Source organism: Pseudomonas sp. S2_B10, from assembly GCF_054668425.1.
The window spans coordinates 4,510,062-4,564,973 of the sequence record NZ_CP162768.1 but is presented as its reverse complement, the minus strand read 5'-3'; the positions used below and the strand labels follow the sequence as shown (position 1 = coordinate 4,564,973).

The 54,912-nt window shown below is 59.7% G+C and carries 57 protein-coding genes (2 of these 57 running past the window's edge); 26 read left to right on the top strand and 31 right to left on the bottom strand.

The annotated features are described in order from the left end of the window. Positions 1-375 carry the 5' portion of a CvfB family protein gene (locus AB4O45_RS20410; protein ID WP_016771157.1) on the bottom strand. It extends 462 nt beyond the left edge of the window, so 375 of the gene's 837 nt are visible here — the first part of the coding sequence; the start codon lies at positions 373-375; its stop codon lies beyond the left edge, outside the window. A gap of 339 nt (positions 376-714) precedes the next feature. Between AB4O45_RS20410 and AB4O45_RS20405 the strand changes: the two genes are divergently transcribed. The 3 genes from AB4O45_RS20405 to AB4O45_RS20395 all read left to right on the top strand — a co-directional run bounded on the left by AB4O45_RS20405 (position 715) and on the right by AB4O45_RS20395 (position 2,770). Then, positions 715-903, top strand: a complete 189-nt coding sequence (locus tag AB4O45_RS20405) for a hypothetical protein (RefSeq protein WP_016985943.1) — start codon at positions 715-717, stop codon at positions 901-903. A gap of 203 nt (positions 904-1,106) precedes the next feature. Then, positions 1,107-1,823 (top strand): TorF family putative porin, encoded by a 717-nt coding sequence (locus AB4O45_RS20400; protein ID WP_056783664.1) that lies wholly within the window; start codon positions 1,107-1,109, stop codon positions 1,821-1,823. 77 nt (positions 1,824-1,900) lie between these two features. After that, positions 1,901-2,770: a DUF6279 family lipoprotein gene (locus AB4O45_RS20395; RefSeq protein WP_460160473.1), complete on the top strand. Its 870-nt coding sequence runs from the start codon at positions 1,901-1,903 to the stop codon at positions 2,768-2,770. 120 nt (positions 2,771-2,890) lie between these two features. Here the strand turns inward: AB4O45_RS20395 and AB4O45_RS20390 are convergent, their stop codons facing one another. Then, positions 2,891-3,283 (bottom strand): transcriptional regulator, encoded by a 393-nt coding sequence (locus AB4O45_RS20390; RefSeq protein WP_095180673.1) that lies wholly within the window; start codon positions 3,281-3,283, stop codon positions 2,891-2,893. A 174-nt stretch (positions 3,284-3,457) separates the two neighbouring features. Between AB4O45_RS20390 and AB4O45_RS20385 the strand changes: the two genes are divergently transcribed. From AB4O45_RS20385 to AB4O45_RS20375, 3 genes are all read left to right on the top strand, one after another. Next, a complete protein-coding gene (locus tag AB4O45_RS20385; protein WP_460160472.1) occupies positions 3,458-4,201 on the top strand; it encodes a DUF899 domain-containing protein in 744 nt (247 codons plus the stop codon). A gap of 256 nt (positions 4,202-4,457) precedes the next feature. Then, on the top strand, positions 4,458-4,631 hold the full coding sequence (locus AB4O45_RS20380) for a YhfG family protein (RefSeq protein WP_110645024.1): 174 nt from the start codon (positions 4,458-4,460) through the stop codon (positions 4,629-4,631). A gap of 103 nt (positions 4,632-4,734) precedes the next feature. Continuing rightward, entirely contained in the window at positions 4,735-5,010 is a 276-nt protein-coding gene (locus AB4O45_RS20375; protein WP_041478956.1) for a hypothetical protein, read from the top strand. Between the two features lie 51 nt (positions 5,011-5,061). Here the strand turns inward: AB4O45_RS20375 and AB4O45_RS20370 are convergent, their stop codons facing one another. Then, positions 5,062-6,402, bottom strand: coding sequence for a DEAD/DEAH box helicase (locus AB4O45_RS20370; RefSeq protein ID WP_024012040.1), 1,341 nt, complete (start codon positions 6,400-6,402; stop codon positions 5,062-5,064). Positions 6,403-6,593: 191 nt separating this feature from the next. Here AB4O45_RS20370 and AB4O45_RS20365 point away from each other — a divergent pair, with 191 nt between their 5' ends. Continuing rightward, a complete protein-coding gene (locus AB4O45_RS20365) occupies positions 6,594-7,892 on the top strand; it encodes a mechanosensitive ion channel family protein (RefSeq protein WP_460160471.1) in 1,299 nt (432 codons plus the stop codon). Between the two features lie 106 nt (positions 7,893-7,998). On the opposite strand, the gene AB4O45_RS20360 is transcribed toward AB4O45_RS20365, so the two are convergent. The 3 genes from AB4O45_RS20360 to AB4O45_RS20350 form a co-directional block, all read right to left on the bottom strand. Then, the gene (locus AB4O45_RS20360) at positions 7,999-8,865 is read right to left on the bottom strand and encodes a carboxylate/amino acid/amine transporter (protein ID WP_460094056.1); all 867 of its coding nucleotides are present in this window, start codon (positions 8,863-8,865) and stop codon (positions 7,999-8,001) included. 713 nt (positions 8,866-9,578) lie between these two features. Next, on the bottom strand, positions 9,579-10,178 hold the full coding sequence (locus AB4O45_RS20355) for an FMN-dependent NADH-azoreductase (RefSeq protein WP_041478822.1): 600 nt from the start codon (positions 10,176-10,178) through the stop codon (positions 9,579-9,581). 231 nt (positions 10,179-10,409) lie between these two features. Then, positions 10,410-10,724, bottom strand: a complete 315-nt coding sequence (locus AB4O45_RS20350) for a hypothetical protein (RefSeq protein WP_016771198.1) — start codon at positions 10,722-10,724, stop codon at positions 10,410-10,412. 49 nt (positions 10,725-10,773) lie between these two features. On the opposite strand from AB4O45_RS20350, the gene AB4O45_RS20345 reads away from it, so the two are divergent. The 4 genes from AB4O45_RS20345 (at position 10,774) to AB4O45_RS20330 (ending at position 15,003) form a co-directional block, all read left to right on the top strand. Next, on the top strand, positions 10,774-11,697 hold the full coding sequence (locus AB4O45_RS20345) for a LysR family transcriptional regulator (RefSeq protein ID WP_016771199.1): 924 nt from the start codon (positions 10,774-10,776) through the stop codon (positions 11,695-11,697). Positions 11,698-11,711: 14 nt separating this feature from the next. After that, positions 11,712-12,515, top strand: coding sequence for an alpha/beta fold hydrolase (locus AB4O45_RS20340; RefSeq protein ID WP_252885531.1), 804 nt, complete (start codon positions 11,712-11,714; stop codon positions 12,513-12,515). 3 nt (positions 12,516-12,518) lie between these two features. Then, complete coding sequence (locus AB4O45_RS20335) at positions 12,519-13,082, top strand: peptidylprolyl isomerase (protein WP_123442891.1); 564 nt, start codon at positions 12,519-12,521, stop codon at positions 13,080-13,082. A gap of 88 nt (positions 13,083-13,170) precedes the next feature. After that, on the top strand, positions 13,171-15,003 hold the full coding sequence (locus AB4O45_RS20330; RefSeq protein WP_323621858.1) for an ABC transporter ATP-binding protein: 1,833 nt from the start codon (positions 13,171-13,173) through the stop codon (positions 15,001-15,003). 117 nt (positions 15,004-15,120) lie between these two features. Here AB4O45_RS20330 and AB4O45_RS20325 read toward each other — a convergent pair whose 3' ends face one another. Further along, positions 15,121-16,245, bottom strand: coding sequence for a GNAT family N-acetyltransferase (locus AB4O45_RS20325; RefSeq protein ID WP_460160470.1), 1,125 nt, complete (start codon positions 16,243-16,245; stop codon positions 15,121-15,123). A gap of 280 nt (positions 16,246-16,525) precedes the next feature. Here AB4O45_RS20325 and AB4O45_RS20320 point away from each other — a divergent pair, with 280 nt between their 5' ends. After that, positions 16,526-17,848 carry a putative porin gene (locus tag AB4O45_RS20320; RefSeq protein ID WP_041478827.1) on the top strand — a complete coding sequence of 441 codons (1,323 nt, stop codon included), beginning with the start codon at positions 16,526-16,528 and terminating at the stop codon, positions 17,846-17,848. Positions 17,849-18,112: 264 nt separating this feature from the next. Here the strand turns inward: AB4O45_RS20320 and AB4O45_RS20315 are convergent, their stop codons facing one another. From AB4O45_RS20315 to aceK, 5 genes are all read right to left on the bottom strand, one after another. Continuing rightward, positions 18,113-18,352, bottom strand: coding sequence for an anti-sigma factor family protein (locus AB4O45_RS20315; RefSeq protein ID WP_056783624.1), 240 nt, complete (start codon positions 18,350-18,352; stop codon positions 18,113-18,115). Continuing rightward, the gene (locus tag AB4O45_RS20310) at positions 18,346-18,957 is read right to left on the bottom strand and encodes an RNA polymerase sigma factor (protein WP_125925316.1); all 612 of its coding nucleotides are present in this window, start codon (positions 18,955-18,957) and stop codon (positions 18,346-18,348) included. Before AB4O45_RS20310 ends, AB4O45_RS20315 begins: the two co-directional genes overlap by 7 nt. A gap of 135 nt (positions 18,958-19,092) precedes the next feature. After that, complete coding sequence (locus tag AB4O45_RS20305) at positions 19,093-20,214, bottom strand: beta-ketoacyl-ACP synthase III (protein WP_016771207.1); 1,122 nt, start codon at positions 20,212-20,214, stop codon at positions 19,093-19,095. 399 nt (positions 20,215-20,613) lie between these two features. Then, positions 20,614-24,525: an ATP-dependent RNA helicase HrpA gene (hrpA, locus tag AB4O45_RS20300; protein WP_460160469.1), complete on the bottom strand. Its 3,912-nt coding sequence runs from the start codon at positions 24,523-24,525 to the stop codon at positions 20,614-20,616. Positions 24,526-24,800: 275 nt separating this feature from the next. Then, positions 24,801-26,522, bottom strand: a complete 1,722-nt coding sequence (gene aceK / locus AB4O45_RS20295; RefSeq protein ID WP_252868968.1) for a bifunctional isocitrate dehydrogenase kinase/phosphatase — start codon at positions 26,520-26,522, stop codon at positions 24,801-24,803. A 214-nt stretch (positions 26,523-26,736) separates the two neighbouring features. Here aceK and AB4O45_RS20290 point away from each other — a divergent pair, with 214 nt between their 5' ends. Then, positions 26,737-27,645: a DMT family transporter gene (locus AB4O45_RS20290; RefSeq protein WP_056783615.1), complete on the top strand. Its 909-nt coding sequence runs from the start codon at positions 26,737-26,739 to the stop codon at positions 27,643-27,645. 113 nt (positions 27,646-27,758) lie between these two features. On the opposite strand, the gene AB4O45_RS20285 is transcribed toward AB4O45_RS20290, so the two are convergent. Continuing rightward, complete coding sequence (locus tag AB4O45_RS20285) at positions 27,759-28,622, bottom strand: DMT family transporter (protein ID WP_252879607.1); 864 nt, start codon at positions 28,620-28,622, stop codon at positions 27,759-27,761. 446 nt (positions 28,623-29,068) lie between these two features. On the opposite strand from AB4O45_RS20285, the gene AB4O45_RS20280 reads away from it, so the two are divergent. Beyond that, on the top strand, positions 29,069-29,605 hold the full coding sequence (locus AB4O45_RS20280; RefSeq protein ID WP_056783608.1) for a hypothetical protein: 537 nt from the start codon (positions 29,069-29,071) through the stop codon (positions 29,603-29,605). A gap of 43 nt (positions 29,606-29,648) precedes the next feature. Beyond that, entirely contained in the window at positions 29,649-29,825 is a 177-nt protein-coding gene (locus AB4O45_RS20275; protein WP_191622380.1) for a hypothetical protein, read from the top strand. Positions 29,826-29,871: 46 nt separating this feature from the next. Here the strand turns inward: AB4O45_RS20275 and AB4O45_RS20270 are convergent, their stop codons facing one another. Continuing rightward, a complete protein-coding gene (locus AB4O45_RS20270) occupies positions 29,872-30,810 on the bottom strand; it encodes an aspartyl/asparaginyl beta-hydroxylase domain-containing protein (RefSeq protein ID WP_041478836.1) in 939 nt (312 codons plus the stop codon). Between the two features lie 184 nt (positions 30,811-30,994). Continuing rightward, a complete protein-coding gene (gene cysK, locus AB4O45_RS20265; RefSeq protein WP_460160468.1) occupies positions 30,995-31,969 on the bottom strand; it encodes a cysteine synthase A in 975 nt (324 codons plus the stop codon). A 141-nt stretch (positions 31,970-32,110) separates the two neighbouring features. Between cysK and AB4O45_RS20260 the strand changes: the two genes are divergently transcribed. Then, positions 32,111-33,187, top strand: a complete 1,077-nt coding sequence (locus tag AB4O45_RS20260) for a DUF748 domain-containing protein (protein WP_056783605.1) — start codon at positions 32,111-32,113, stop codon at positions 33,185-33,187. Here the strand turns inward: AB4O45_RS20260 and AB4O45_RS20255 are convergent. Together AB4O45_RS20255 and AB4O45_RS20250 are read right to left on the bottom strand one after the other, a co-directional pair. Further along, positions 33,184-33,681, bottom strand: coding sequence for a helix-turn-helix domain-containing protein (locus AB4O45_RS20255; protein WP_305382409.1), 498 nt, complete (start codon positions 33,679-33,681; stop codon positions 33,184-33,186). The two genes, AB4O45_RS20260 and AB4O45_RS20255, sit on opposite strands and share 4 nt — an antisense overlap. Next, positions 33,669-33,899, bottom strand: a complete 231-nt coding sequence (locus tag AB4O45_RS20250; protein WP_460160467.1) for a DUF4160 domain-containing protein — start codon at positions 33,897-33,899, stop codon at positions 33,669-33,671. Before AB4O45_RS20250 ends, AB4O45_RS20255 begins: the two co-directional genes overlap by 13 nt. A 198-nt stretch (positions 33,900-34,097) precedes the next feature. On the opposite strand from AB4O45_RS20250, the gene AB4O45_RS20245 reads away from it, so the two are divergent. Both AB4O45_RS20245 and AB4O45_RS20240 read left to right on the top strand, forming a co-directional pair. Next, positions 34,098-34,943, top strand: a complete 846-nt coding sequence (locus tag AB4O45_RS20245; RefSeq protein WP_007911294.1) for an AAA family ATPase — start codon at positions 34,098-34,100, stop codon at positions 34,941-34,943. Between the two features lie 12 nt (positions 34,944-34,955). Further along, positions 34,956-36,134: a vWA domain-containing protein gene (locus AB4O45_RS20240; RefSeq protein WP_460160466.1), complete on the top strand. Its 1,179-nt coding sequence runs from the start codon at positions 34,956-34,958 to the stop codon at positions 36,132-36,134. Between the two features lie 43 nt (positions 36,135-36,177). Here the strand turns inward: AB4O45_RS20240 and AB4O45_RS20235 are convergent, their stop codons facing one another. From AB4O45_RS20235 to AB4O45_RS20215, 5 genes are all read right to left on the bottom strand, one after another. Further along, on the bottom strand, positions 36,178-36,708 hold the full coding sequence (locus AB4O45_RS20235) for a hypothetical protein (protein WP_305382406.1): 531 nt from the start codon (positions 36,706-36,708) through the stop codon (positions 36,178-36,180). Between the two features lie 118 nt (positions 36,709-36,826). Beyond that, on the bottom strand, positions 36,827-37,744 hold the full coding sequence (locus AB4O45_RS20230) for a 5-oxoprolinase subunit C family protein (protein WP_305382405.1): 918 nt from the start codon (positions 37,742-37,744) through the stop codon (positions 36,827-36,829). Then, the gene (gene pxpB, locus AB4O45_RS20225; protein WP_460160465.1) at positions 37,741-38,445 is read right to left on the bottom strand and encodes a 5-oxoprolinase subunit PxpB; all 705 of its coding nucleotides are present in this window, start codon (positions 38,443-38,445) and stop codon (positions 37,741-37,743) included. Before pxpB ends, AB4O45_RS20230 begins: the two co-directional genes overlap by 4 nt. Then, positions 38,442-39,194, bottom strand: coding sequence for a 5-oxoprolinase subunit PxpA (locus AB4O45_RS20220; protein WP_460160464.1), 753 nt, complete (start codon positions 39,192-39,194; stop codon positions 38,442-38,444). The genes pxpB and AB4O45_RS20220 overlap by 4 nt, the downstream gene beginning before the upstream one ends. A 62-nt stretch (positions 39,195-39,256) precedes the next feature. Beyond that, the gene (locus tag AB4O45_RS20215) at positions 39,257-40,543 is read right to left on the bottom strand and encodes an MFS transporter (protein ID WP_016771221.1); all 1,287 of its coding nucleotides are present in this window, start codon (positions 40,541-40,543) and stop codon (positions 39,257-39,259) included. A 159-nt stretch (positions 40,544-40,702) separates the two neighbouring features. Here AB4O45_RS20215 and AB4O45_RS20210 point away from each other — a divergent pair, with 159 nt between their 5' ends. Continuing rightward, positions 40,703-41,617: a LysR family transcriptional regulator gene (locus AB4O45_RS20210; RefSeq protein ID WP_423520464.1), complete on the top strand. Its 915-nt coding sequence runs from the start codon at positions 40,703-40,705 to the stop codon at positions 41,615-41,617. Positions 41,618-41,919: 302 nt separating this feature from the next. Here AB4O45_RS20210 and AB4O45_RS20205 read toward each other — a convergent pair whose 3' ends face one another. From AB4O45_RS20205 to AB4O45_RS20195, 3 genes are read right to left on the bottom strand one after another with little or no spacing between them, the layout of a single operon-like run. Further along, positions 41,920-42,462: a DUF2937 family protein gene (locus AB4O45_RS20205; RefSeq protein WP_016771223.1), complete on the bottom strand. Its 543-nt coding sequence runs from the start codon at positions 42,460-42,462 to the stop codon at positions 41,920-41,922. Between the two features lie 12 nt (positions 42,463-42,474). Continuing rightward, positions 42,475-43,251, bottom strand: coding sequence for a class II glutamine amidotransferase (locus AB4O45_RS20200; protein WP_252887460.1), 777 nt, complete (start codon positions 43,249-43,251; stop codon positions 42,475-42,477). Positions 43,252-43,266: 15 nt separating this feature from the next. Beyond that, complete coding sequence (locus AB4O45_RS20195; RefSeq protein ID WP_041478845.1) at positions 43,267-43,764, bottom strand: hypothetical protein; 498 nt, start codon at positions 43,762-43,764, stop codon at positions 43,267-43,269. Between the two features lie 236 nt (positions 43,765-44,000). Between AB4O45_RS20195 and AB4O45_RS20190 the strand changes: the two genes are divergently transcribed. Both AB4O45_RS20190 and AB4O45_RS20185 read left to right on the top strand, forming a co-directional pair. Then, positions 44,001-46,055, top strand: coding sequence for a S9 family peptidase (locus tag AB4O45_RS20190; protein ID WP_252887459.1), 2,055 nt, complete (start codon positions 44,001-44,003; stop codon positions 46,053-46,055). A gap of 235 nt (positions 46,056-46,290) precedes the next feature. Continuing rightward, on the top strand, positions 46,291-46,764 hold the full coding sequence (locus AB4O45_RS20185; RefSeq protein ID WP_016771227.1) for a cyclic nucleotide-binding domain-containing protein: 474 nt from the start codon (positions 46,291-46,293) through the stop codon (positions 46,762-46,764). Here AB4O45_RS20185 and AB4O45_RS20180 read toward each other — a convergent pair. Continuing rightward, positions 46,761-47,045 (bottom strand): hypothetical protein, encoded by a 285-nt coding sequence (locus AB4O45_RS20180; RefSeq protein ID WP_016771228.1) that lies wholly within the window; start codon positions 47,043-47,045, stop codon positions 46,761-46,763. The two genes, AB4O45_RS20185 and AB4O45_RS20180, sit on opposite strands and share 4 nt — an antisense overlap. Before the next feature lie 80 nt (positions 47,046-47,125). Between AB4O45_RS20180 and AB4O45_RS20175 the strand changes: the two genes are divergently transcribed. The 4 genes from AB4O45_RS20175 to AB4O45_RS20160 all read left to right on the top strand — a co-directional run bounded on the left by AB4O45_RS20175 (position 47,126) and on the right by AB4O45_RS20160 (position 49,344). Next, on the top strand, positions 47,126-47,812 hold the full coding sequence (locus AB4O45_RS20175) for a spermidine synthase (protein ID WP_056783581.1): 687 nt from the start codon (positions 47,126-47,128) through the stop codon (positions 47,810-47,812). Positions 47,813-47,861: 49 nt separating this feature from the next. Then, on the top strand, positions 47,862-48,287 hold the full coding sequence (locus AB4O45_RS20170) for a YajD family HNH nuclease (protein ID WP_460060184.1): 426 nt from the start codon (positions 47,862-47,864) through the stop codon (positions 48,285-48,287). A 127-nt stretch (positions 48,288-48,414) separates the two neighbouring features. Continuing rightward, positions 48,415-48,885, top strand: a complete 471-nt coding sequence (locus AB4O45_RS20165) for an RNA methyltransferase (protein WP_007911337.1) — start codon at positions 48,415-48,417, stop codon at positions 48,883-48,885. 81 nt (positions 48,886-48,966) lie between these two features. Continuing rightward, positions 48,967-49,344 (top strand): YgaP family membrane protein, encoded by a 378-nt coding sequence (locus AB4O45_RS20160; RefSeq protein WP_110645006.1) that lies wholly within the window; start codon positions 48,967-48,969, stop codon positions 49,342-49,344. Positions 49,345-49,465: 121 nt separating this feature from the next. Here AB4O45_RS20160 and AB4O45_RS20155 read toward each other — a convergent pair whose 3' ends face one another. The 5 genes from AB4O45_RS20155 to AB4O45_RS20135 all read right to left on the bottom strand — a co-directional run bounded on the left by AB4O45_RS20155 (position 49,466) and on the right by AB4O45_RS20135 (position 54,444). Beyond that, positions 49,466-49,915, bottom strand: a complete 450-nt coding sequence (locus AB4O45_RS20155; protein WP_016771232.1) for a YcgN family cysteine cluster protein — start codon at positions 49,913-49,915, stop codon at positions 49,466-49,468. Positions 49,916-50,169: 254 nt separating this feature from the next. After that, positions 50,170-51,102, bottom strand: a complete 933-nt coding sequence (locus AB4O45_RS20150; RefSeq protein WP_041478849.1) for a D-2-hydroxyacid dehydrogenase — start codon at positions 51,100-51,102, stop codon at positions 50,170-50,172. 105 nt (positions 51,103-51,207) lie between these two features. Beyond that, a complete protein-coding gene (locus AB4O45_RS20145) occupies positions 51,208-51,501 on the bottom strand; it encodes a YcgL domain-containing protein (protein ID WP_041478850.1) in 294 nt (97 codons plus the stop codon). Further along, a complete protein-coding gene (rnd, locus tag AB4O45_RS20140) occupies positions 51,498-52,631 on the bottom strand; it encodes a ribonuclease D (RefSeq protein ID WP_056783576.1) in 1,134 nt (377 codons plus the stop codon). The genes AB4O45_RS20145 and rnd overlap by 4 nt, the downstream gene beginning before the upstream one ends. A gap of 163 nt (positions 52,632-52,794) precedes the next feature. Further along, positions 52,795-54,444, bottom strand: a complete 1,650-nt coding sequence (locus AB4O45_RS20135; protein WP_460160463.1) for a phosphoethanolamine transferase — start codon at positions 54,442-54,444, stop codon at positions 52,795-52,797. Between the two features lie 403 nt (positions 54,445-54,847). Between AB4O45_RS20135 and AB4O45_RS20130 the strand changes: the two genes are divergently transcribed. Next, positions 54,848-54,912, top strand: the start of a protein-coding gene (locus tag AB4O45_RS20130) for a cyanate transporter (RefSeq protein WP_460160462.1). It continues 1,108 nt past the right edge of the window; the window shows 65 of its 1,173 coding nt (coding positions 1-65); it begins with the start codon at positions 54,848-54,850; the stop codon falls past the right edge of the window.

The window sequence follows — 54,912 nt, the reverse complement described above, 5'->3', positions numbered from 1 at the left end:
CGTGTGTTTGTCGAGGTAGACGTGCACCACGCAGTATTCGCCAGCGGTCATCTGGCGCTTTTCTTCCGAGTACGGCAGCAACAGATCTTTCGGCAAGCCCCAGTCGAGGAACACGCCGATGCTGTTGACTTCAACCACTTTCAGGCTGGCAAACTCGCCGACCTGAACTTTGGGTTTTTCCGTGGTGGCGAGAAGTTTGTCTTCGCTGTCCAGATAAATGAATACGTTGAGCCAGTCTTCATCTTCGCTGGGAATATCTTTGGGGATATAACGGTTGGGCAAAAGAATTTCGCCATCGGCACCGCCGTCCAGATATAAACCGAAGTTAGTGTGTTTAACCACTTGCAAACTGTTGTAACGCCCGACTAAAGCCATTTCCGAAACCCTCAATACGTGGGCGGCATTCTACCCGTTTTTGCCGCAGACGTCGGGCGACAGATCCTCGCAGCGGAAAATCTGCGTCAACCTGTTGATTTTGCTTGATCACTGCCCGGTGAGGTGCCGCTCGTCAGTCCGGCCGGGCGGCTTGCGGCTGTGCGCAATCGCCTCACACTCGCGCGATGTTCTTATTTAAAACAGGGAGTTAGCGAAACATTAATAGTGTCGAACCGGCAATAATGCAGCGCTGCGGTTGGTTATTCCGGGGGATATTTACCAAGCTATTGTCAAGTTATTCCTGTACGATGCCTGGCCGAGTTACTTTTCTAAAGGTTAATGGCCGCCATGCGTGTAAAAGCATCCACCAGCAAAGCAAAGCCAGCTCCAGCCGTTGAAACCAGCGAATCGATCAACGATCAGATCGCAGCATTCCTCAAGTCCGGCGGCGAGATCCAGCAAATTGCCAAAGGCGTCAGTGGCCAGACATTCGGCCCGTCCAAGCAGATCAGCCTGGGCAAGAAGTAACACCGGTTTTACCCCGTCCAGAGGCGCTTTGAGCTTCGAAGCGCCTGGACTGGCACCGCGCAACATCCCTTCGCTTTAAACAAAAATCCCCGAAAATCGACGAACGGCCATCAATGCCGGGCATTCGCCGGTATCCTTGCACGCGTCTAGATCAAGCGTTTCAGCAGGCCATCGCCCTGCGCTCGCGGTTCATGGAGTGACGCATGCGCCCATTTTCCTGTTTATTGTTCGTCAGCCTGCTGTCAGGCGCGACCGCGCACGCGCAGGTTTTTCAGGGCGAACTGGGCGACTTCGATCTCAAGCTCGGCACCACGCCCAGCCGCAGCATGGCCCAGGGACTGGTCAAGCCGGCGGCGGTCGGCTCGTTTCACGGCGGCCTCGACCTGAGCCACGACAGCGGCGTGTATTTCGGCCAGTACGCGCCGAGCATGGGCATCAGCCCCGGCAAGAACCTCGAGATCGATTCCTACGTCGGCTTCAAGCAACCTTTCGATCAGGTGCTCGGCTACGAAGTCGGGATGATCCATTACAGCTACCCCCGCGTGGACACCCTCGACAGCCAGGAGCTGTTTGGTGGCCTGACTCTGCTCGGCAGTCGCTTCGGCATTGCCCTGAGCAACGACCCGGATAAACAGAACAACACCTTGTTTGCCGACCTCACTGGCAATCAGCCGTTCGGCATCGGCGTGAGCATGAAATACACCACGCACCAATTGAACACACCGGTGGCGGTGGACGGCGGTTACATCAGCAGTTTCACCGATTGGTCGGTGAAGCTGTCGCGACCATTCATGGGTGTCGATCTCGATCTGATCTACAGCAATTCCAGCCTCAGCGGCAGCGATTGCTCGGCCTATTCCGGGCACAACAGCGAGTGCGACGGCCTCGTCACCCTCAAGGCTGTACGCACGTTCTATTGATCGGCTGAACTGCCGCGCGCATCCTGCATCACATAAGAATCAGATTTCCGACGCCAGGCTTTCGCAAGGATTTGCCCATGTCTCGCTGGTTCAAACAGATTGCCGCCCTGCTCATCTTCACCCTCGCCCTCGGCGCTTGCAGCCGCGTGGGCCTTGCCTACCGCAACCTCGACGTGATTATTCCATGGTCGCTGAGTGACTACGTGGACATGAACGGCGAGCAGAAAGACTGGTTCAACGAACGGCTCAAGGAACATCTGAGCTGGCACTGCACCACGCAGTTACCCGGTTACCTCGACTGGCTGGACCGTTTGCAGGCCATGGTCGAGAGCAATCAGGTCAGCGACGCCGCGCTACAGGAGCGCACCGCCGAAGCCAAGCAGGCCATTGCCGAAACCGCCCGGGAAATCACCCCTTCGGCCATCGAGCTGCTGCAAGGCCTGGACGATAAACAGGTCGCAGAAATGAACGACGCGTTTGCCAAGGATTTGCGCAAACGTCAGCAGGAATACGTGAAACCGCCGTTGGCCCAACAGATCAAGGAACGCGGCGAGCGCATGGAAAAACGCCTGAACGACTGGCTGGGTCCGCTCAGCGACACACAGAAACAACGCGTCGCGGCCTGGACCAACGCCTTGGGCGACCAGAACACTCAATGGATCGCCAACCGCGCGCACTGGCAGCAACAGTTCAGTGCCGCCGTTGCGCAACGCCAAAGCCCGGAATTCCCACAACGCATCGAGACACTTCTGGTCAACCGCGAGCGGTTGTGGACAGCGGACTACCGCGAGGCCTACGCCAACACTGAAGCCCAGGCACGCTCGCTGTTTGTCGATCTGATGGCGCAGAGCACGCCGCAACAGCGTGAGCGGTTGTTGAAGAAAATCGAGGGCGTGCGCAAGGACTTCAATGACCTGAAATGCCTGAAGGCCGCGCAGAAACCTTGAGATTACTGGAATCCAATGTGGGAGCGAGCCTGCTCGCGAAAGCGGTGTATCAGACAGTTCAATGTCACTGACAAACCGTATTCGCGAGCAGGCTCGCTCCCACAGGGGGATTTCGCTGGCTCAGGCGATTTGAGCCTTTGAAGCGACTTCATCAAATGTCACCTCATCCAGCGCATCCTCCTGCTCATCCAGCACCTGACGCGGGTGGTCGTTGCCGGGGATGCTGCTGTCGATCAGGCTCAGCAGGCTGGAACCGCGCTGCGTCAGAATGAAATTGTTGCCGGTACTGCCTTCATGATCCGGACGCGGCTCGATATAACCACGGTCAAGCAGCAGACTTTCATACTCACAGGCCAGCGTTTTCAAATGGTCGAGATTCTCGATCGGCTCGCCGGCGCTGGCTTTCTCGGCCGCGTAGGCTTCGGCATAAGCGCGGGGAGCGAAGCTCTGTCCAGCGCTGTTCTGCACTTCATGCAGCAAACGTTCAATCAAATCCCAGTTATAAGTTGTCATCCTGGTTCAACCTCCGGTGCGGGTGATTTGTGCCGCTTTCAAAGGTTGTGACCCAAGCGCTGCGCAGCCGTTCAGCCGCATATCTTCGCGGCGACCGACCGGCGGTCTGTCGATTCTCTCGCTGGTTAAACGACTAGTCTGAAACAGCCGGTTCAACCCGCAGGAGACATGGTCATGAACGTTGCAAACCATCCGGTGGTATCACGCGAAGAATGGCTCGCTGCCCGCCAGCAGCATCTGGCCCACGAAAAAGCCTTCACCCGGGAACGCGATCGCCTCAGCGCCGAGCGCCGCGCCCTGCCGTGGGTAAAAGTCGACAAGGACTATCACTTCCAAGGTCCGAACGGCGAACTGAAGCTCAACGATTTGTTTGGCAACAACAGCCAGTTGATCATCTACCACTTCATGTTTGCTGAAGGCTGGGAAGAAGGCTGCCAGGGCTGCTCGTTCCTCAGTGACCACATTGACGGCGCCAACCAGCACCTGGCCCACCACGACGTCGCAGTTGTCGCCGTTTCCCACGCGCCGTTCAACGAGTTTCAGGCGTTCAAACAACGCATGGGCTGGAAATTCGACTGGGTCTCGTCAGAAGGTTGCGATTTCAATTACGACTTCGGCGTCTGCGCCCGGGCTGAAGACGTCGCCGAGGGCAAGGCTACCTACAATTACGAAAAAACCGACAGCGCCGAGGAAGAAATGCCGGGGCTGAGCGTGTTTTATCGCAATGACGAAGGCGAGATTTTTCACACCTATTCAACGTACGCACGCGGTCTGGACATGCTGGTCGGCGCTTACCACTACCTTGATCTGACGCCCAAGGGCAGGAATGAAGACGAGATCATGGAATGGGTGCGACATCATGATCGGTATGACGGTGTGCCGAAGTCGGGTTGCTGTCATGGTGAGCAGCGATCTTGAGTTCACTGTGGAGAAAACACACGAGGACCTGTGGGAGCGAGCCTGCTCGCGAAAAACGATTACACGACAAGGCGGTGCTAACGTGTCGCCTGTTTCGCGAGCAGGCTCGCTCCCAAGGAGAACAATGTCTGGTTGGGAATTTGGCACGCACGTCGAAATGTTGTTCAACGCTGTATCGTTTGTGCCGTATTAAGCCGACAGGGCTCTGCGGATGTGCGTCCGCTATAATACGAGGTTCTGACATGGACAGGCGCCAATGCAAAAGCTCAGTTTAGAAACCAAAAAAATCTGGTTTGCCAAGCATCGCAAAGCCAACTTCGCAGCGAGTTTGCGTCTTGAAGGTTTCGTTCCGTCTGCTTGTGAAGGCGAGATCAAGCTGCCGACGCGAGAGGCCGCGTTGAAAGCTATCTTGCAATTAGCTGAAACGTAGCTGTGGACTTTGATCCGCATTCCTCCTGCGAAGCTTACTGAACTTTTGCCACGCTTCAGCCCTCAACCGGTTAACCCGCCTTAACCGGAACTGAGGCCTGCCCATGAAAATCCTGATCAAGCTCTCCCTCGCCGCCACTCTCGCCTGCGCCCTGCCCGTCTGGGCTTGCACGCCGGAAGAGGCGACGATCAAACGCGAACAACTGGCCAAGGAAGTCTCAAAGCTCACCGAGCAGAATCCGGAAAAAGCCAAGGAGATTAACGCCGAGTTGCAGAAAATGGATCTGGGCACGGCCAGCGCCGATCTGCCGGACAAGTGCCAGTTGATCGATCAGCGTTTGAAGGAACTGGGATCGGCGGAGAAAAAAGCCGACAGTTGAGGACGAAAAAAAACCGGACATTGTCCGGTTTTTTTATGCGCGTTCTAAAGCTTACTCGGCCGCAGGTTCTGCTGGCTTGCGACGCTTGAGCGGGGCCATGCCGTCGCTGCTCACCAGAGAATCCGGCTTTGGACGGTTGACGCTCTTGCGCTTGGTCGGCGTCTTGGCGGCGGTTTTCTTCTTGTCGCCCTTGGCGTCGGTCTTTTTCTTCTTCACGCCGACGGCTTTGCCCGAGGCCTTGACCTTTTTCGGTCCGCCGTAGGTGCCTTTGACTTCCTTGATGGTGCGGCGCTCGAAGCTTTGCTTCAGGTAGCGCTCGATGCTCGACATCAGGTTCCAGTCGCCGTGGCAGATCAGCGAGATCGCCAGGCCATCGTTGCCGGCGCGGCCGGTACGACCGATGCGGTGCACGTACTCGTCGCCGCTGCGTGGCATGTCGAAGTTGATCACCAGATCCAGACCGTCGACGTCCAGACCACGGGCCGCAACGTCAGTCGCGACGAGGATCTTTACGCCGCCCTGTTTCAGTCGATCGATCGCCAGTTTGCGATCCTTCTGGTCTTTCTCGCCGTGCAGCACGAACGCCTTGTATTCCTGGGCCACGAGGCGGCCGTAGATGCGGTCGGCCATGGCGCGAGTGTTGGTGAAGACGATGGCCTTCTGGTAGGTCTCGTTGGCCAACAGCCAGTTCACAATCTGCTCTTTGTGCTGATTGTGGTCGGCGGTGATGATTTGCTGACGAGTCGTCGAGTTGAGCTGGCTGACCGCATTGAGCTGCAGGTGCTCAGGGTTGTTCAGGACCTTGGCGATCATTTCGCGCAGGCCGGAACCGCCGGTGGTGGCGGAGAACAGCATGGTCTGCTGACGGTTCGGGCACTCATCGACCAGACGCTGCACGTCTTCGGCGAAACCCATGTCGAGCATGCGGTCGGCTTCGTCGAGGACCAGCACTTCAACTTCTTTCAGGTCGAGGTTGCCGGCATTGAGTTGCTCGATCATCCGCCCCGGGGTGCCGATGAGGATGTCCGGCACTTTGCGCAGCATGGCGGCCTGCACCTTGAAGTCTTCGCCGCCAGTGATCAGGCCGGACTTGATGAAGGTGAACTGCGAGAAGCGTTCGACTTCCTTCAAAGTCTGCTGGGCCAGCTCACGGGTTGGCAGCAGGATCAGCGTCTTGATGCTGACGCGGATCTTCGCCGGGCCGATCAGGCGATTGAGGATCGGCAGGACGAAAGCGGCGGTTTTGCCGCTGCCGGTTTGCGCCGTCACCCGCAGATCACGCCCCTGGAGCGCCAGCGGGATGGCCGCGGCTTGCACTGGCGTTGGCTCGACAAATTTCAGCTCGGCCACGGCTTTGAGCAGGCGTTCGTGCAGGGCGAATTGGGAAAACACGGGTGCTACCTCGAAGATATGCAAAAAAACAGCTGCATAGGTTACCGGTTTCGAGCGCTCAGGCCGAGTTTCTTTGTGCAAACGCCGACAATCAGTGGTTTTTTTGTTGCCCGATTTGTCACTCGCTGCAATACACAGCGTCTTAAATGCTCTAATCGGCCCTCGCGTCTTACAGAAGAAACGTTTCGCTCATGGATATCAAACAGCTCTGGTTCAAAGCCCAAGGCCTCTGGGGCACGCTCGAAGAGCACCCACTTCTGCAATCGGGACTGGCGCTGCTGGTGCTGCTGGTCATCGCGCTGGTGCTCGGGCGAGTGGCGCGTTACCTGATCCTGCACGCCAGCCGCATGCTCGGCCGCCAACCGGCGTTGCACTGGATCAACGACTTTCGCCACAACAAGGTGTTTCAACGGCTGGCGCAGATGACGCCGTCGCTGGTGATCCAGTTCGGCCTGCACCTGGTGCCGGAGCTGAGCAAAACCGCGATGAATTTCCTCGGCAACGTCGCGCTGGCCTTCACCATTCTGTTCCTGCTGCTGGCGGTCAGCGCCCTGCTCAACGCCCTGCTCGACATCTACGCGCGCACCGAGCATGCGCGTACACGTTCGATCAAAGGCTACGTGCAACTGGCGAAAATGGTTTTGTACGTGTTCGGCGCGATCATCATCGTCGCCACCCTGATCGACCGCTCGCCGCTGTTGCTATTGTCCGGTCTGGGTGCGATGTCGGCAGTGATTCTGTTGGTCTACAAGGACACCCTGCTGTCGTTCGTCGCCAGCGTGCAGCTGACCAGCAACGACATGCTGCGCGTCGGTGACTGGATCGAGATGCCGCAAGTCGGCGCCGATGGCGACGTGGTCGACATCACGTTGCACACGGTCAAGGTACAGAACTTCGACAAGACGATCGTCTCGATCCCAACCTGGCGCCTGATGTCCGAGTCATTCAAGAACTGGCGCGGCATGCAGCAGTCCGGCGGTCGGCGGATCAAACGCAGCCTGTTCATTGATGCCAGCGGCGTGCGCTTCATTCGCGACGACGAGGAAGAAAAGCTTTCGCAGGTGCACCTGCTGACCGACTACATGGGCCGCAAGAAAGCCGAGCTCAAGGCCTGGAATGAGGCCCAGGGCAATGTCGCGGCGATGTCGGCCAACCGCCGCCGCATGACCAATATCGGCACCTTCCGCGCCTATGCGCTGGCGTATCTGAAGAGTCACCCGGAGATTCAGCCGAACATGACCTGCATGGTCCGGCAGATGCAGACCACCGCGCAGGGCATTCCGCTGGAAATCTACTGCTTCACCCGCACCACGGTGTGGGCCGATTACGAGCGGATTCAGGGGGATATTTTCGATTACCTGCTGGCTGTGTTGCCGGAGTTCGGGCTGAGTTTGTATCAGCAGCCGAGTGGTGGGGATTTGCGTGCGGGGTTGCTGCCGGCGGTGTTGGGCTCGGCGACTATTCCGGAGCCGGAAAAACACCTGATGTAACCCAAAGATCAAATGTAGGAGCGAGCCTGCTCGCGAATGCAATGTGTCAGTCGCCCCATACTTATCTGACCCAACGCCTTCGCGAGCAGGCTCGCTCCCACAGGGGTTATGCGGCGGCCGGGGATTTGCGGATGCCCAACCGACTGATCCACACCGCTGCCAGAATCACACCCCCGCCAAGGAACAACCGCCCCAGTTCCTCATGCTGATTCCAGATCAGCAGATTCAACAACAATCCCACCGGCACATGCAGGTTGTTCATCACCGCCAGGGTACCGCCGTTGACCATGCACGCGCCCTTGTTCCACCAGTACAGACCCAGCGCCGTCGACACCAGTCCGAGAAACAGCAACACCGCCCATTGCAGCGGCGCTTCCGGCAGGAAGTTCGACTTGCCGAACAACAGGAACGCTGGCAGCACAACCGCCAATGCGCCCAAGTAGAAATAACCGAAGCGGCGGTAATGCGGCAGGTCACTCGGATGCTTCGCCACCAGATGCTTGTACAGGACCTGCCCGGCGGCATAAGTGAAGTTGGCCAGTTGCAGCAGCAGAAAGCCCATGAAGAAGTCGGGGCTGATGCTGTCGAAGCGAATCACCGCCGCACCGCCGACTGCTACCAGCGCAGCTATCAATGCCCACGGGTTGAAGCGGCGGTTCAGCGCGTCTTCGATCAACGTCACGTGCAGCGGCGTGAGAATCGTGAACAGCAACACCTCCGGCACCGTCAGCACGCGGAAGCTCAGGTACAGGCAGACGTAAGTCACCCCGAACTGCAACGCGCCGATCAGCAACATGCCACGCATGAACGCCGGCTCCACCGAACGCCAGCGCGTCAACGGAATAAACACCAGCCCCGCCAGCAACACACGCACCAGCACCGCAAAGTAACTGTCGACATGCCCAGCCAGGTATTCGCCGATCAGACTGAAGGAAAACGCCTGGATCAGCGTGACAAAAAGTAGATAGCCCATGCTCGCCTCGAAAATCGAATGGCGGCGACGATAGCGGTTTTTCGGATGGGCTCCAACAGCAAACGGCGCCGGAATCAAAAGCCCCTCACCCTAGCCCTCTCCCGGAGGGGAGAGGGGACTGACCGAGGTGGTTGGGCAAGCTACGCCGACATGAAATACCGCATCGAATCCAAAGAAGCCAAAAACCGGCCCTCCACCGCTCAACACAATGAGCGCAAGCTCGAGTACCGCTCTTGATCTTGATCCACCCGCCCCGTCGGCAGGCTGAGCGGAGGGATTGATCCGGGCGTGGGAGCGCAGCGACCGTCTGGCGCAGCCAGACACAGCGGAAGGAGGTGCAGCGAAGCAAACCGGAGCCGCTGCGCCCGGATCGATCCCGCAGCGAAGGAACCCCGAGCCCCAGCGAGCGGGCCGAACGTTGGGGCACAGACCTTTGGTTACTTTGGGGCGTTTGCCAAAGTGACCCGCTGTAAGAGCGGAACCGCCAGCCGCAACACCGCAGTAACGGATATTCACCCAAAACCCCAAGAGCCTGGTCGGCCCAAAGGCCGCCAAGAAAACCCAGACAAAAAAAAGCCCGATCTCGCTAAAGCGTTCAATCGGGCTACAGCACTCAGGAGCAAAAGTGCAAAGGGAGGTTCGATGCGCGTGGAACCTTGAAGGGGTTGCGCCAGGTCACTTAAACAATCGGCGATTATCTGGCGATTAACCGATCAAGCGACCTGAGACAATTTGGCGTTGGCCTGATTCAGGCCCTTCTCCTGGAAGTCACCGCCCAGGTTCATGCCCTCAGCATGGATAAAAGTCACGTCGTTGATCCCGATGAAACCCATCACCTGACGCAGGTACGGTTCCTGATGATCCGCCGGGCCACCGGCATACACGCCACCGCGAGCGGTCAGGACAAAGGCGCGCTTGCCGCTGAGCAGACCTTGCGGGCCAGTTTCGGTGTACTTGAAGGTCACCCCGGCACGCAGCACATGGTCAAGCCAGGCCTTGAGCGTGCTCGGGATCGCAAAGTTGTACATCGGTGCAGCCATCACCAGCACGTCGGCGGCAAGCAGCTCATCAGTCAATTGGTTGGAGCGGTCCAGCGACGCCTGTTCGCTGTCGTTGCGCTGTTCGGCGGGTTTCATCCAGCCACCCAGCAAATTGGCGTCCAGATGCGGCACCGGGTTGGCGGCGAGGTCACGCACGGTGATCTGATCGGCAGGGTGCGCGGCTTTCCACTGAGCGATGAAGGTCTGGGTCAGTTGACGGGAAACCGAATCTTGCTGGCGGGCACTGCTTTCGATGATCAGAACGCGGGACATGGTGTGTAGCCTCCATCCGAGAATGTTGTAAGTCGATGGAGTGAAGGTTAAACAGAGTCGAATCGATGAAAAAGCGCAAATATCCGCTGTAATCCATCGATAAATTCGTTTATAAGCTAAACCCATATCCCCGTGGGAGCGAGCCTGCTCGCGAAAGCGGAATGTCAGTCACATCATCTCTGGATGACACTCCGTCTTCGCCAGCAGGCTCGCTCCCACAGGGTAATAGCGTTATTTCGGGGTGCAGGTCAGTTTGATGCGCAGCTTGATGATCTCGCGGGTGAACTTGGCCGTGGCGTTTTTATGCTTGCCCGCCGGCACGTCGATGCTGCGCGTGCGCGGTGCTTCCGGGCCGTTGCTGAACACCGCACGGCAGGTCGCGTCGACATCACCGTAGTTGGCCACGCGGATCGAGCCGATGTCGTTGTCCGTGTCGTAAGTCTCGTAGTCGATCTTCATGCCGTTGAGATCCTTTTGCACATCGATCGGATAGGCAAACGCGGTCAACGGCAGCAGCGCCAGCACCACACAACAGAATTTTTTCATTCGGCAGTCTCCATGAGGGACGGCCAGCTTAGGACAAGAGGAGCTATTGATGAAAGCGCCCCGCGTGACCCTTGATCAATGGCGAACGTTGCAGGCCGTGGTCGACCACGGCGGATTCGCCCAGGCCGCCGAGGCCCTGCACCGTTCGCAATCGTCGGTGAGCTACACCGTCGCCCGCATGCAGGATCAGCTCGGCGTGCCGTTGCTGCGCATCGACGGGCGCAAAGCTGTGCTCACCGAGGCCGGCGGCGTGTTGTTGCGCCGTTCGCGGCAATTGGTCAAACAGGCCAGCCAACTCGAAGACCTCGCCCATCACATGGAGCAAGGCTGGGAAGCGGAAGTGCGGCTGGTGGTGGATGCGGCCTACCCGAGCGCGCGGATCGTCCGCGCGCTGACCGCGTTCATGCCGCAGAGTCGCGGCTGCCGCGTGCGTTTGCGCGAGGAAGTGTTGTCGGGGGTCGAGGAAGTGCTGCTCGAAGGCGTGGCGGACCTGGCGATCACCGGCCTGAGCATTCCGGGCTACCTGGGTGCGGAGTTGAGCGATGTCGAGTTCGTCGCCGTCGCCCATCCTGATCACCCGCTGCATCGGCTCAATCGCGAGCTGAGCTTTCAGGATCTGGAAACCCAGATGCAAGTGGTGATCCGCGACTCCGGCCGCCAGCAGCCGCGCGATGTCGGCTGGCTCGGCGCCGAGCAGCGCTGGACCGTCGGCAGCCTTGCCACCGCCGCGACCTTTGTCAGCAGCGGCCTGGGTTTTGCCTGGCTACCGCGACACATGATCGACCGCGAATTGAAGGATGGTTCGCTCAAGCTGCTACCGTTGGATCGAGGCGGCAGCCGCAATTCGAGCTTTTATCTGTATTCGAACAAGGACAAACCCCTGGGCCCGGCCACGCAGATCCTCATCGAACTGCTGCGCACCTTCGACACCTTGCCGCTGGACGCACCGTTTGCCGCACCTGAACAAGCCTGACACGGAGTTCACCGATGGCGTATTTCGAGCACGAAGGTTGCAACCTGCACTACGAGGAATATGGCCACGGTGCGCCGTTGCTGCTGGTTCACGGGCTCGGCTCGAGCACCCTGGACTGGGAAATGCAGATCCCGGCGCTGGCCGCGCACTACCGGGTGATCGTCCCGGACATTCGCGGCCACGGGCGCTCGGACAAACCCCGCGAGCGCTACAGCATTGCCGGGTTCAGCGCCGACCTGCTGGCCTTGATCGAGCACCTGCGCCTCGGCCCGGTGCACTACGTCGGGCTGTCGATGGGCGGGATGATCGGTTTTCAGCTGGCCGTCGATCAGCCGCAGGTGCTCAAGAGCCTGACCATCGTCAACAGCGCGCCACAAGTCAAATTGCGCACCCGCGACGACTACTGGCAGTGGTTCAAACGCTGGAGCCTGATGCGCCTGCTCAGCCTGGAAACCATCGGCAAAGCCCTCGGCAGCAAACTTTTCCCCAAGCCGGAACAGGCCGATCTGCGACGGAAAATGGCCGAACGCTGGGCAAAAAACGACAAACGTGCTTATCTCGCCAGCTTCGATGCGATCGTGGGCTGGGGCGTTCAGGAACGACTTTCCCGGGTGTCCTGTCCAACGCTCGTCATCAGCGCCGACCGTGATTACACACCGGTGGCGTTAAAAGAAACCTATGTAAAACTGCTGCCGGATGCGCGGCTGGTGGTCATTGACGACTCGCGCCATGCCACCCCGCTCGATCAACCCGAACGCTTCAATCACACGCTGCTGGATTTTCTCGCCACAGCCGACCTTCACTCTCAGGATCACTGACCCATGCTGAAAAAACTCGCCCTCGCCGCCGGCTCCGTACTGTTTGCCGCCAACCTGATGGCTGCTACCCCGGCCAAGGCGCCCCACGTGCTGCTGGACACCACCAACGGCCAGATCGAAATCGAACTGGACCCGGTCAAGGCACCGATCAGCACGAAGAACTTCCTTGAATACGTCGACAGCGGTTTCTACAACAACACCATTTTCCACCGCGTGATCCCGGGCTTCATGGCTCAGGGCGGCGGCTTCACCCAGCAGATGCAACAGAAAGAAACCAAGGCGCCGATCAAGAACGAAGCCAGCAATGGCCTGCACAACGTTCGTGGCACCCTGTCGATGGCGCGTACTTCCAACCCTGATTCGGCGACCAGCCAGTTCTTCATCAACGTTGCCGACAACGCATTCCTCGATCCGGGCCGTGACGCCGGTTACGCGGTGTTCGCCAAAGTGGTCAAGGGCATGGATGTCGTAGACGTCATCGTCAACTCGCAGACCACCACCAAACAAGGCATGCAAAACGTGCCTGTCGACCCTGTGATCATCAAGTCGGCCAAGCGCATCGACTGAGTTTCGCCGGGCATATCGAGCGGCGCCGGGCTGAGCCTGCGCCGCTCGCACTGATAAAAGGAGAGCCCGGATTCCGGGCGGTTATCTGATGCTCTATCGCCGTTTCGAACAACTTATCGATATCTTCCGCGACGCCCCGACGGCGTCCCCGCCGGACCGCGTCTGGCCCTTCTACGTCTATTACCTGAAGCAGGTCTGGCCGAGTTTCGCTGCCCTGCTTGTTATCGGCCTGTTTGCCTCATTGATTGAGGTTGCGCTGTTCAGTTACCTGAGCCGCATCATCGATCTGGCGCAAGGCACGCCCAACCCGAATTTCTTCAGCGACCACGCCCTCGAATTGACCTGGATGCTGGTGGTCGCTCTGGTGCTGCGACCGATCTTCTTTGCTCTGCACGACCTGCTGGTGCATCAGACCCTGAGCCCGGGCATGACCAGCATGATCCGCTGGCAGAACCACAGTTACGTGCTCAAGCAGAGCCTGAATTTCTTCCAGAACGACTTCGCCGGGCGCATCGCCCAGCGCATCATGCAGACCGGCAACTCGCTGCGCGATTCCGCCGTGCAAGCGGTGGACGCGCTGTGGCACGTGGTGATCTATGCGATCAGCTCGCTGGTGCTGTTCGCCGAGGCCGACTGGCGCCTGATGATCCCGTTGCTGACCTGGATCGTCGCCTACATCGGCGCGCTGTATTACTTCGTGCCGCGCGTGAAAGAGCGTTCGGTGGAAGCCTCTGACGCGCGCTCGAAATTGATGGGCCGTATCGTCGACGGCTACACCAACATCGCCACGCTGAAACTGTTCGCCCACACCAACTTCGAACAGCACTACGCCAAGGAAGCGATCGAGGAACAGACCGTCAAAGCGCAGATGGCCGGTCGCGTGGTGACCAGCATGGACGTGGCGATCACCGCGATGAACGGCCTGCTGATCGTCGGCACCACGGCGCTGGCATTGTGGCTGTGGACGCAGTCACTGATCACCGTCGGCGCGATTGCCCTGGCCACCGGCCTGGTGATTCGCATCGTCAACATGTCCGGCTGGATCATGTGGGTGGTCACCGGCATTTTCGAAAACATCGGCATGGTCCAGGACGGTCTGCGCACCATTTCGCAACCGGTCAGCGTCACCGACCGCGAGCAGGCCAAACCGCTGGCCGTGGCCTCGGGCGAAGTGCGTTTCGAGCACGTGGATTTTCACTACGGCAAGAAGAAAGGCATCATCGGCGACCTCAATCTGACGATAAAACCGGGGGAAAAAATCGGCTTGATCGGCCCGTCCGGCGCCGGCAAATCGACCCTGGTCAACCTGTTGCTGCGCCTGTACGACGTCGAGGGCGGGCGCATCCTGATCGATGGGCAGAACATTGCCGAAGTCGGCCAGGAAAGCCTGCGTGCGCGGATCGGCATGATCACTCAGGACACCTCGCTGTTGCACCGCTCGATCCGCGACAACTTGCTTTACGGCAAACCCGACGCCACCGACGCCGAACTGTGGGAGGCGGTGCACAAGGCTCGCGCCGATGAGTTCATTCCACTGCTGTCCGACGCTGAAGGCCGCACCGGTTTCGACGCGCATGTCGGCGAGCGCGGGGTGAAGCTCTCGGGTGGTCAGCGCCAGCGCATCGCGATCGCGCGGGTGCTGCTCAAGGACGCGCCGATCCTGATCATGGACGAAGCCACCTCGGCACTGGATTCGGAAGTCGAAGCGGCGATCCAGGAAAGCCTCGAGACCTTGATGCAGGGCAAAACCGTAATCGCCATCGCCCACCGTCTCTCCACCATCGCGCGCATGGACCGCCTGGTGGTGCTGGAAAACGGCAAGATTGCCGAGAGCGGCACCCACGCCGAACTGCTCGCCCATCGCGGCTTGTATGCGCGCTTGTGGGCACACCAGACCGGAGGCTTTGTCGGCATCGATTGATCGCGCGATATGATCGTTCCCACGCTCCGCGTGGGAACGCCTCAAGGGACGCTCCGCGTCCAGTGATGCGGAGCGTCACGGCCTGCATTCCCACGCAGAGCGTGGGAACGATCATGGTCAGGTTTGGCGATAGGGCAACGCCGTTCTCGCCTCTTCGGCATACGCCAGAACCCCAGCGCGCTCTTGCTGGAGGAAATCCTTCACCGCCGCTTTCAGCCCCGGATGGCGCAGGTAATGCCAGGAATGGGTGATCACCGGTTCGAAGCCGCGAATCAACTTGTGCTCGCCCTGCGCCCCGGCATCGAAACGCTGGATGCCATGGGCAATCGCGTAATCCATGCCCTGATAAAAACACGTCTCGAAATGCAGCCGATCAAACTCGGCCAGGCAGCCCCAATAACGCCCGTAGAAACTGTCGCCACCGACCAGACTGAACGCCATCGCCACCGGCCGGGAGCCCTGTTTGGCCAAGACCACGCGAATCGCTTCGGGCATGCGTTCAGCCAGCAGGCTGAAGAACTCGCGCGTCAGGTACGGCGCCTGACGCCGCACCGCGTAGGTGTTGGCATAGCAGGCGTACACGAAATCCCACTGTGCCTCGTCCAGCTCACGCCCCTCCAGCCACTCGAACTCGAAGCCCTGCCCCGCCACCTGCTCGCGTTCCTTGCGCATCTGCTTGCGCTTGCGTGAGCTGAGGGCGTCGAGGAAGTCCTTAAAGTCGCGGTAACCACGGTTCTGCCAGTGATATTGACAGCCGATGCGCTGCAGCCAACCCGGTTGCTCGGCCATCGCAGCATCGGTAAACGGATCGGTGAAATTGATGTGCGCGCTGGACAGTTCTTCGATCTGCAAATAGCCCGGCAGGCTGTTCAGCAGTTCGAAACCGTCCTCGACCTTCGCCGCCAGCAAGCGCGGACCGCTGACCGGGCTGAAGGGCACAGCAGTCAGGAGTTTGGGATAGTAATCGATGCCGGCACGCGCGCAGGCATCGGCCCAGCCGTGATCGAAGACGTACTCGCCGTAGGAATGCCACTTGCGATAACTGGGCAGTGCGGCGATCAGTCGATCATCTTCGATGTGCAGTAAATGTTCGGGCTGCCAGCCCGAATGCGGGCCGACACTGCCGCTGTCTTCCAGCGCACTGAGAAAGGCGTGGCGCAGGAACGGCTGGTTGTCCGGCACCAGCGCATCCCAGCTTGCCGGGGCGATTTCTGACAGGTCTTGCAGGCGTTGCAACGGCATTCACTGGCACTCCACAGCTTGGCGACAAAGCCCGGCGAGTATCGCTGATCGCGACCCCGTTGCACACGCTCAATCGGCCGACAGCGCTCTAACTCGATAGTTCACGCCTGATACGCATCGTCATCAACCTGCCATCACTGTGCCACCGCTCTGTCATAAACCATCGCGATACTGGCGCCTGTTTTTAGAGCGCCGGGTTCTAACCCGGACACAGTTTTCCGGCCTTCAGCCGGTTGTGCCCAGGATGGTTCAGCCATCCCCTTCATCTTCGGAGATTGCTATGCGTCTTGCTTCCACGAAAACTGCAGCGGCCCTGTGCGGCGGCTTGTTGCTGGCCATGAGCGTTCCGGCCAGTGCTGCAGTCGACGCCAAACTGCTCGACATGCTCAAGGCCAACGGGTCGATTTCCCAGGCGCAGTACATCGAGCTGCAAACAGAACTGGCCAAGGATCAGAAGGCTCAGCAAATCGCCCAACAGGCGCAGCAGGAAACCAACGAACAAGTGGCGGCGGTCGCGAAGAAGACCAACGAACAGAGCCTGTTCGACCAGAAACTGGCTTGGGCGGCGAAGACCCAGTTCAAGGGCGACGTACGTATCCGCCAGGAAACCATCAAGATCGACGGCGAGCCGAACAACGGCGGCCGCGACAAGGATCGCCAGCGCATCCGTGCGCGTCTGGGCGCCTACACCGAGATCAACCCGCAAGTCGACACCGGTATCCGCATCGCCACTGGCGGCGGTGACGACGCGCGTTCGACCAACCAGGATCAGGACAACTACTTCGACAAGAAGCAGATCTGGCTCGACCTCGGCTACATCGACTATCACCCTGATCAGATCAAGAACCTGCACGTGATCGGCGGCAAGATGCTGCAACCGTGGGTGAGCATGGGCGACGTGATCTGGGACAGCGATATCAACCCGGAAGGTCTGGCCGTTACCTACAAGTATCCATTGGGCGGCAGCGCCGAACTGTTCGGCAGCCTGGGTAACTACAACCTCAAGGACAACGTTGACGGCGACGGCGTGCAATTCCGCCACGACCTGCGCCTGACCGCTGGCCAGTTGGGCAGCCGCTTCAACATCACCGACAACCTGAAAATGACCGTCGGCGGCAGTGTCTACGCCTACCAGAACGACGAAGACAGCCGCTGCACCGGCACCTCGACGCCGTGCGCGCTGGCAGTCAACGGCAACTCGGCGAACAACGAATTCCGTCTGTATGAAGGGTTCAGCCAGATCGACATCGGCGGCCTGCCAATGCCGCTGTCGTTCTACGGCCAGTACGTGAAGAACAACGATGCCGTGACCGATCAGGACACCGCATGGTTGCTCGGCGCCAAGTCGAAAGTCTTCGGCTTCAACCTCGACTACAACTATCGCGACGTGCAGCGCAATGCCGTGGTCGGCGCCTTCACCGACTCCGACTTCGCCAACGGCACCACCGGTTCGCGCGGGCACAAGTTCAAGGTCGGTTACGACATCGACAAGAACTTCGCCGTCGGCGCCACGTACTTCCTGACCAAGGCCGACTTCGCCAGCCGCAGCCAGCGCGATGCAGACGCCAACACCCTGCAGCTGGATGCTGAAGCGAAGTTCTAAAACGGTAGCTGCAAGCTACAAGCTACAAGCTACAAGCTACAAGCCAAGAGCTGCGAGTGAATGCCTTTACTTGAGGCTTGAAGCTTGAAGCTGCCTCACTCCGGAGCGGGCGGGACGATCCCCATCATCCGTTCGTTTCACCCGCACCGGGTTATTTCTGCAGGATGCAAAAACCCCTGTAGGAGCTGCCGAAGGCTGCGATCTTTTGATCTTGATCCTGAAAACAAGATCAAAAGATCGCAGCCTCGTTGCACTCGACAGCTCCTACAGGGGATTGTCTTTTCGTCGTTGCTCGGCCAGGCGTTCGGCCAAGGCATCGACGTTCTCGTCCGGTTTGTCCGGCAGCGCCTTCAGGGTTGCCTGCATCACGCGCATCTGCCGCATGAATCGCCGGCAGTTGGGGCAGAACAACAGGTGATGACGCACCATCAGCGTCTCGCGAAAGCTCAGTTGGCCATCGAGATAATCGCTGGATCGTGCCACTTGCTCCTTGCAGGTCAACATTCTCCTGTCTCCTCAAAATGTTCCACGGTCGCAAAGACCTTCAAGCGTGCCCGGTGCAGCAGCACGCGGACATTGGAGAGCGAGATCTCCAGAAGATTACAGATATCTTCCAGCTCCAGGCCCTGGCGTTCGCGCAACAGCAGGACACTGCTCTGCAACTCGGACAGACTCAGCAAGGTGTGTTCGAGGCATTCGCGCAGTTCGTTTTCGGTGAGTAGCGCTTCGGGGGTGTCCTGGTGCCAGGCGAACGGCGCGACCAGCCAGTGGCCATCGCTGGAAGAGAAGCGATCGTCACCGATGGTGCCGTGGGGCGATGGCAGGTCGTCGAGCAGGACCTCCCGGCGATTGAGCTTGTAGCGACTCTTGGCCGAATTGGCGGTGATGGTCAGCAACCAGGTCTTGAGGCTGGAACGGCCTTCGAAGCTGGCCAGATGACGCACCACCGACAGCCAGGCATCCTGCACCACTTCCTCGACATGACGCTGGCCGACAATCGCGTAAGCCACAGCGCGCATGGCGCTCTGATACGTGGTGACCAATTCCTTGAAAGCCTTTTGCTCCCCCGCCAGCAGGCGCGTGAGCAGTTGGGTGTCGTCAGCCGCCATCCATCAATCCCCTTGTCCGGACTTCGAAAATGAACGCGGCTGGTGTGCACCTGCCGCGACGTCCGAAAAATTACAGCGTTTCAATCGCTTCGGATGTAGGAAAGATCGACGCGATTAAGGGGAAATTAACCTGTTTCAGCGCTTGCGCAGCAACACACTGCCAATCGAGTAACCGGCTCCGAAGGAGCTGAGCACTGCCAGCGAACCCGAGGCCAGATCATCCTGATATTTATGGAAAGCAATGACAGAACCGGCCGAGCTGGTGTTGGCGTAGCTGTCGAGAATCACCGGAGCTTCTTCTTCGGTAGCTTCGCGGCCGAGCAGCTTGCGCACGATCAGGTGGTTCATGCTCAGATTGGCCTGGTGCAGCCAGAAGCGTTTCACGTCGCCGACATTGAGCTGGTTCTCTTCCAGGTGCTCGCCAATCAGCTCGGCGACCATCGGGCAGACATCCTTGAACACCTTGCGGCCTTCCTGCACGAACAGCTTGTCGCGGGCACCGATGCCCTCTTCCGCCGCGCGGTTGAGGAAGCCGAAGTTGTTGCGGATGTTGTTGGAGAACTTTGTCAGCAATTTGGTGCTGACCACGTCGAACTGGTACGGGGAGGTCGCCAGATCCGCGCGTTCGATGATCACCGCAGTCGCGGCATCGCCGAAGATGAAATGGCTGTCGCGATCACGGAAGTTCAGGTGCCCGGTGCAGACCTCCGGGTTGACCATCAGGATCGCCCGCGCCTGGCCCAGTTGCACGCTGTTGGCGGCGGCCTGGATGCCGAAGGTGGCGGAAGAACACGCCACGTTCATGTCGAAACCAAAACCTTCGATGCCCAACGCTTCCTGGACTTCGATGGCGATGGCCGGGTAAGCGCGTTGCAGGTTGGAGCAGGCAACGATCACGCCGTCGATGTCGGCTGCGGTTTTGCCGGCTCGTTGCAGGGCTTGTTCAGCCGCGCCGACGGCCATCTGGCAGAGCACCGACCATTCATCGTTGGAACGCTCGGGCAGGCGCGGGGCCATGCGTTGCGGATCGAGGATGCCGTCCTTGTCCATGACAAAGCGGCTCTTGATGCCCGAGGCTTTTTCGATGAACGCGGCGCTGGATTCGGTCAGGGCCTGGACTTCACCGCTGGCAATGGCCTCGGCGTTATCGGCGTTGAACTGGGCGACGTAGGTATTGAAAGACTGCACCAGCTCTTCATTGGAGATGCTGTTGGCCGGTGTGTACAGGCCGGTGCCGCTGATGACGACATTATGCATGGTCGTTTCTCTAATCTGTTCAGGCAGAAAGTGCTGGAACCGTCGTACCAACACGCAAAGGGTCTATTCCCATCCGGGGGACGCAAACCTGGCATCGTTTTATTCCGCAGCGCGACACGGCCGAGGGCTCTGGGTCGCGAAACGGCGGGTTATGGTGGCGAAGTTTGCCATAAACCCGAGGTTTTGGCGCCGTTCTCAAGCACAACTGCCATTCACTCCATGAACTCAACTCTGTGGCGAGGGGATTTATCCCCGTTCGACTGCGAAGCAGTCGCCAACCCACCACGCTCGGTATCTGATGAACCGAGGCGTAGGTCTTGGGGCGGCTTCGCCACCCAACGGGGATAAATCCCCTCGCCACAAAGCCCGCTCCACAGGGGGATTGTGTATGGCTGCAGGTCAGGGCTCGACCTGGCTCCACTGTTTGCTCAGGCGCTTGTCGGAGATCGGCACTTTCGTCCCCAACTGCTGAGCAAACAACGACACGCGGTATTCCTCCAGCCACCAGCGGTACAACTCCAGCTGCGGATCACGCTTGCCTTCCTGCGCATGCTTGGCCGCGCGGGTCTGGTATTGCGCCCACAGGCCAGCGAGTTCGCCACTCCAGACGCGATCCTTCTGCACCTGCGCACCGAGTTTCTCGAAACGCTGCTCGACCGCTTTCAGGTAACGCGGCAACTCTTTGAGCCACTGCATCGGCGTCTCGCGGACGAAGCCTGGATAAACCAGATTGCCGATCTGCTGCTTGATGTCGTTCAACGCCACCGCTTGCGCCAGATCGATCTTGCCCTTGAAGCGTTTTTGCAGACCGTGCCAGATCTTGAGGATTTCCAGCGTCAGCCGCGCGACGCGCTCGGCGTGCTCGGTCCAGTTGCCGCGTTTGCGTTCGGCCAATGCCGCCAATCCGGCGCCATCGCGGGGCAACGGGTCTTCACCTTCGAGAATGCAGCTGTCGAGGCTGGCCAGCAGAATGTCTTCGACCAGCGCATCGACGCGGCCCAGTTCACGATAAAGCAAGCCCAGTTCAGTCTGCCCGGGCAACTTGCCGCGCAGGAACTTGGCCGGCTCGGCCAGTTGCTGCATCAACAAACGCTGCAAGGCCCGACGATGCTGGAACTCGGCTTCGGCCGGGGTCGAGAAGCGTCCCTCCTTGACCGTGCCGCCCTCTTCCACCAGCGCCGGGTACACCGTCATCGACAGCCCGGCGATCTTCTGCTGGGTCTTTTCCGCCACCGGGGCAAAGACTTTTGCCTCGACCGGTTGCTGACTTTTCGCACTCTGCGGCACCGCCAGCGCGGCCTGGCTGGCTTCGGCGAAGCGTGCGGTCAGCTCAGCCAGATCGCGGCCTTCGCCAAGGAACTTGCCCTCGCCGTCGACGATTTCCAGGTTCATGCGCAGATGGCTTTCAACCTGCTGCGCCGCTTCCGCCCACGCCTCATCACTGACCCGCGCGCCGGTCATGCGCAGCAGCTCGCGACCGAGCGCTTGCGGCAGCGAACCTTCGGCGAAAGTCATGCGCTGCAACGCGGCCTTGATGAAGTCCGGCACCGGCACGAAGTTCTTGCGCAGGGCTTTCGGCAGGTTGCGCACCAGGGCTATGCACTTGGCCTCGATCAAGCCCGGCACCAGCCATTCCAGACGCTCCGGCGGCAACATCGGCAGCAGCGGCGCCGGCACGCGCAAGGTCACGCCATCGCGCGGGTGATTGGGTTCGAAATGGTAGGTCAGCGCCAGTTCCAGATCGCCGATGTGCAGGGTGTCCGGGTAATCACGGGCGGTGACTTCACTGGCCTCGCGAGCCAGCACGTCTTCTTCGCGCATGATCAACAGCTGCGGATCTTTCTGGCTGTTGACCTTGTACCAACTGTCGAAGGTCGCGGTCTGGTGGATCTCCGCCGGCAGACGCGCATCGTAGAAGGCGTACAAGGTTTCTTCGTCGGCGAGAATGTCGCGACGGCGAGCCTTGGCTTCCAGTTCGTCGAGCTGCTCGAGCAGTTTCTGATTGGCGCTCAGGCATTTGGCCCGCGACTGAATCTCGCCGCGCACCAGGCCTTCGCGGATAAACAGCTCACGCGACACCACCGGATCGACCGGGCCGTAATGCACCGGGCGGCGACCGACCACGATCAGGCCGAACAGGGTGATCTGCTCATAGGCTACGACCTGGCCGCGCTTCTTCTCCCAATGCGGCTCGAAATGGTTTTTCTTGATCAGGTGCCCGGCCAGCGGCTCGATCCAGTCGGCGTCGATCTTGGCGACCATGCGCGCGTACAGCTTGGTGGTTTCCACCAGTTCGGCGGTCATCAGCCACTGCGGACGCTTCTTGCCGATGCCCGACGACGGATGAATCCAGAAGCGCCGTTGCCGCGCGCCGAGGTAATCGCCGTCTTCGGTTTTCTGGCCAATCTGGCTGAGCAAGCCGACCAGCACCGCTTTGTGCAGCTTCGGATAATCCGCCGGCTCTTTGTTCAGGCTCAACTGCATGTCGCGGCAGATCAGGCTCAACTGACGGTGAGAATCACGCCACTCGCGCAAGCGCAGGTAATTGAGGAAATTCTTCCGGCACCAATTGCGCAGCGGATTGGCGGTCAGCGCCTGGCGCTGTTCTTCAAAACCACGCCACAGATTGACCAGGCCGGCGAAATCCGAATCCGGATCCTTCCATTGCGCATGGGCCTGATCCGCCGCTTGCTGACGCTCCGGTGGACGCTCGCGCGGGTCCTGAATCGACATCGCACTGGCGACGATCAGCACTTCCTGCAAGCTGCCGAGCCTGGCCGCTTCCAGGAGCATGCGGCCCATGCGCGGGTCGACCGGCAAGCGCGCCAATTGTCGACCGAGCGGCGTCAGCTGACTGTTGCGATCCACTGCCGAAAGCTCTTGCAGCAGGTTGAAACCGTCGCTGATCGCCTTGCCATCCGGCGGCTCGATAAACGGGAAGGCAGTGATTTCGCCGAGGCGCAGATGGAGCATCTGCAAAATTACGGCGGCGAGGTTGGTGCGCAGAATTTCCGGATCGGTAAATTCCGGGCGGCCGAGGAAATCCTCTTCGCTGTACAAACGCACGCAGATGCCCGGCTCGACCCGCCCGCAACGACCTTTACGCTGATTGGCGCTGGCCTGGGAAATCGCTTCGATCGGCAAGCGCTGAACCTTGGCCCGATAGCTGTAACGACTGATGCGCGCGGTGCCGCTGTCGATCACATAGCGAATGCCCGGTACGGTCAACGAGGTTTCGGCGACGTTGGTCGCCAGCACTACACGACGGCCCGGGTGCGACTGGAAAATGCGCTGCTGTTCCGCCGGCGACAGGCGCGCGTACAGCGGCAGGATTTCGGTGTGCTTGAGCTGGGCCCTGCGCAGCATGTCGGCAGCATCGCGAATCTCCCGCTCGCCGGGCAGGAACACCAGCACATCGCCGGGGCTGCGTCGTTCGCTGCGCTCGTAGGCGGCGATTTCGTCGAGGGTGGCGAGAATCGCCTGATCGACGGTCAGGTCATCCTCGACCCGGTTGCCCTCCTCGTCCTGCTCAAGCGTCAGCGGCCGGTACCAGGTTTCCACCGGGAAAGTACGCCCCGACACTTCGACGATCGGCGCGTCATCGAAGTGCTTGGAGAAGCGCTCCAGATCGATGGTCGCCGACGTGATGATGACCTTCAGGTCGGGACGGCGTGGCAGCAGGGTTTTCAGATAACCGAGGAGGAAATCGATGTTGAGACTGCGTTCGTGGGCTTCGTCGACGATGATCGTGTCGTAGCGCTCGAGGTAGCGATCGTTCTGGGTTTCCGCCAGCAGGATACCGTCGGTCATCAGTTTGATCAGGGTGTTGGCATCGCTTTGATCTTCGAAACGCACCTGATAGCCGACCAGCGCTCCAAGCGGCGTGCCGAGTTCTTCGGCGACACGGCTGGCGACGCTGCGCGCGGCGATCCGACGCGGCTGGGTATGGCCGATCAGACCGTGCTGGCCGCGACCGATTTCCAGACAGATTTTCGGCAACTGGGTGGTTTTACCCGAACCGGTTTCGCCAGCGATGATCAGCACCTGATGTTGCTCCAGGGCCTTTTTGATTTCGTCGCGCTTGGCCGCGATCGGCAAACTGTCGTCGTAACGAATCACCGGCAGGCTCGCGCGACGCGCCAGTACCTGATCACAGGACGCCTGCATGCGCGTCACCCACTGGGCCAGTTTGGCCTCGTCGGGTTTCTTGCGCAGTTCAAGCAACTGCCGCCGCAGCCGGTGACGGTCGGCGAGCATGGCGTGATCGAGGTTTTTCAGCAGTTTGTCGATGGAGGGCGATTCGTCGGTCATCGGGTAGGCAATTCGGTCGTCTATTTATGCAGGGGGCGGATTGTCGCAGATTTGGGGGGGTTGTGGCGTGTCAGGGGGATTGCGACCCTCACCCTAGCCCTCTCCCAAAGGGAGAGGGGACCGATTGGGGGATGCTTCAAAGGTACATCGACCTGAAAGAGCTTTGCCGAATCCATAATCGCCGAGCTCTTTCAGGTCGGCGTTTGACCCAAGACACCTCGGTCAGCTCCCTCTCCCTCTGGGAGAGGGCTTGGGGTGAGGGGCTTTTAAAAGAGCTACTCGTTGTCGAGGCCTTTGCGCCGATATGGGAAGACGTCGATCACCTTCCCCGCCCGAATCGCCTCCTGCAAGCCCTTCCAGTAATCGGCGTTGTACAACTCGCCATGCAACTGATCGAACAGCTTGCGCTGTCCGGCATCGGCAAACAGGAACGGCGGAAACTCTTCGGGAAAAACGTCCAGCGGGCCGATGGAGTACCACGGCTCAGAGGCCATTTCATCCTCCGGCGTGCGCGGTGCCGGGATGTGGCGGAAGTTGGCTTCGGTCAGGAAGCAGATTTCGTCGTAGTCGTAGAACACCACCCGGCCGTGTCGAGTGACGCCGAAGTTCTTCAGCAGCATATCCCCGGGAAAAATATTCGCCGCCGCCAGCTGCTTGATCGCCAGGCCGTAATCCTCAAGCGCTTCACGTACCTGGGCGTCGTTGGCATTTTCCAGATACAGGTTGAGCGGGGTCATCCGGCGTTCGGTCCAGCAGTGGCGGATCAGCACGGTTTCGCCTTCGACCGAAACCGTGGACGGCGCGACCTCTAGCAATTCTTCCAGACACGCCGGATCGAACTTGCTCAGGGGAAAACGGAAGTCGGCAAACTCCTGGGTATCGGCCATGCGCCCGACCCGATCGACGCTTTTCACCAGTCGATATTTTTCAATCACCGTGGCGCGGTCGACGTTTTTCGACGGTGAGAAACGGTCCTTGATTATTTTGAATACGGTGTTGAAACCCGGCAGGGTAAACACGCTCATGACCATGCCGCGCACGCCCGGGGCCATGATGAACTGGTCGTCAGTGTTGGCCAGGTGATTGATCAGCGCGCGGTAAAATTCCGACTTACCGTGCTTGTAGAAACCGATCGAGGTGTACAGCTCGGCGATGTGCTTGCCCGGCAGGATGCGCCGCAGAAATCCGATGAACTCCGCCGGCACCGGGACATCGACCATGAAATACGAACGGGTGAAAGAGAAGATGATCGACACATCGGCTTCGTCGGTGATCAACGCGTCGATCTGAATGCCCCGACCTTCGCGGTGCAACAAGGGAATCACCAGCGGCCATTGCTCGTCGCGGGTGTAGATGCGTCCGACCAGATACGCGCCCTTGTTGCGGTAGAGTACCGAGGAAAATAGCTCGACGCTCAGCTCCGGGTCCTTGCACACCCAGTCCGGCAGGTTCTCGCGCAATTGCGCTTCGAGCCGCAGCAAGTCGCCGGGCAAATCAGCGTAATCCTCGCTGAAGCGGTAATCGGCGAAGATGCTGGCGAGCATCCCGGACATCTGGCCCTGCGGCTTGTACGTACGGGTTTGCGCGGCGCGGGCACGGCGCAGGCTAGGACGCGTGGTGTGGATGAACATGCAGCCGTCGCTGATCAGGTCGTGGCTGAACAGCCCGCAGAAAATCGAGTTGTACCAGGTTTCGGACAGCTCATCGTCGAAGCGCAGGTCGATGACACTGATATAGGCGCTTTTCACCAGCGGCCAGCAGCTGACGTTCATCAGGGTCTCTTCGTCGAAATACTCGCGCAGGCGAGCGACGGTTTCGCCAACCTTTTCCTCATACAGACTGATCCGCGCCGCCGACGCGGCCTGCGCCTCCTGCCAGCGCGCCTGTTCGAAGCGCTCCCGCGCGCCATCGGTGATGCGGCGGAAATGCTCGCGGTAATCGTCGAAGCCGGCGAGGATCATCCGCGCGATCTCGGTGGCTGGCCATTGCTGCGACATAAATGAAACCTCGGCGGGAATTCGGTTGGTCTGAGCTTAGTCACGGAAGCGCTCGCAGGAAAAGCGCAATTTCTGCCAAAACCGATACGGGGCTGACCGTTGACGGGGTTTCTCGCGCAGGTAAATCCCGAGGCAGAATTAAAAGCCCGAATAGCGGTTGCCATGATCCGGACGCTCGGCAACACTCTCGTCCCGATCAAGGAAGGAGCCCACCGTGAGCCCTGTCGATATTTTCCGCATGTTGTCGCTGGCCGCTATCTGGGGCGCGAGTTTTCTGTTCATGCGCATCATTGCCCCGGTGATCGGCACGATCCCGACCGGGTTCTTTCGCGTGTCGATCGCGGCCGCCGGGCTGCTGGTGATACTCGGGCTGATGCGCATCAGTTGGGATTTCAAGGGCAAGCTGAAAACCGTGATGCTGCTTGGCGTGATCAACTCGGGGATTCCGGCGACGCTGTATTCGGTTGCCGCCCAGGTATTGCCGGCCGGCTATTCGGCGATCTTCAATGCAACCACGCCGCTGATGGGCGTGTTGATTGGCGGTTTGTTCTTCAGCGAGAAACTGACGATCGCCAAGCTGGGCGGTGTGTTCCTCGGCCTGTTCGGCGTCGGCGTGCTGACACGCGCCGGTCCCGTGGCCTTCGACCTGCAACTGCTGATGGGCGCGGTCGCCTGCCTGCTGGCGACCACTTGTTATGGCTTTGCCGGTTTCCTCGCGCGGCGCTGGCTGGATCAGGCCGGTGGGCTGGACAGCCGTTTGTCGGCACTGGGCAGCATGCTCGGAGCGACGTTGTTTCTGCTGCCGCTGTTCGCCTACAGCGTGATCACTGCGCCGCCGGTCAGCTGGGGTGGCTGGCATGTCTGGCTGTCGCTGCTCGGCCTGGGCCTGGGTTGCACGGCGTTTGCCTACATCATCTATTTCCGCCTGCTCAGCTCGATCGGCCCGGTAAAATCGATGACCGTGACCTTCATGATCCCGCCGTTCGGCGTGTTGTGGGGGGCGTTGTTGCTGGATGAGCCGTTGTCGATGGCGCACATTTATGGCGGGGTGCTGATTGCGGCAGCGTTGTGGCTGGTGTTGAAGCCGGCGGTGGTGAGGCCTGCAAAGGTGTCAGTCCGTTAGATTTTCTGCCGCAGATATTCGCGAGCAGGCTCGCTCCCACAGAAAAATACATTCCAATGTGGGAGCGAGCCTGCTCGCGAAAGGCGGCGCAACAAGCGCCACCTGCCTATCGGCTATCCGGTTTTACGGAACACAAACACCAACCCGACAATAATCAGCAGCATTCCCAACACGCTCAACGCCGCCAGACGATTACCGAAAATCAGGTAATCCATCACTGCCGTCACCGCCGGCACCAGATAGAACAGGCTGGTGACATTCACCAGATTGCCCCGCGCGATCAGTCGATACAGCAACAGCGTCGCCAGCACCGACACCACCAGGCCCATCCATAACACCGGGACAATGAAGCCTGCGCTGTGCTCGAAGTGAAACGGCTGGAACGGTACGAACACCGCGCACAGCAACAGGCCGGCCAGGTACTGCACTGGCAGCGTACCGAGCGGATTGTCGGTGATGCGTTTTTGCATGATCGAGCCGAGCGTCATGCTCGCCAGCGCCAGCAAACCGAACAACATGCCTGCCCAGGACATTCCGGCCAGACCGATCCCTTGATAAACCACCATGATCAGCCCGGCCAGACCCAGCGCCAGGCCGAACAGGCGGCTCGCCGAACGCTGGCGCTCCATCAGCACCACGGTGAGAATCGGCTGAACGCCCATCAGAGTGGCCATCACCCCCGGCGTGACTTTGCAATCCAGCGCCAGCAGATAAAAGATCTGATAGGCGCCCAACAGCACCACGCCGGTGGCGATCGCAAACAGCATCGGTTTGCCACCCTTGGGCAGCTTCAATTTCAGCAGCGGCGCCAGCAACACCAGCCCGCACAGGGCGATGGCGAAGCGAATCAGCAGAAAGGCAAAGGGCGAAGCATGGGCCAGGCCCCATTTAGAGAAAATCGCCCCGCTGCTCCACAGCAGAACGAACAGGCTCGTGGACGTCGCCGCGAGCGCGGACTGTTTCGAAAGGACAAACATGAATACCACCTGTAGTCAGGCAAGAAGCCAACTCAGCCGAAGCTGAAATTCAGTAGGTTGTTCTGGCGGGCGCGGGGTTCAGCAGAAACTGCCGATCAGCCCCGAACACCAACGCCCGGCGGCGAAACGACTGCGCACACCGGCGTGCTACTGACAGGTGGAGGGTAATGACTGATCTGCACAGGCTGCCGATTCCCGCACGGCACGACGCCAGCGTTGACCGCTGAATCGACTACCGCGTTGATGAGGGATGCAGGCATGGATGCTGATCTTTATTGAGGAAATGAAGGCGTGAGCATGGCGCTCAAGCGGGCTGACTATAACCAGCCCGGGACACAGATTGCAATGACTTGGGCAATGGGCCGGTAGCGACAGTGCGGCGCCGGGTGGTTAGGGTTATTGGCGTGGCAACGGATTGTCAGGAGACATGGAATGCAAGAGATCATATGCCAAGGAAACGGACGTATTTGCGGTATCAGGTTTATCGGTCGGAGGCGAGGAAGCGGGCGGCAGTTACATTTGCGAAGCTACACAGCGAACTCGAGGCGCGCGCAATTGTTGACGTTGATTATTCCAAGGTTCGCTTCGAGGCTATTGATGCGTCCGCCATGAAAGCTTATGAGCAATGGCTCGATCCGCATTTCTGCTGGGAGGAAATTGTCCGATGGAAAGCCAAAGAACCAATGAGCTTCGATCTGGCAATCTGGTTTGATCGTGAACTGTGCGGACTTTGTTTCGCCAATCCGAACCAAAGCCGACTGAGAGTCAAGATTGTGCGTCTTGAGGGGCACCCAAACGAACACCCGCTCAAGGGCCGCATAGCGACCTTCGCCCTGACTGCCGTCACTCATTTCGCACGTATCATCGGCAGCCAGCAAATCGAAATTCAGGAGCCTCTTTCGGGAGCTATACCTCTATACCGTCAACTGGGTTTCGAATTCGACTCTGAGGGCCGTCTTGTGAAGCGTATTGACCAAGTCTAGTATCTGAGCACCTGCTCATTTAGTGATCAACGTGGGAGATCCCATGAAAGCTGTCGTTGAAAAGAAAGCATCAAACTTCAAATCCAGAAAGATGGAGAAAAAGCAGCCATCTGTTGAATTATCTGAAACCGAGATGCATCGCATCAGGAATGCACTGGTCAATCCAGCCGTTGAAGAGCCAAGCGGCGCATTAGCCGGGTCGTCCTTTTCCTTCCGCTAATGAAAAACCGCTCCCAAAGAGCGGTTTTCTATTGTCTGATCCAGCCTCAACCAAACAACCAGTACCCCAGCAACGTCAGCACCAGCACCGCCAGCACCGGGCGCATTACCCTGTAGGCCTTGGGATGGCGGCGCTTCCACTGCTTGACCACGCCGCTGAAACGGTCGCTGAAGTTCTTGCTCCAGGCATAAGCCTGGTTGATGCCGCCAACGCGTTCGTCATCAAGATTCTGCGGCGCGGTGGCGCGGCCGAGCCAGCCGCTGATGAAGCGGTTGATCCGGGTCATCAGGCGGTTGCTCAGCGGACGTTCGATGTCACAGAACAGAATCACTCGAGTCTGAGCGGTTTCATTCTTGACCCAGTGCACGTAGGTCTCGTCGAACATCACGTCATCGCCGTCGCGCCAGGCATAGACCTGACCGTCGACGAAGATCCGGCAATCATCGGAGTTGGGCGTCGACAAACCGAGGTGATAGCGCAGCGAGCCGGCGAACGGATCGCGGTGCGGGTTGAGGTGACTGCCGCCCGGCAGCAGCGCAAACATCGCGCCCTTGACGTTGGGAATGGCGCTGACCAGCGCCACGGTTTTCGGGCACAGGGCTTCGGCCGATGGCAACGGTTTGTCGTACCACTTCAAATAGAAACGCTTCCAGCCTTTCTTGAAAAACGAACCGAAACCGGCATCGTTATTCTTTTCGGCAGCGCGAATGTAGCCTTCGTCGAACAGGTGCATGGCTTCGTCGCGGATGGTTTCCCAGTTGTCGCGCAGAACATCCAGTTCCGGAAACTTGCTGCGATCCAGATACGGTCTGGATGGCACTGCGGAAAACAGGTACATCAACGCGTTGTAGGGCGCGAACAGCGCGGAGTGGTTGACGAACTGGCGCAATACCGGCAAACGCGCCTTGCCGCGCAAATGCACATAGAGCGTGCTGCCCAGAAACAGCAACAGCACAAACGCCTTGGCGGCAAACGAAACGGTCATCAACAACTCCTTGAATAAAGACAACGCTGCGCAATGCCCTTTACCCGGCATGGCCGCCGGCCATGATAAACACTACCGGCCTGCGGAAAAACCCGCCTGACACAAGATTCAGTGTTAAGCATTACGCAACAAAGCCTTTATTAACATGCAGCACCTGAACCTCGGCTGACCTGAATCAACAGGCTTACTGCTGGTTCTCCTGCTCGGTAAACAGGTCACTGAACAGCATGCTCGACAGGTAACGCTCACCCGAATCCGGCAGCACCACGACGATGGTTTTACCCTGCATCTCTGGTTTCTCCGCCAGACGCACCGCCACCGCCATGGCAGCACCGCAGGAAATGCCGCACAAAATCCCCTCTTCCTGCATCAGGCGCAGAGCCATGGCCTTGGATTCTTCATCGGTCACCTGTTCGACACGATCGACCATCGACAGATCAAGGTTCTTCGGCACAAAACCGGCGCCAATGCCCTGAATCTTGTGCGGGCTCGGCTTGATCTCGGCGCCGGCCAACGCCTGCGTAATCACCGGCGAAGAAGCGGGCTCGACAGCCACCGACAGAATCGGTTTACCGGCGGTGTTCTTGATATACCGCGAGACACCAGTAATGGTTCCGCCGGTACCTACGCCAGCCACCAGCACATCCACGGCGCCGTCGGTGTCGTTCCAGATTTCCGGGCCGGTGGTCTTTTCATGAATCGCCGGGTTGGCCGGGTTATCGAACTGCGCCGGCATGAAGTATTTGTCGGCATCGCTGGCGACGATTTCCGCAGCTTTCTCGATGGCGCCCTTCATGCCCTTGGCCGGCTCGGTCAACACCAGTTCCGCGCCCAAGGCTTTAAGAACCTTGCGGCGCTCGATGCTCATCGATGCCGGCATGGTCAGCATCAACGTGTAGCCACGCGCAGCGGCAACGAAGGCCAGACCGATACCGGTGTTACCGGAAGTCGGCTCGACAATGGTCATGCCCGGCTTGAGTCTGCCGCTGCCTTCGGCGTCCCAGATCATGTTGGCGCCGATTCGGCATTTGACCGAGTAACCGGGATTGCGCCCCTCGATCTTGGCCAGAATCGTAACCCCGCGCGGCGCGATGCGGTTGATCTGGACCAGCGGCGTATTACCGATGGAGTGGGCGTTGTCAGCGTAAATACGGCTCATGGCTGGGTCCTTATGCAGCGTTGAATTCAGCCTTCCAAGGTAAGCCCGTTGCCGATCACAGTCCAGTCGGGTCGAACGTCTGCAAACGCGCGGAGTCAATCGCATTGAATCGTCAAGCCACACTCTTGAAGGAACAATGGCATGAAACGTCGTTACAGCTGGCCGCTCTGGACCCTGGCGGGTGTCGTGGTGCTGCTGGTCGCCCTGCATTTCGCCCTGCCCTATCTGGTACGCGACTACCTCAATGACAAGCTCGCGGACATGGGCGATTACCGTGGACAGATCACGGATGTCGATCTCGCGCTATGGCGCGGCGCCTACAAAATCAATGGCCTGAAGATCGTCAAGGTCGATGGTAAGGTCCCGGTGCCGTTCGTCGATGCGCCGTTGATCGACCTGTCGGTGAGCTGGCATTCGCTCTGGTACGACCATGCCGTGGTCGCGCAGGTGCAATTTCTCAACCCCGAAATCAACTTCGTCGACGGCGGCCCCAACAAGCAGAACTCGCAGACCGGTCAGGGCACCGACTGGCGTGAGCAGTTGGGCAAGCTGCTGCCGATCACCCTCGATGAGGTGCAGATCAACGACGGCCGTATCACCTTCCGCAACTTCAATTCCAAGCCGCCGGTGAACATGAATGCCAGCAACGTCAACGCCAGCATCTACAACCTGACCAATGTGGTCGACAAGGAAGGCAAACGCGACGCCCGCTTTGAAGGCAAGGCTTTGCTGCTGGGCCACGCGCCATTGGAAACCACCGCCACCTTCGATCCGCTGAGCAACTTCGAAGACTTTGAATTCCGTCTGCGCGCCCGTGACATCGAGCTCAAACGCATGAACGACTTCGCCGCCGCCTACGGCAAGTTCGACTTCAACGCCGGCCACGGCGACGTGGTTATCGAAGCGAAGGCAGAGAAAGCCCGACTCACCGGCTACATCAAACCCCTGCTGCGCGACGTCGACGTATTCAACTGGCAGCAGGACGTCGAAAACAAGAACAAAGGCCTGTTCCGCTCAATCTGGGAAGCGCTGGTCGGCGGCACCGAGACCGTGCTGAAAAACCAGAACAAAAACCAGTTCGCCACTCGCGTCGAACTCAGCGGCAATGTTCACCAGCAGAACGTCAACGCCTTCGAAGCGTTTTTGCAGATTTTGCGCAATGGCTTCATCCAGGCATTCAATGCGCGATATGAGCGGCCGAAGCCGGATGAGGGTTAATTTTTGCGGTTGACGACATATCGACCTGTGTCTTCGGCCGCTATCGATGAACGCTGTTGCAGCGAATCCCAGCCCAGGCAGGCCAAGGCCAAAGAACGTGGCACTGCTTCACGCCCATTGCTGTAACGGCTGATGCTGCGAGCGCTCACACCGAGCGCTTCGGCCGCATCATTGAGAGAAAGTCCGGTACGGGCGCGCCAATCGATAAAAATGCGCGTGTTCTCATCCTGGGCATTTTGCGCTAGCGCATCCATATACAAGGTGTCTGCACCGATCTGTACGTCGGGTTCAACCCATTCAACGATCCAACCCTCGTCCCCGACTACGGCAGTCGCAAAGACTTCGCGATCAAGCAGTGGCCGCAGACCTGGATAAGTATGAATATCCATCCCCAAACCAACTGTCAGTTCCTGACCATTGATAAATGTCAGCGCCAACCTGAAATCCGACAGGACGTGCGCAGATCGCAGACGCGGCCGTTTCATGGGTAACATCGTTTCCACTCCTTCAGTAGTTGCGCCTGATGTGCGCCCACCCAAGCCAACGCTTCTTTGACGATCAGCGGCGGGGCCTTACCCATCATGACTTCGATCGTTTCCAGGCTGAGTATCACGTCAACGCCGCCACCGGTCAGGTGGACATGGGGCGGTGGGTGATCTTTCTCACGCAGTTGTGTGCGGTATTTATCGCGAAATCGGTATTTAGTAGACATGGATCACAAGCTATCGCCAAATCGGCGATACCGAAATACTGGCCATCCGCCGAGACTGAGTCAACATGTGACGCTCCATTCAGAGACTGAATAAGCCGTCTGCGTTCACAGTCGACCGGCGTGCGCGTTATAGTCGGGCATCCGATTATTCGCCCCGCCCTGCCCGCAAGGTCAGCGTTACCGTTCGAGGATTTGCAGATGAAGTTCGAAGGCACCCAGGCCTACGTCGCCACCGATGACCTGAAGCTGGCGGTCAACGCCGCCATCACCCTGGAACGGCCGCTGCTGGTCAAGGGTGAGCCGGGCACCGGCAAGACCATGCTCGCCGAGCAACTGGCCGAGTCGTTCGGGGCCAAGCTGATCACCTGGCACATCAAGTCCACCACCAAGGCCCATCAGGGTCTGTACGAGTACGACGCGGTCAGCCGTTTGCGCGACTCGCAGCTGGGCAATGAAAAAGTCCACGACGTGCGCAACTACTTGAAGAAAGGCAAGCTCTGGGAAGCCTTCGAGTCCGAAGAGCGGGTGATTCTGCTGATCGACGAAATCGACAAGGCCGACATCGAGTTCCCCAACGACCTGTTGCAAGAACTCGACAAGATGGAGTTCTACGTTTACGAGATCGACGAGACCATCAAGGCCAAGAAGCGCCCGATCATCATCATTACTTCCAACAACGAGAAAGAGCTGCCGGACGCCTTCCTGCGCCGCTGCTTCTTCCACTACATCGCTTTCCCCGACCGCACTACCCTGCAGAAAATCGTCGACGTGCACTACCCGGACATCAAAAAGGACCTGGTCAGCGAAGCGCTCGACGTGTTCTTCGACGTGCGCAAGGTACCGGGCCTGAAGAAAAAGCCTTCGACGTCCGAGCTGGTCGACTGGCTGAAACTGCTGATGGCCGACAACATCGGCGAAGCGGTGCTGCGCGAGCGCGATCCGACCAAAGCCATTCCGCCGCTGGCAGGCGCACTGGTGAAAAACGAACAGGACGTGCAACTGCTTGAGCGCCTGGCGTTCATGAGCCGGCGCGGCACCCGCTAAGAGGCTGCTGCCATGTTGCTCAACCTGTTCAACGAAATGCGTGCAGCCAAGGTGCCGGTGTCGGTACGCGAGCTGCTCGACCTGATCAACGCGCTGAAACAGCGCGTGACCTTCGCCGACATGGACGAGTTCTACTACTTGTCGCGGGCGATTCTGGTGAAGGACGAGCGCCATTTCGACAAGTTCGACCGCGCGTTCGGTGCCTACTTCAATGGCCTGGAGAAACTCGACGATCACTTGCAGGCGCTGATTCCCGAAGACTGGCTGCGCAAGGAATTCGAGCGTTCGCTGAGCGACGAAGAACGCGCGCAGATCCAGTCCCTTGGCGGGCTGGACAAGCTCATCGAGGAATTCAAGAAGCGTCTGGAAGAACAGAAGGAACGTCACGCCGGCGGCAACAAGTGGATCGGCACCGGCGGCACCAGCCCGTTCGGTTCCGGCGGTTTCAACCCGGAAGGCATCCGCGCTGGCGATGCCGGCAAGCGTCAGGGCAAAGCGGTCAAGGTCTGGGATCAGCGCGAGTACAAGAACCTCGACGATTCGGTGGAACTGGGCACGCGCAACATCAAGGTCGCCCTGCGTCGTCTGCGCAAGTTCGCCCGTCAGGGTGCGGCGGAAGAACTCGACATCGACGGCACCATCGACCACACCGCCAAGGATGCCGGCCTGCTGAACATCCAGATGCGCCCGGAACGGCGCAACACGGTGAAGCTGCTGCTGTTGTTCGACATCGGCGGCTCGATGGACGCGCACGTAAAGATCTGCGAGGAATTGTTCTCGGCCTGCAAGACCGAGTTCAAGCATCTTGAGTATTTCTACTTCCACAACTTCATTTATGAATCAGTGTGGAAGAACAACATGCGCCGCACTTCCGAACGCACCTCGACCCAGGATCTGCTGCATAAATACGGCGCCGACTACAAAGTGATCTTTATCGGTGACGCCGCCATGGCGCCTTATGAAATCACCCAGGCCGGTGGCAGCGTCGAGCACTGGAACGAAGAGCCGGGTTACGTGTGGATGCAGCGCTTCATGGAAAAATACAAGAAGCTTATCTGGATCAACCCGTATCCGAAGGACACGTGGGGCTATACCTCGTCGACCAACATCGTCCGCGATCTGATCGAGGATCAGATGTATCCGCTGACGCTGCGCGGGCTTGAAGAAGGGATGCGGTTCTTGTCCAAATGACCGCCTGATCATTCCCACGCTGAGCGCGGGAATGATCAAAGAATTACCAGCCCGATTTGATGTAGGCCACGCAAAGTCTGTCCATGAAGGCTCGGTCATCCGTTTCGCAAACAGGCGGAGGAGACACGCCGCGTTGTTTCGCTTGCCGCACGATTTCATTGCGCTGCTGAGCTTCGCGCTGTAAACGGTTGGCCTTTTCCTGCCGGGTTTCCGGCCTTGTCAGCAGTTCCTCTTGCATCTGACCTTGCGCATCAAAGAAGCGAAACCGCACACCGGTAGCCGGACCTTGCGCAACCCTGCCCTCGGCAATCAGCTCCATACAGGCGCCGTTCTGTCCGGTTTGAAGATGCCTGACAAACATGCGCCGGATATCGGAATTGGCGGTAGACAGAAATTTTTCGATCGGGTCTGTCATTGCTTCGCTATCGGCGTCACCGGCGTCTACCCGTTGCAGACTACCAAAACGATCGACTCTGGCCTTGTAGACCACATCAGCTCTGGCGCGATCATGGAACTCGACGACGCTCACGGCACCTTCCGCGCTGGTTTGGGCACTGACTTTCATATAACGCATCTGTAACTTCCTTGTGAGAGATGAAGGGCAATCGTTTCATATGCTCACAGTCACGACTGTAAGGCGACGTACTTAGCTGCCAGGAAGCGTCTCGGTTTTGGGTACGAAACCATGCACGTTACGCGTAGGACCTCAGATAGTTCTGATGCGTTTTCCAGGCTTGCTCCTGCATTACCGGAATGAATCGCACCGTTGCCCCTGGCAGACATTGCGCCAGCCTGGCCAGCGCCAGCGGCGTCAAAGCGCCCAGGCGCGGGTAACCGCCAATGGTCTGGCGATCATTGAGCAACACGATCGGTTGGCCATCGGGCGGTACCTGCACAGCGCCCAAGGGAATGCCCTCTGAAATCATCGGCGCGCCCTGATATTGCAACGCCGAGCCGAGCAGGCGGATGCCCATGCGGTCGGCGCGACTGTCGATGGTCCAGGCGCTGTTGAAGACATCGAACAGGCTCTGCCCGCTGAACTGGCCGATCTGTGCGCCGAGCACCAAGTCCAAAGGCGCGTGCGTTTTGAAATCCGGCCGCAGCGCCGAAGGCATTTCCCGTACTGCCAACGCTTCGCCGCTGTAACCGAGCACCGCCCCTTTGGCGAGCGGAAGGCCCATGCCATCAAGCCCGCCCAATTCTTCGCGCACCACCGTGGCAATGCTGCCCAGCACCTTAGGCGCAGTAAACCCACCGGGGGCCGCCAGATAAGCTCTAGCGCCAAGCAACGGCTGGGTAAATCGCAATGTCTGGCCTTTCGCCAATTTGAAACTGCGCCACGGCGCCAGCGGCTGGCCGTCGATCTGCGCGCCGAGATCCGCTCCCGCCAGCGCCAGCAGGCAATCCTCTTCAGCCACAACAGCAAACCCGCCGAGGGTGATTTCAACCACTGCTGCATCCAGCTCATTGCCGAGCAGCCAATTGGCCCAGCTCATCGAACACCAATCCGCCGCGCCGCCTTGAGTCACGCCCAGATGCCGCACGCCAAACCGCCCGGCATCCTGCAACAGGCACAGCGGTGTGCTGGCTTCGATCGTCAATCGACTCATGCCAACGCCTCCAGTGGTGTGTCATCGCCGCCCAAGCGTATGAATTCGGCGTGATCGACGGCTTCGAAGCGCACCGTGTCGCCCGGTTGCATCAGGCTGTAGCCGTCGCGATGGCGATCAAACAGTTGCGCCGGGGTGCGCCCGATCAGGTTCCAGCCACCGGGCGAGACCACCGGATAGGCAGCGGTCTGCCGCTCGGCGATACCGACGCTGCCAGCGGCGACTTTCTTGCGCGGCGTGCTCAAGCGCGGCGCGGCGAGCATTTCTTCGACCAGGCCCATGAAGGCAAAACCCGGCGCAAAGCCCAACGCGAACACCTGATATTCCCGTGCGCTGTGGCGACGAATCACCTCCTCCACCGCGAGACCGCTGCGTTCAGCCAGCAGGCTCAGTTCCGGGCCGACACTCAAGTCGTACCAGACCGGCAAGACGTGACACTGCCCGGCACGGCGCGCATTCGGCGACAGATCGACCAGCGCTTCGGCGATCAAGTCACGCGCCTGAGCAGGACTCAACAGCGTCAGGTCGTAATGCACCATCAACGTCGTGTAGGACGGCACCAGATCGATCAGCCGGGCGCCAAACACCGTGCGCAAACGCTCGCTGGCGGCGAGCAGCCACGGCATGTTGGCTTCGGCGATTTCATCGAACAGACGCAGCATCAGGCAGTCGAGCGCCACCACTTCAATCCGTGGGTTCATGACGCACTCGACTGCTGCAAGGCCTGGCGAATGCGCTGCACGGCGGCCACGGAACTGGCGTTGTCGCCGTGGACGCACAAGGTATTGGCGCGCAGGTTCAAAGCGCTGCCATCGCTGGCGGTGAGCGCGCCGCCATTGGCGATGGTCAGCGCTTGCTCGACGATTTTTTCGGGATCGTGATGCACGGCGCCCGGCAGTTGCCGGGAGACCAGCCGGCCGGCGCTGTCGTAGGCACGGTCGGCGAATGCTTCAAACCACAGCGTTACGCCGTATTCATCGCCAATTTGCTGCCCCGCAGCGTTGTCTCGGGTCGCCATCAACATCAGCGGCAGATTGCGATCATAAGCGGCCACGGCCTGCACCACCGCGCGCAACTGCGCAGGGTTGGCCATCATGTCGTTGTACATCGCGCCGTGGGGTTTGACGTAGCTCACGCGCCCGCCCTGCGCCTTGCAGATGCCGTCGAGGGCACCGATCTGGTAATGCAGGATGTCTTGCAGCTCTTGCGCGGAATACGCCATGGAGCGTCGGCCGAATCCGACCAGATCCTGATAGGCCGGGTGCGCGCCAATCTGCACGCCGTGCTCGAGCGCCAGCGCCACGGTTTTGCGCATGATGCTCGGGTCGCCGGCATGGAAACCACAGGCAACGTTGGCGCAATCGATGAAGGGCATGACTTCGGCGTCCAGACCCATGGTCCAGCTGCCGAAGCTCTCGCCAATGTCGCAATTCAATAGCAGGCGGCTCACGGTGAACACTCCTGTAGCTGCTGGTCTTTTTATCTGTAGGAGACTTCTGCGCAGGGTATCAGTTACTGCGCGTCGAGTTGCTTGCCACGGGTTTCCGGCAGGCTCAGCGCCGCCAGAATCACCACGCCGTAAGACACCGCCGCGAAGGCGCCGATGCCCATGCTCAATGGCACCTTCTGGCTGAGCAGGCCGATCAACAGCGGGAATAACGCCGCCAGTGCGCGGCCGATGTTGTAGCAGAAACCCTGGCCCGAGCCGCGAATCCGCGTAGGGAACAATTCGGTGAGAAACGCGCCCATGCCGCTGAAAATCCCCGAGGCGAAGAAGCCCAGCGGAAAGCCCAGCCAGAGCATCACGCCATTGCTGACCGGCATCTGCGTGTAGAGCAGAACGATGGTGAACGAGCCGACGGCAAACAAAATGAAGTTCTTTTTCCGCCCCAGCAGGTCGGTCAGATACGCGCTGATCACATAACCGACATAGGAACCGACGATCACCATCGCCAGATAACCACCGGTGCCGAGCACGCTCAAACCGCGCTCGTTTTTGAGGAAGGTCGGCAGCCAGGAGGTGATCGCGTAGTAGCCGCCCAGCGCACCGGTGGTCAGCAAAGAAGCGCGAAACGTGGTGAAGAGCATGCCCGGTGCGAAGATCTCGTAGAACTTCGCCGGGTTTTCCGGAGTTTGCGCGGCTTTGGCTTCGCGATATATCTCCGGATCTTTCACCAGGCGACGGACAAAAATCACGAATATCGCCGGCACGATGCCAAGGATGAACAGCGCGCGCCAGGCATCTTCCGCAGGCAACACCGAAAACAGCAGCGCGTACAGAATCGCCGTCAGGCCCCAACCCAGCGCCCAGCCGGATTGCACCATGCCCACCGCTTTGCCGCGATCCTTGGCGCGGATCACTTCACCGATCAACACTGCGCCAGCGGTCCATTCACCGCCGAAACCGAAGCCCATCAGGGTGCGGGCGATCAACAATTGTTCGTAGTTTTGCGCGAAGCCGCAGAGGAAGGTGAAGAAGGCGAACCACAGCACCGTCAGTTGCAGGGTGCGCACACGGCCGATGCGGTCGGAGAGAATCCCGGCGACCCAACCGCCGATGGCCGAGGCGATCAGGGTGCTGGTGTGAATCAGTCCCGCTTCGCCCGTGGTGATGCCCCACATCGCGATCAGCGTCGGCACGACGAAGCTGAGCATCTGTGTGTCCATACCGTCCAGACCGTAGCCGATCTTGCAGCTCCAGAACGTGCGACGCTCCTGCTGGTTGATGTTGCGATACCAGTCGAAAGGCCCGGGGCGAGCCGCAGGCTTGGATAAAGGGAGGGTATCGGGAGCACTCATGGCAAATCTCCGCAGGGCTTTTATTGGTCTTGTTCGAAGCTCCGACGACGCCTATCGTGGGAACCGGATGCGTCGATTTTTCGTCGCCCTGCCCTGCGCCGTCCAACGAATAAAAACCCGCCTTAGGCATAAGAAAAATTTGTCACTCGAGCCTTGTCCATGAATCTGAAGTTTCTCGAGACCTTTGTCTGGGTCGCGCGTCTGAAGAGTTTTCGCCTGACCGCTGACAAGCTGTTCACCACCCAGGCATCGATTTCCAGCCGCATTGCAGTGCTCGAAGGCGAGCTGGGCGTAAAGCTGTTTTTGCGCGACTCACGCGGCGTCAGCCTGACCCCGGAAGGCCTGAAAGTGCTCGACTATGCCGAGCAGATGCTCGACACCATGGCGGCGCTGAAGCAGTCGATCGAGACCCGTTCGAGCAAGGTCGGCCGGGTGCGTATCGGCGTGATGGACACAGTGATCCATACCTGGCTGAGCCCGCTGGTGGCGCAGATGACCGATCTGTACCCGCGGGTGGAAATCGAATTGGTCGCGGATACCGCGCTGAACCTCTGCGATCAACTGCAAAAAGGCTTTCTTGATCTGGTTCTGCAAACCGATCTGGTCCGTCACGAAAGCGTGCGCAGCCTCGAGCTGGCGAGCCATCCGCTGGGCTGGATTGTCGCGAGCAATTCGATCTACAACCGTGACTACGCCGACCTCGCCGAACTGGCACAGGAACGGATCATCACCTATTCGAAAAACTCACGACCGCATCAGGATATCGTCGCGCTGATGCAGGCCAGCGGCGTCATGGCGCCACGCTTGAATTGCGTGAACTCGGTGTCGGCGATCACCCGGTTGTTGCGCGATGGCTTCGGTATCGGCGCGCTGCCGCCGGTGCTGGTGACCGAGGAGCTGGCGCGTGGCGAATTGATCGTGCTCGACATCGAGCAGCGGCCGGCGAATCTGCCGGTGGTGGTGTCGTGGCGGGTCGGGGTTGAGTGGGTCGAGGAGATTGTGACGTTGTGTCAGCAGGTGCTAGCGGGGTATGCGCACAAGGTGGGCAAGGACTGCATCACCCTTACTGAATGATTACGTGGCGAGGGGATTTATCCCCGCTCGGCTGCGCAGCAGTCGTGATTGCGGCCAACGCGGTCTTTCAGTGCAGGTTTTGGGGCTGCTGCGCAGCCCAACGGGGATAAATCCCCTCGCCACAGAACTCATTCACCACAGAACCCACTCGCCACGGAACTCATTCGCCACAGAACCCACTCCCCCCATAGCCCATTCACCACAGAGCCCATTCACCACAGAACCCACTCACCCCAGAGCCCACTCACCACAGAATCCCCCATGCCATAAGGCCTCTCTTGCCAGAGGGGATTGTGCAAGTCTTACAAACCGCGCACATCGCGATCTTCGATCGGTCGGCTCTGGCGCAGGCGGCGGCCGCCGAGGACGACCCAGTCGATCAGGCGGAACAGGCATTCGATGCCGAACGACAGCAGCAATGCGCCGCTCATGCCCCAGATCATCGCCTCTGGCGTCAGCAAAATCTGGTAGCTGTAGCCGTTCCAGGTTTCCTTGCGAATATCCGGATCGGCGGCCAGCACCACTTGCAGGAAGCGCACATACCACGGGCCTTGCATCGCCTGGAATTGCTTGTCCAGCGCGACCTGGCGGGTGAGCAAAGTATTCAGGCTGTCGGCATCGCTGCGAAAAATCGGGTCTTCGCTGGCACGGTAATGTGCGACCAGCGCCTGCATATCGCCTTTGAAAAACTGATCCGCCGTGCCCTGGAAACCACGCAGGCCGGTCTGCGCTTCGATCAGGTGCGCTTCGACACGTTGCGCGTAATCGTTGATGAACCCCGGCACCTGGACACCGATCAACAGGCCCGCCGCAAACAACACCAGCCGTAGATAACTGAGCAACATGGGTGCAAATCCTTATTCGGTCTTGCCCTGGCTGACGCATTCGCCGCGTCGCCACAGGCTCCATTGGCCCGGTTCGTAACGGGTCCAGGTTTCGTTTTCGGTCAAAGGCTCGGTGGCAATCACCGTGACCACGTCGTTGGGCGTGGTTTCGGCCTGGAAGTCGACGATCACATCGACATCCTTGAGCCGCGCCGGGCCGAACGGGGCGCGGCGGGTGATCTGGGCGAGTTTGGTCGAGCAGTAACAGAACAGCCAGTCACCGTCGCTGAGCAGGCAATTGAACACGCCTTTGCTGCGATATTCGGCGCACGCTGCGACCAGATCCGGCAGCAGCGTTTCGATATCGACCGGCTCGGGGAAGGCTGCGCGTACCCGGTTGAGCAAATCGCAGAACGCCGCTTCGCTGTCGGTATCGCCGACCGGTCGGTAGAAACTCTTGATCGCAGTGAAGTCGGCGAGCTGGCCGTTGTGCGCGAAACACCAGTTGCGCCCCCACAGTTCGCGGACGAACGGGTGGGTGTTGGACAGGCAGACCTTGCCGACGTTGGCCTGGCGAATATGGCCGATGACCACTTCGCTCTTGATCGGATAACGCTGCACCAGGTTGGCAACTTCCGACTCGCTGCTCGCTGCCGGGTCCTGAAACAGCCGCAGGCCCCGCCCTTCGTAGAAGGCAATGCCCCAGCCGTCGCGGTGCGGGCCGGTACGGCCGCCGCGTTGCATCAGGCCGGTGAAGCTGAACACGATGTCGGTCGGCACGTTGGCACTCATGCCCAGTAATTCACACATGTGCGGACTCTCGGGTTACAGACGCGGCTCGACCCGCATGCGCTGCGGATTGTTCGGTACTGGCGGGCGACCGTAGCGGTCGTCACCGGCGCCGCCGAACGGTTGATCATCGTCGCGCTCTTCGGCACGGGCCGCAGCCTTGGCGGCCTCGGCGCGTTCACGCCGTGCTGCCGAGGCACGCTCGATCGGCAGGCGGATCAAAACGAAAACCAGATACACCCCGAAGGCGATCATGCCGTACATGAACAGATCGGAAACCGCGCGCCAGGCGTTGTTGCCGACCTTGAACAGCATGTCCAGGGCGGTGATGGCGATGGCCGGTGCAACTTTGGCTTTCACCGGATCGACGATGGTCGGGCTGAACAGCAACACCGCCATCAGCACACGCAGCGGCTCGCGCAGCCAACGCCACATCCAGGTGGTCAGGCGCATCCATACCAGCAGGCAGCCCACGGCGGCAAAGGCGTAAAGGCCCCAGGCGATCAGATAGTCGTTCTCGGTCATGGTGTCCATGGCAAGGCAGGCAAATAGGCGCTTATAGTAACGACTTTTCGCCCATGCGGCTTGTCCCAATACCAGACGGCCAGCAGCCGCCCCTGTGGGAGCGAGCCTGCTCGCGAATACGGACTGTCAGTTGCAACAGCGTTGCCTGACACACCGCTTTCGCGAGCAGGCTCGCTCCCACACGGGCTGCGGCGCTTTCAAGACCTGCGAACAACCCAATTCCGAATATTGTCCGAGAGCCTTCCATGCCCCAATCCGCCAATGTCATGACTGCCCCGATTGCCCACCGGGCGCCCGGCGCCGACCCGTATGCCTGGCTGCAGGAACGCGATACCGACGCGGTGCTCGACTACCTCAAGGCTGAAAACGCTTATCAGGAAGCGCAAACCGCCGATCAGGCCGAGCTGCGTGAAAGCCTGTTCAACGAGATCAAGGGGCGGATTCTCGAGACTGATCTGTCCCTGCCCTCGCCCTGGGGCCCCTACCTTTATTACACGCGCACCACCGCCGGTGACGAATATGCCCGGCACTACCGCTGCCCGCGCCCGGCGGACGACAGCCTGACCCTCGATGAAAGCCGCGAACAATTGCTGCTCGACCCGAATGCGCTGGCCAATGGCGGCTTCTTCTCCCTCGGAGCTTTCAGCATCAGCCCCGATCACCAGCGCCTGGCCTACAGCGTTGATGCCTCGGGCGATGAGATCTACACGCTGTTCGTCAAGGAGCTGTCCAACGACAAGGTCAGCGAACTGGAATTCGAGGACTGCGACGGCAGCATGACCTGGGCCAACGACAGCCTGACCCTGTTTTTCGGTGTGCTCGACGACACCCATCGCCCGCATAAACTGTTCCGCTATCGTCTCGATGGCACCGCCGCTGAAGAAGTCTTCCACGAGCCGGACGGTCGGTTCTTCCTGCATTGCTACCGCGCCAGCTCCGAACAGCAATTGCTGCTGTCGCTGGGCAGCAAGACCACCAGTGAAGTCTGGGCGCTGGACGCCAACCAACCGCACCTGCCGTTCAGCTGCCTGGCGCCACGGGTCGAAGATCACGAATACGACGTCGACCACGGCCTGCTCGATGGCGTCTGGACATGGTTTATCCGTACCAACCGCGACGGCATCAACTTCGCCCTGTATCAGGCCCCGGACACTGGCGTGCCGCCGAGCGAGGCCGACTGGCAGAACCTGATCCCGCACAACGAAGAAGTGATGCTCGACGGTGTCAGCCTCAACACCGAGGCGATGACTTTGAGTCTGCGCGAAGGTGGCCTGCCGATCATCGAGGTTCACCCGCAGGGCTCGGCGCCGTATCGCGTGCAATTGCCCGATGCGGCCTACAGCCTCCACGTGCAAAACAGCCTGGAATTCGAGAGCGACCGCATTCGCCTGCGCTACGAAGCGTTGAATCGCCCGGCCCAGGTGCGCCAGTTGATTCTTGCCAGCGGCGAACAAACGGTGCTCAAGGAAACCCCGGTACTCGGCCAATTTGATGCCGACGCCTATGTCAGCCAACGCCTGTGGGCGACCGCCCCGGACGGTACGCAGGTGCCGATCAGTCTGGTGATGAAACGCGAGATGGTCGGTAAACCGGTGCCGCTGTATCTGTATGGTTATGGCGCTTACGGCTCCAGCCTCGATCCGTGGTTTTCTCACGCCCGCCTGAGCCTGCTCGATCGCGGCATGGCCTTCGCCATTGCCCACGTACGCGGCGGCGGCGAGCTGGGCGAAGCCTGGTATCGCGCCGGCAAGCAGGAACACAAACACAACACCTTCAGCGACTTCATCGCCTGCGCCGAATTCCTGATTCTCAACGGCATCACCACGGCGGAGAAACTGGCGATCAGCGGCGGCAGCGCCGGTGGCCTGCTGATCGGCGCGGTACTCAATCAGCGCCCGGACCTGTTCGGCGTGGCGATTGCCGAAGTGCCGTTCGTCGACGTGCTCAACACCATGCTCGACCCCGATCTGCCGCTGACCGTCACCGAATACGACGAATGGGGCAACCCGGAAGAACCGGACGTCTATGATCGGATCAAGGCTTACGCACCGTACGAAAACGTCACCGCGCAAGCTTATCCGCCACTGCTGGTGATCGCCGGCTACAACGACAGCCGCGTGCAGTACTGGGAAGCGGCCAAGTGGGTAGCAAAATTGCGCGCAACCAAGACCGACGACAATGTGCTGCTGCTCAAGACCGAACTGGGCGCCGGGCATGGCGGTATGAGCGGGCGCTATCAGGGATTACGTGACGTAGCGCTCGAATATGCATTTGTGTTCAAGGTTTTGCAGATTGCCTGAGGAACTCTGTGGGTGGCTTGGGTCTTACAGCAGACCCTTGTGGCGAGGGGATTTATCCCCGTTGGGCTGCGAAGCGGCCCCAAACCCTGCAAACTCAGTATTCCTGAAGCACCGAGTTGGCAGGATTTGCGACTGCTGCGCAGCCGAGCGGGGATAAATCCCCTCGCCACAAAAGCCCATTCCTACGGGATCCGTGTATAGCCTTGAAATGTGATAACAAAAAGACCGCATCGACATGTCTGAACCGACCTTTCTGAACAACGAAATCCGCGACTGGCTGATGGACTGTGGCCTGTTCGATCAATTGCAGCTGGCCGACTTCGCGGCCGCTTCCGGCTATTTCAGCATCAGCACCGTGGCTGAAGGCGAGGCGATTTTTCGCGAGGGCGATGCCGGCAGTTTCATGTGCATCATTCACACCGGCCAGGTCGCCGTGCAGAAAACCGGCGCTGACGGCCAGGTCATCACCATGGCCACCCTGCGCAGCGGCCGGGCCTTCGGTGAAATGGCCGTGCTCGATGGCGAGCGCCGCTCGGCTACCTGCATCGCGGCGAGCAATTGTCAGTTGCTCAATCTGGGCAAGGACTCGCTGGAGAAAATGCTCAACGACGCACCGAAAATCGCCGCAAAAATCATCCGCGCCCTCGCCGTCTCGCTGTCCAAACGCCTGCGCATGGCCGATGGCCAGCTCGCCGCGCAACAGGTTTAGCCGCCCGGGGATTTGACCTTGTTGCCGTTCGGCTCGATGCCCGGCACAGGTTGATCCTTGCTCGGCGGGCTGGGCATTTCAATCGGCACCAGTGGCGGGCTGCCGCTACCGGCGCCCGACTTGGGCAGGGTGATCGGGGTGATCTGCGGATACGGTGTCGGCGTCGCGGTGCCGGGCGAGCCGGGCTGCGGCGTCGGGCTGACCGGAACGCTCTGCTGGGCCTGCACTGCAGTAATCGCGAGCGCGGCCAGGGTAATGACCGTTAGAATGGTGCGCTTCATCAAGGGCTCCGTTTGGCCTTTAGTCTGTGCTCAGGCTACTCCCAACGCGCCTGCTTGCCTTCCCCCCTTTAGAGATTTCCATGAAACGTTTCGTTCTGCTCGACACCACCCCGATCCCTGAAAACGGCGGTGCCCTGTGCCTGTTCGAGTATGGCGAGGACTTCGTCATCAAGATCCAGGGCGGCGACGGCGGACAGTTGATGAACACGCGCATGCACGGTTCCGAGGACGCACTGGCAGAGATCCCCTGCCGCAAGGTCGCCGGCCGGTCGAATTCGCGGGTGTTGATCGGTGGCCTGGGCATGGGTTTCACCCTCGCCTCGGCACTCAAGCATCTGGGCAAGTCCGCCGAGGTGGTGGTCGCTGAGCTGGTGCCCGGCGTGGTCGAGTGGAATCGCGGCCCGCTCGGGGAGAAATCCGGTCGGCCATTGCTCGACCCGCGCACGGTGATCCGTCAGGAAGATGTGGCCAATGTGCTGCAAAGCGAGCCGAACGGTTTCGATGCGATCATGCTTGACGTTGACAACGGCCCCGAAGGCCTGACTCAAAAGGCCAACAGCTGGCTGTATTCCGCCGCAGGTCTGAATGCCTGCGCCAAGGCGCTGCGCCCCAAAGGTGTGCTCGCGGTATGGTCGGCCAGCGCCGACCGACAGTTTTCCGACAAATTGAAGAAGGCCGGTTTCAAGGCCGAAGAAGTCCAGGTCTTCGCCCACGGCAACAAGGGCACCCGTCACACGATCTGGATTGCCGAGAAGCTCAAGGGCTGAGCTAAACTCTGCGCATAACCGTCATCAGTCTTTCTGCAAAGGTGAACCCATGAGTTCGTCCACCCCCACCAACACGTCGAAGCTGGACCGCATCCTCGCCGACAACCAGCGCGACAAGGAAATGGGCTACCGCGACAAAGCCCTGAAGATGTACCCACACGTCTGCGGCCGCTGCGCCCGTGAGTTTTCCGGCAAGCGCCTGAGCGAACTGACTGTGCATCACCGTGACCACAACCACGACAACAACCCGCAGGACGGCTCGAACTGGGAGCTGTTGTGCCTGTATTGCCACGACAACGAGCACTCGCGTTACACCGATCAGCAGTATTTCGGCGACGGCTCGCTGAGCACACCGAAGATCGCCAAGGCCACGCATAACCCGTTTGCGGCCCTGGCTGGCTTGATGAAAAAGAAGATTGAAGATCTTCATCGCCTGAGCTGGCCCTTTCGCGAGCAGGCTCGCTCCCACAGTTGAAATGCGTTCCCCTGTGGGAGCGAGCCTGCTCGCGAAGGCGGCCGGCCAGGCACCACAAATCTCGAATCTGCCCGCCCTCCCCCAATCCCCGTATAATCGCCCTCTTTTTCCCGAAGGCACCCCGCTCGTGGCAGACAAACGGTACAGCTGCATTGGTTTGTATAACCCCAAATCACCGGAGAACGTCGGTTCGGTGATGCGCGCCGCAGGCTGTTACGGCGTGGCGTCGGTGTTCTACACCGGCAAGCGTTATGAACGCGCGGCCGATTTCGTCACCGACACCAAGCGCGTGCACTACGACATCCCGTTGATCGGCATCGACGACCTGAAAAAAATCCTTCCGCTCAACTGCGTGCCCGTCGCGGTAGAGCTGGTCGAAGGCGCACGGCCGCTGCCGGAATACACCCACCCCGACCGCGCCCTCTACATCTTCGGCCCGGAAGACGGCTCGCTGGATAAAGAGATTCGCGACTGGTGCGAAGACGTCGTGTACATCCCCACCACCGGCTGCATGAATCTCGCCGCCACGGTCAACGTCGTGCTCTACGACCGCATGGCCAAGGGCCTGAACACGCGCTCCGGGCCGAAATTCCGCTGAAGCGTCGCACATTCGATGGAACAAGCTGACCGCCATGGCAGTCAGCTTATCTATCAATCGCACCCTGCCTGGAGATAGATCATGAGCGAGCTCAAACGCGTAGAACGCATCGAATCCACCCCGTTCCAGTCGCCTTCGCACAAGAATGTGCATGGCTGGGAGCGCGTCGGCTCGTTGACCGGCGGCGTGCTGATGGTCGGCAAGGGCCTGCGCCGTGGCGGCGTGTTCGGCCTGATTCAAGTGGCGCTCGGCGGCATGGCCGTGGCCCGTGGCATTACCGGGCACTGCTCGGCGAAAAGCCTGTTGGAAAAAGGCCGTCAGGACATGAGCAACGTGCGGGCGAAGATCGAACGCGCCGGGGAAGAACTGAGCAAGTTGAAGACCAATGCCGAAGTGGCCACGGAAACGGCGACCGTCACCGGCAATGATTCGCTGACCTCGCCGAAGGCCGGCGTCTGAGGCTTTAAAGCAAAAGATCGCAGCCTGCGGCAGCTCCTACACGGAATCACGTTTTCCATTGTAGGAGCTGCCGAAGGCTACGATCTTTTGATTTTTACGGGTTCAACAACTCACCACCTCATCAACCCGCGCGAAAAATCAGATGATCTTCCCAGTCATCCTCCGGCACGCTGCCTTCGGCGAGCATGCGCCCGGACTGGGAAATCCGCTCATGGTGCACCGCGTCGCGGTCGCCACACACCAGGTGATGCCATAACGGCAGATCCTTGCCCTCGCTGACCAGACGATAACCGCAGGTCGGCGGCAGCCATTTGAATTCTTCCGCCTGACCCGGCGTGAGCTGGATGCAGTCAGGGACAAACTTGATCCGGTTCGGATAATCGCTGCACTGGCAGGTTTTAAGATCCAGCAGTTTGCAGGCGATGCGCGTGTAATAGACGCTGTTGTCTTCTTCGTCCTCGAGCTTTTGCAGGCAGCACAGACCGCAGCCGTCGCACAGCGATTCCCACTCCTCGTGATCGAGTTGATCGAGGGTTTTGCGTTTCCAGAACGGTTCGACTATGGCGGCCATGGCTCAAGCATCAACATCAAGGTGGTGAAAAGGCCGCCAGTCTAGTGCCAGCGGGCGCGGGGGCCAAGCGCTGGCGACTGCCGGTAAATCCGCTTGTCCGCACCAGCGCCGCCCGCTGAGCAAACTGGTGGCTACACTTTGAAACCAAAGTGGGAGCGAGCCTGCTCGCGAAAGCGCTGTGTCAGACACGCTGTTGTCGACTGACACGCCCTCTTCGCGAGCAGGCTCGCTCCCACAGTGAAATCGGTGGAGAGTCAGTAACCGCGGGTGAAATCCACCTCGCCGCGCAAAGCTTCACCTGCCTCATACGCTTTCAGGTTCTGCACAAACAAATCCACCATCAGCGCCGGCGAGGTCGGTGCCGAGCTGTGCCCGGTCAGGAGCAAGCCCCACGCGGTCCAGAATGGATGGCGTTGCGGCAATGGTTCCTGACGGCAGACGTCGATCACCGCGCCGGCCAGATGCCCTTCCTTCAAGGCTTCTACCAGATCGGCATCGACCACTGCGACGCCACGCCCGGCGTTGATGAACAATCCGGTCGGCTTGAATTGTTTGAACAGCGCCGCGTCGTAGATATCATGGGTGTGTTCGGTGTTCGGCAGCAGATTGACCACGTAATCCACTTCGCCCACCAGACGCGGAAGATCGGCCAGCGCGCCGACTTCGACAAACGGCGCCTGTTCGCGGGCACTGCTGGCGATGCCGTACAGCTCGACGCCGAACGGCCGCAGAAACTGCGCAACGCTCTGGCCGATGTCACCGGTGCCGACGATCAGCACCTTGCGCCCTACCAGACTCTGGCCGCTGCGGTTGTCCCACTTGCGCTCGACCTGGCTGACCAGTCGCGCCAGCACTTCGCGTTCGTGGCCGAGGATGTAGGTCAGCACGTATTCAGCCATGACCTGACCGAAAATCCCCACGGCGCGGGTCAGACGATAGTCGCGGCGCAGGCCGTCGGCGAGCAGCGGCGTGATGCCGGCCCAGGTCGATTGCAGCCATTGCGGTTGATGGCCCTGGCGCAGCAAGGTCGCCAGCAGATCCGGCTGGCCCAGCCACACCGGGCAATCGGCGGCCTGACGCGCCAGTTCGGCGGAGTCGCCGCTGGTCAGGATTTCAAGCTCGGGCAGCGCCTGACGCAGCAGGCGGGCGTATATCGCGTAGTCGTGTTCGGCAATCAGAACGCGCATCTTCAAACCTTTCGCAAACCGTGCAGACAGCCGCCGGGTTCGGGCCGGCCATCGCGGTAAAAACAGTTCCAGGGTTAACCGAGGCCCAGAACAGGGCCTCGCGGGTCAGACCGGGTCGTTGCGTCGCAGCAACTCTTCGGGCAAGTGCTCGATGTACTCGTCCTCGGCCGGTGGCATTTGCAGGTGATAGCCCTGCTTGTCGAGGTTTTCCAGAACCACGGTGATGTCTTCGCTGGCCAGCTTGCGCTCGGGCGACAGCACCAGATCGAAGGAGTGCTTCGCTTTGCCAAAAGCCGTCATCAGCGCTTCCGGCACGCGCTCGAGCGCATCGCTCTTGAGCACGTAGAGATACATGCCGCTGCGCTTGGAGCTTTGGTAGATGGAGCAAATACGTTTCAAGGCTGTTCTCCGGCGGTGGCCAGGCTGTCGAGCAGCTTCTGGCCGAGCAATTCGCGGCGCCAGCCACGCAGCGAATCGGGCAATTGGTAAGGACCCTCGGGGAAGCCGCTTTTGACCAGGGCTTCGAGGGTTTTCTTGCGCAGCATCAGTTCCGGGGCAATACCCAAGCGTTCGGCCTCGGCCTGACCCAGCGCGCGCAGTTGTTTGATCAACGCAGCGGCTTCGATCGGCAACGGCTCCGGCACTGCCGGCGGCCATTGATCTGGCCCCACACTGCCAGAGCGCTTGATCAGATCAAGCAGAAACTGACCGTCCTGACGTACGGTACGCGGGTGCATGTCTTCAATCTTGCCCAGCGCCGCGAGGTTATCCGGCTGGGTGCGGGCCAAGGGCCACAGCGAGTGTTCACGGACGATGCGGTTGCGCGGCAGGTCGCGGGCGCGGGCTTCTTTTTCGCGCCAGGCGCACAGCTCACGCAGCACGGCGAGTTGTGCACGGGACAACTTCCACGCCAGTTTCGCCTCGCGATACACCTCGTAAGGATCGGTTTCGCGGCGCAGGTTGGCGACCAGTTCGGCGCCATCCTCCAGCACCCAGGCGAACTTGTCGTCGGACAGCTTGGGCCGCAACTCGACGAACACCTCGGCCAGATGCACGGCATCTTCGGCGGCATAGCTGATCTGGGTTTCGGACAGCGGGCGCTGCAACCAGTCGGAACGGGTTTCGCCCTTTGGCAGGTCGATGCCGAGCACCTCCTGCACCAGACGCGAGTAGCCCATCGAAAAGCCGAGGTTCAGGTAAGCGGCGGCCAGTTGCGTGTCGAACAGAGGCGCCGGCAGGCTGCCGGTCAGGCGCAACAGTACTTCGAGGTCTTCGCTGCAGGCGTGCAGGACTTTCAGCACCGCCGGGTTTTCCAGCAACTCGGCCAGCGGTTGCCAGGCGTTGATGGTCAGCGGGTCGATCAGGTAGGCGCGTTTGCCGTCGCCGATCTGCAACAGGCCGGCAATCGGATAGAAGGTGTCGACCCGCATGAATTCGGTGTCGAGGGCAACGAACGGCAGCTGCTGCCACTCGGCGCAAAACTGCGCGAGGCTTTCGTTGTCGCGAATCCAGTGAATATCGATAGCCACACGGCTCTCCCTTGAAGAATGGCGCGCAGTATATATCGCCACCGACGATTTACGCGCCTTTGAAGGGCAAGAGCTGTAAGGAAATGTCTTGCCTGTCAGCAAGAATAGTCTGACAGCAGAAACAGAAAGGCCCGTCGCATTGGCGCGACGGGCAGGAAACGCTTCACTGCTTGGCCAACACGCCGTCGATCACCGCGCCACGACAGCCGGCAAACATGTCCAAGGCAGGTTGATAGACGCTGCTGCGCACTTCCAGCAGGCCGAGCATCGAGTGGAACAGATTGTCCTGGCTCAGCGGCTTGTCCCGGCTCAGTTGCAGGCAATGGGTGTCGACCGAATAGGCCTTCTGATAGCTGTCAGAGAACCACGCCAGCATCGCTACATGCTTCTGTTGCTCGGGCGCCAGCATATAAGGCGTGCCGTGCAGAAACAGGTTGTACTCGCCCAACGATTCGCCGTGGTCCGACAGATAGAGCATGGCGGTGTCGACTTTGTCCTGATTGCTGCGCAGCACATCGATCAGGCTCGCCAGCACATGGTCGGTGTAGACCAAGGTGTTGTCGTAACCGTTGACGATACTTTCGCGGCTGCAATTGTTCAGCGCGTTACTTTCACAGACCGGAGTGAAGTGTTCGTACTCCTTGGGATAACGCTTGAAGTAGTCCGGGCCGTGACTGCCCATCTGGTGCAGAACCAGCACGGTGTCCTTGTCCAGATGATCGATGAAACTTTGCAGGCCTTGCAGGAGGATTTCATCGCGACATTCGCTGTTGGCGCACAACGCAGGGTCTTGCAACTTGCTGACATCCTGCACCGTGACGCGGTCGCAAGTGCCTTTGCAGCCGGACTGGTTATCGCGCCAGATCACATCAATGCCGGCGCGCTTGAGCACATCGAGCAAGCCTTCTTCGTTCTTGGCCTTGCTGGCGTTGTAATCCTTGCGGCCCATGTTGGAGAACATGCACGGTACCGAGACTGCGGTTTCCGTGCCGCAGGAATGCACGTCAGTGAAGGCGATCAGGCCAGCCTCTTTGTCCAGTTGCGGGGTGGTGTCTCGGTCGTAACCGAGAATGCCGAAGTTCTGCGCCCGCGCACTTTCCCCCACCACCAGCACGGTGAGGGATTTGCGTGGCTGTAGCCGCAAGTCGGGATTGCGCTGGGCATCTTCGCCGATCTTGATGAACGGCTGCTGCGCCGAGACCACTTGCTCTTGCAGATAACCAATGGATGCGCCGATGTAATTGCTCGGCACCAGCATCAGGCGAATTTCGTGGTGATTGCGAAACAGCGACGACAAACCTTGATAGTTGGCCAATGCCACAACACCGATTACCGCCGCCGAGGCAACACTGACAATAACTTTGCTGAACAACTCGCGATGCCAGCGCCGATAATTGACCGGTACCTTCCACAACAACAAACACGGCAAAACACCCAGCAAGAGAATATAAGCGAACAACTTCAACGAAAGCAGATCACGCACTTCCGTCGCGTTGGTCTCGGCAAAGTTGCGCAACATGCCCGCATCAATCATGACGCCATATTGGCTCATGAAATAAGCCACGCCGGCGCTGACTAAAAACAAAAGAGTCAAAAGTGGTTTAAGCAGTGGCCGGAACGCGAATATCGTCAGCACGATATTGAACGCGGCAAGGATCATCACAGCGAAGGCCACGCGCATGGCGATGCCCTTGCCATCGGCGGCGGTGATCTCGAACAGGTGTTGCCAAAGCACCAGATTGAAACCGAGCAACAAAAAGGCGCTGGCAAACAACGTCACCCATTCCGGGCGCACGGCTTTTAACTTCAGCATGATGAGTGACTGTTCCTGAAAGAAGAGCCTCGTCGATTGTGAAAAATTCATTCACCGAGGCATGCCAAACTTTAGGCAGGCATGGATCAATTTTTCGTGAAAAAGATGCTAATGATTAGTTGCCTCGGAGTACGAAAGTGAAAGTTTGCGAGTATTTGAGAATGGTTCAGGGTTTATTCAGTTTCAGGCACTTCACAATGTCCTCTGTGGGAGCGAGCCTGCTCGCGAAAGCGCAATGTCAGCAAATGAATGTTTGTCTGGAGGAACGCATTCGCGAGCAGGCTCGCTCCCACATCGGGACAGGGGTGTTATCGAGTTTTTAGGTCTGGCCCGGGGTTTTCTGATTTGCCGATGCGCGCGCCGCGACGCCTAATCATCAGCCTCCCCACTCAAAGGCCTGCTGATGAATCACTCCCGCCCCGCCGCTTGGCTGATACTCGCGATCATTCTTGTTGCACTTAATCTGCG

What these genes read in the sequence shown, in the direction of transcription:
- AB4O45_RS20405 (WP_016985943.1), top strand. Translation starts at nt 715, where the DNA reads ATGGCCGCCATGCGTGTAAAAGCATCCACCAGCAAAGCAAAGCCAGCT.
- AB4O45_RS20400 (WP_056783664.1), top strand. Translation starts at nt 1,107, where the DNA reads ATGCGCCCATTTTCCTGTTTATTGTTCGTCAGCCTGCTGTCAGGCGCG.
- AB4O45_RS20395 (WP_460160473.1), top strand. Translation starts at nt 1,901, where the DNA reads ATGTCTCGCTGGTTCAAACAGATTGCCGCCCTGCTCATCTTCACCCTC.
- AB4O45_RS20390 (WP_095180673.1), bottom strand. Translation starts at nt 3,283, where the DNA reads ATGACAACTTATAACTGGGATTTGATTGAACGTTTGCTGCATGAAGTG.
- AB4O45_RS20385 (WP_460160472.1), top strand. Translation starts at nt 3,458, where the DNA reads ATGAACGTTGCAAACCATCCGGTGGTATCACGCGAAGAATGGCTCGCT.
- AB4O45_RS20380 (WP_110645024.1), top strand. Translation starts at nt 4,458, where the DNA reads ATGCAAAAGCTCAGTTTAGAAACCAAAAAAATCTGGTTTGCCAAGCAT.
- AB4O45_RS20375 (WP_041478956.1), top strand. Translation starts at nt 4,735, where the DNA reads ATGAAAATCCTGATCAAGCTCTCCCTCGCCGCCACTCTCGCCTGCGCC.
- AB4O45_RS20365 (WP_460160471.1), top strand. Translation starts at nt 6,594, where the DNA reads ATGGATATCAAACAGCTCTGGTTCAAAGCCCAAGGCCTCTGGGGCACG.
- AB4O45_RS20360 (WP_460094056.1), bottom strand. Translation starts at nt 8,865, where the DNA reads ATGGGCTATCTACTTTTTGTCACGCTGATCCAGGCGTTTTCCTTCAGT.
- AB4O45_RS20355 (WP_041478822.1), bottom strand. Translation starts at nt 10,178, where the DNA reads ATGTCCCGCGTTCTGATCATCGAAAGCAGTGCCCGCCAGCAAGATTCG.
- AB4O45_RS20350 (WP_016771198.1), bottom strand. Translation starts at nt 10,724, where the DNA reads ATGAAAAAATTCTGTTGTGTGGTGCTGGCGCTGCTGCCGTTGACCGCG.
- AB4O45_RS20345 (WP_016771199.1), top strand. Translation starts at nt 10,774, where the DNA reads ATGAAAGCGCCCCGCGTGACCCTTGATCAATGGCGAACGTTGCAGGCC.
- AB4O45_RS20340 (WP_252885531.1), top strand. Translation starts at nt 11,712, where the DNA reads ATGGCGTATTTCGAGCACGAAGGTTGCAACCTGCACTACGAGGAATAT.
- AB4O45_RS20335 (WP_123442891.1), top strand. Translation starts at nt 12,519, where the DNA reads ATGCTGAAAAAACTCGCCCTCGCCGCCGGCTCCGTACTGTTTGCCGCC.
- AB4O45_RS20330 (WP_323621858.1), top strand. Translation starts at nt 13,171, where the DNA reads ATGCTCTATCGCCGTTTCGAACAACTTATCGATATCTTCCGCGACGCC.
- AB4O45_RS20325 (WP_460160470.1), bottom strand. Translation starts at nt 16,245, where the DNA reads ATGCCGTTGCAACGCCTGCAAGACCTGTCAGAAATCGCCCCGGCAAGC.
- AB4O45_RS20320 (WP_041478827.1), top strand. Translation starts at nt 16,526, where the DNA reads ATGCGTCTTGCTTCCACGAAAACTGCAGCGGCCCTGTGCGGCGGCTTG.
- AB4O45_RS20315 (WP_056783624.1), bottom strand. Translation starts at nt 18,352, where the DNA reads ATGTTGACCTGCAAGGAGCAAGTGGCACGATCCAGCGATTATCTCGAT.
- AB4O45_RS20310 (WP_125925316.1), bottom strand. Translation starts at nt 18,957, where the DNA reads ATGGCGGCTGACGACACCCAACTGCTCACGCGCCTGCTGGCGGGGGAG.
- AB4O45_RS20305 (WP_016771207.1), bottom strand. Translation starts at nt 20,214, where the DNA reads ATGCATAATGTCGTCATCAGCGGCACCGGCCTGTACACACCGGCCAAC.
- hrpA (WP_460160469.1), bottom strand. Translation starts at nt 24,525, where the DNA reads ATGACCGACGAATCGCCCTCCATCGACAAACTGCTGAAAAACCTCGAT.
- aceK (WP_252868968.1), bottom strand. Translation starts at nt 26,522, where the DNA reads ATGTCGCAGCAATGGCCAGCCACCGAGATCGCGCGGATGATCCTCGCC.
- AB4O45_RS20285 (WP_252879607.1), bottom strand. Translation starts at nt 28,622, where the DNA reads ATGTTTGTCCTTTCGAAACAGTCCGCGCTCGCGGCGACGTCCACGAGC.
- AB4O45_RS20280 (WP_056783608.1), top strand. Translation starts at nt 29,069, where the DNA reads ATGCCAAGGAAACGGACGTATTTGCGGTATCAGGTTTATCGGTCGGAG.
- AB4O45_RS20275 (WP_191622380.1), top strand. Translation starts at nt 29,649, where the DNA reads ATGAAAGCTGTCGTTGAAAAGAAAGCATCAAACTTCAAATCCAGAAAG.
- AB4O45_RS20270 (WP_041478836.1), bottom strand. Translation starts at nt 30,810, where the DNA reads ATGACCGTTTCGTTTGCCGCCAAGGCGTTTGTGCTGTTGCTGTTTCTG.
- cysK (WP_460160468.1), bottom strand. Translation starts at nt 31,969, where the DNA reads ATGAGCCGTATTTACGCTGACAACGCCCACTCCATCGGTAATACGCCG.
- AB4O45_RS20260 (WP_056783605.1), top strand. Translation starts at nt 32,111, where the DNA reads ATGAAACGTCGTTACAGCTGGCCGCTCTGGACCCTGGCGGGTGTCGTG.
- AB4O45_RS20255 (WP_305382409.1), bottom strand. Translation starts at nt 33,681, where the DNA reads ATGTTACCCATGAAACGGCCGCGTCTGCGATCTGCGCACGTCCTGTCG.
- AB4O45_RS20250 (WP_460160467.1), bottom strand. Translation starts at nt 33,899, where the DNA reads ATGTCTACTAAATACCGATTTCGCGATAAATACCGCACACAACTGCGT.
- AB4O45_RS20245 (WP_007911294.1), top strand. Translation starts at nt 34,098, where the DNA reads ATGAAGTTCGAAGGCACCCAGGCCTACGTCGCCACCGATGACCTGAAG.
- AB4O45_RS20240 (WP_460160466.1), top strand. Translation starts at nt 34,956, where the DNA reads ATGTTGCTCAACCTGTTCAACGAAATGCGTGCAGCCAAGGTGCCGGTG.
- AB4O45_RS20235 (WP_305382406.1), bottom strand. Translation starts at nt 36,708, where the DNA reads ATGCGTTATATGAAAGTCAGTGCCCAAACCAGCGCGGAAGGTGCCGTG.
- AB4O45_RS20230 (WP_305382405.1), bottom strand. Translation starts at nt 37,744, where the DNA reads ATGAGTCGATTGACGATCGAAGCCAGCACACCGCTGTGCCTGTTGCAG.
- pxpB (WP_460160465.1), bottom strand. Translation starts at nt 38,445, where the DNA reads ATGAACCCACGGATTGAAGTGGTGGCGCTCGACTGCCTGATGCTGCGT.
- AB4O45_RS20215 (WP_016771221.1), bottom strand. Translation starts at nt 40,543, where the DNA reads ATGAGTGCTCCCGATACCCTCCCTTTATCCAAGCCTGCGGCTCGCCCC.
- AB4O45_RS20210 (WP_423520464.1), top strand. Translation starts at nt 40,703, where the DNA reads ATGAATCTGAAGTTTCTCGAGACCTTTGTCTGGGTCGCGCGTCTGAAG.
- AB4O45_RS20205 (WP_016771223.1), bottom strand. Translation starts at nt 42,462, where the DNA reads ATGTTGCTCAGTTATCTACGGCTGGTGTTGTTTGCGGCGGGCCTGTTG.
- AB4O45_RS20200 (WP_252887460.1), bottom strand. Translation starts at nt 43,251, where the DNA reads ATGTGTGAATTACTGGGCATGAGTGCCAACGTGCCGACCGACATCGTG.
- AB4O45_RS20195 (WP_041478845.1), bottom strand. Translation starts at nt 43,764, where the DNA reads ATGGACACCATGACCGAGAACGACTATCTGATCGCCTGGGGCCTTTAC.
- AB4O45_RS20190 (WP_252887459.1), top strand. Translation starts at nt 44,001, where the DNA reads ATGCCCCAATCCGCCAATGTCATGACTGCCCCGATTGCCCACCGGGCG.
- AB4O45_RS20185 (WP_016771227.1), top strand. Translation starts at nt 46,291, where the DNA reads ATGTCTGAACCGACCTTTCTGAACAACGAAATCCGCGACTGGCTGATG.
- AB4O45_RS20180 (WP_016771228.1), bottom strand. Translation starts at nt 47,045, where the DNA reads ATGAAGCGCACCATTCTAACGGTCATTACCCTGGCCGCGCTCGCGATT.
- AB4O45_RS20175 (WP_056783581.1), top strand. Translation starts at nt 47,126, where the DNA reads ATGAAACGTTTCGTTCTGCTCGACACCACCCCGATCCCTGAAAACGGC.
- AB4O45_RS20170 (WP_460060184.1), top strand. Translation starts at nt 47,862, where the DNA reads ATGAGTTCGTCCACCCCCACCAACACGTCGAAGCTGGACCGCATCCTC.
- AB4O45_RS20160 (WP_110645006.1), top strand. Translation starts at nt 48,967, where the DNA reads ATGAGCGAGCTCAAACGCGTAGAACGCATCGAATCCACCCCGTTCCAG.
- AB4O45_RS20155 (WP_016771232.1), bottom strand. Translation starts at nt 49,915, where the DNA reads ATGGCCGCCATAGTCGAACCGTTCTGGAAACGCAAAACCCTCGATCAA.
- AB4O45_RS20150 (WP_041478849.1), bottom strand. Translation starts at nt 51,102, where the DNA reads ATGCGCGTTCTGATTGCCGAACACGACTACGCGATATACGCCCGCCTG.
- AB4O45_RS20135 (WP_460160463.1), bottom strand. Translation starts at nt 54,444, where the DNA reads ATGCTGAAGTTAAAAGCCGTGCGCCCGGAATGGGTGACGTTGTTTGCC.